Annotated in this window: 50 protein-coding genes (2 of these 50 only partly in view); 28 read left to right on the top strand and 22 right to left on the bottom strand. The window is 56.8% G+C overall.

Features of this window, described 5'->3' with window-relative positions; translation table 11 throughout:
- From gatB to pepN, 4 genes are all read right to left on the bottom strand, one after another.
- Positions 1 to 779, bottom strand: partial view of an Asp-tRNA(Asn)/Glu-tRNA(Gln) amidotransferase subunit GatB gene (gatB, locus tag BXY66_RS10580; protein WP_132860072.1) — the 5' portion only. 733 nt of this gene lie to the left of the window's left edge; 779 of the gene's 1512 nt are visible here — the first part of the coding sequence; it begins with the start codon at positions 777 to 779; the stop codon falls past the left edge of the window.
- Between the two features lie 85 nt (positions 780 to 864).
- Entirely contained in the window at positions 865 to 2169 is a 1305-nt protein-coding gene (locus BXY66_RS10575) for a hypothetical protein (protein WP_132860071.1), read from the bottom strand.
- A gap of 114 nt (positions 2170 to 2283) precedes the next feature.
- Positions 2284 to 2712, bottom strand: coding sequence for a hypothetical protein (locus tag BXY66_RS10570; protein ID WP_132860070.1), 429 nt, complete (start codon positions 2710 to 2712; stop codon positions 2284 to 2286).
- Positions 2712 to 5297 carry an aminopeptidase N gene (gene pepN, locus BXY66_RS10565; RefSeq protein WP_132860069.1) on the bottom strand — a complete coding sequence of 862 codons (2586 nt, stop codon included), beginning with the start codon at positions 5295 to 5297 and terminating at the stop codon, positions 2712 to 2714. The genes BXY66_RS10570 and pepN overlap by 1 nt, the downstream gene beginning before the upstream one ends.
- Before the next feature lie 220 nt (positions 5298 to 5517).
- Between pepN and BXY66_RS10560 the strand changes: the two genes are divergently transcribed.
- The 3 genes from BXY66_RS10560 (at position 5518) to BXY66_RS10550 (ending at position 8995) form a co-directional block, all read left to right on the top strand.
- A complete protein-coding gene (locus BXY66_RS10560; RefSeq protein WP_132860068.1) occupies positions 5518 to 7665 on the top strand; it encodes a malate synthase G in 2148 nt (715 codons plus the stop codon).
- Between the two features lie 50 nt (positions 7666 to 7715).
- Positions 7716 to 8141, top strand: a complete 426-nt coding sequence (locus tag BXY66_RS10555; protein ID WP_132860067.1) for a GlcG/HbpS family heme-binding protein — start codon at positions 7716 to 7718, stop codon at positions 8139 to 8141.
- A gap of 74 nt (positions 8142 to 8215) precedes the next feature.
- The gene (locus tag BXY66_RS10550; RefSeq protein ID WP_132860066.1) at positions 8216 to 8995 is read left to right on the top strand and encodes a gamma-glutamyl-gamma-aminobutyrate hydrolase family protein; all 780 of its coding nucleotides are present in this window, start codon (positions 8216 to 8218) and stop codon (positions 8993 to 8995) included.
- A 78-nt stretch (positions 8996 to 9073) separates the two neighbouring features.
- Here BXY66_RS10550 and BXY66_RS10545 read toward each other — a convergent pair whose 3' ends face one another.
- The gene (locus BXY66_RS10545; protein WP_132860065.1) at positions 9074 to 9826 is read right to left on the bottom strand and encodes an SDR family NAD(P)-dependent oxidoreductase; all 753 of its coding nucleotides are present in this window, start codon (positions 9824 to 9826) and stop codon (positions 9074 to 9076) included.
- Positions 9827 to 10117: 291 nt separating this feature from the next.
- On the opposite strand from BXY66_RS10545, the gene BXY66_RS10540 reads away from it, so the two are divergent.
- The 4 genes from BXY66_RS10540 to BXY66_RS10525 all read left to right on the top strand — a co-directional run bounded on the left by BXY66_RS10540 (position 10118) and on the right by BXY66_RS10525 (position 15223).
- A complete protein-coding gene (locus BXY66_RS10540) occupies positions 10118 to 10582 on the top strand; it encodes a methyltransferase family protein (RefSeq protein ID WP_132860064.1) in 465 nt (154 codons plus the stop codon).
- Positions 10583 to 10717: 135 nt separating this feature from the next.
- Complete coding sequence (locus BXY66_RS10535; RefSeq protein WP_132860063.1) at positions 10718 to 12289, top strand: Re/Si-specific NAD(P)(+) transhydrogenase subunit alpha; 1572 nt, start codon at positions 10718 to 10720, stop codon at positions 12287 to 12289.
- Positions 12290 to 12302: 13 nt separating this feature from the next.
- Positions 12303 to 13742, top strand: coding sequence for an NAD(P)(+) transhydrogenase (Re/Si-specific) subunit beta (locus BXY66_RS10530; RefSeq protein WP_132860062.1), 1440 nt, complete (start codon positions 12303 to 12305; stop codon positions 13740 to 13742).
- Between the two features lie 203 nt (positions 13743 to 13945).
- Positions 13946 to 15223 carry a DUF3422 family protein gene (locus tag BXY66_RS10525; protein ID WP_132860061.1) on the top strand — a complete coding sequence of 426 codons (1278 nt, stop codon included), beginning with the start codon at positions 13946 to 13948 and terminating at the stop codon, positions 15221 to 15223.
- A gap of 80 nt (positions 15224 to 15303) precedes the next feature.
- On the opposite strand, the gene BXY66_RS10520 is transcribed toward BXY66_RS10525, so the two are convergent.
- From BXY66_RS10520 to BXY66_RS10510, 3 genes are all read right to left on the bottom strand, one after another.
- The gene (locus BXY66_RS10520) at positions 15304 to 16215 is read right to left on the bottom strand and encodes an ABC transporter permease (RefSeq protein ID WP_132860060.1); all 912 of its coding nucleotides are present in this window, start codon (positions 16213 to 16215) and stop codon (positions 15304 to 15306) included.
- The gene (locus BXY66_RS10515) at positions 16208 to 17215 is read right to left on the bottom strand and encodes an ABC transporter permease (protein WP_132860059.1); all 1008 of its coding nucleotides are present in this window, start codon (positions 17213 to 17215) and stop codon (positions 16208 to 16210) included. Before BXY66_RS10515 ends, BXY66_RS10520 begins: the two co-directional genes overlap by 8 nt.
- Before the next feature lie 116 nt (positions 17216 to 17331).
- Complete coding sequence (locus tag BXY66_RS10510) at positions 17332 to 19032, bottom strand: peptide ABC transporter substrate-binding protein (protein WP_132860058.1); 1701 nt, start codon at positions 19030 to 19032, stop codon at positions 17332 to 17334.
- A gap of 314 nt (positions 19033 to 19346) precedes the next feature.
- Between BXY66_RS10510 and BXY66_RS10505 the strand changes: the two genes are divergently transcribed.
- The 6 genes from BXY66_RS10505 to BXY66_RS10480 all read left to right on the top strand — a co-directional run bounded on the left by BXY66_RS10505 (position 19347) and on the right by BXY66_RS10480 (position 27357).
- Complete coding sequence (locus BXY66_RS10505) at positions 19347 to 21167, top strand: ABC transporter ATP-binding protein (protein WP_132860057.1); 1821 nt, start codon at positions 19347 to 19349, stop codon at positions 21165 to 21167.
- Between the two features lie 4 nt (positions 21168 to 21171).
- On the top strand, positions 21172 to 22338 hold the full coding sequence (gene argE / locus BXY66_RS10500; protein WP_132860056.1) for an acetylornithine deacetylase: 1167 nt from the start codon (positions 21172 to 21174) through the stop codon (positions 22336 to 22338).
- The gene (locus BXY66_RS10495) at positions 22335 to 23681 is read left to right on the top strand and encodes an NAD(P)/FAD-dependent oxidoreductase (protein WP_132860055.1); all 1347 of its coding nucleotides are present in this window, start codon (positions 22335 to 22337) and stop codon (positions 23679 to 23681) included. The genes argE and BXY66_RS10495 overlap by 4 nt, the downstream gene beginning before the upstream one ends.
- Positions 23682 to 23812: 131 nt before the next feature.
- Positions 23813 to 24988 (top strand): M20 aminoacylase family protein, encoded by a 1176-nt coding sequence (locus BXY66_RS10490; RefSeq protein WP_132860054.1) that lies wholly within the window; start codon positions 23813 to 23815, stop codon positions 24986 to 24988.
- Between the two features lie 14 nt (positions 24989 to 25002).
- Entirely contained in the window at positions 25003 to 26166 is a 1164-nt protein-coding gene (locus tag BXY66_RS10485; protein WP_132860053.1) for a M20 aminoacylase family protein, read from the top strand.
- A gap of 24 nt (positions 26167 to 26190) precedes the next feature.
- Complete coding sequence (locus tag BXY66_RS10480; RefSeq protein ID WP_132860052.1) at positions 26191 to 27357, top strand: M20 aminoacylase family protein; 1167 nt, start codon at positions 26191 to 26193, stop codon at positions 27355 to 27357.
- A gap of 75 nt (positions 27358 to 27432) precedes the next feature.
- Here the strand turns inward: BXY66_RS10480 and moaA are convergent, their stop codons facing one another.
- Positions 27433 to 28437: a GTP 3',8-cyclase MoaA gene (moaA, locus tag BXY66_RS10475; RefSeq protein ID WP_132860051.1), complete on the bottom strand. Its 1005-nt coding sequence runs from the start codon at positions 28435 to 28437 to the stop codon at positions 27433 to 27435.
- 150 nt (positions 28438 to 28587) lie between these two features.
- Between moaA and BXY66_RS10470 the strand changes: the two genes are divergently transcribed.
- On the top strand, positions 28588 to 28950 hold the full coding sequence (locus tag BXY66_RS10470; protein WP_165929147.1) for a hypothetical protein: 363 nt from the start codon (positions 28588 to 28590) through the stop codon (positions 28948 to 28950).
- Positions 28951 to 28954: 4 nt separating this feature from the next.
- On the opposite strand, the gene BXY66_RS10465 is transcribed toward BXY66_RS10470, so the two are convergent.
- Genes BXY66_RS10465 through glmU form a run of 3 tightly spaced genes read right to left on the bottom strand, consistent with a single transcriptional unit; the run spans position 28955 to position 32807 of the window.
- Positions 28955 to 29632: a DNA alkylation repair protein gene (locus tag BXY66_RS10465; protein ID WP_132860049.1), complete on the bottom strand. Its 678-nt coding sequence runs from the start codon at positions 29630 to 29632 to the stop codon at positions 28955 to 28957.
- The gene (gene glmS / locus BXY66_RS10460; protein WP_132860048.1) at positions 29629 to 31452 is read right to left on the bottom strand and encodes a glutamine--fructose-6-phosphate transaminase (isomerizing); all 1824 of its coding nucleotides are present in this window, start codon (positions 31450 to 31452) and stop codon (positions 29629 to 29631) included. Before glmS ends, BXY66_RS10465 begins: the two co-directional genes overlap by 4 nt.
- Positions 31452 to 32807: a bifunctional UDP-N-acetylglucosamine diphosphorylase/glucosamine-1-phosphate N-acetyltransferase GlmU gene (gene glmU, locus BXY66_RS10455; RefSeq protein ID WP_132860047.1), complete on the bottom strand. Its 1356-nt coding sequence runs from the start codon at positions 32805 to 32807 to the stop codon at positions 31452 to 31454. The genes glmS and glmU overlap by 1 nt, the downstream gene beginning before the upstream one ends.
- Before the next feature lie 137 nt (positions 32808 to 32944).
- Between glmU and BXY66_RS10450 the strand changes: the two genes are divergently transcribed.
- Entirely contained in the window at positions 32945 to 33616 is a 672-nt protein-coding gene (locus BXY66_RS10450) for an HAD-IA family hydrolase (protein WP_132860046.1), read from the top strand.
- Here BXY66_RS10450 and BXY66_RS10445 read toward each other — a convergent pair.
- Positions 33565 to 34899 carry an MmgE/PrpD family protein gene (locus BXY66_RS10445; protein ID WP_132860045.1) on the bottom strand — a complete coding sequence of 445 codons (1335 nt, stop codon included), beginning with the start codon at positions 34897 to 34899 and terminating at the stop codon, positions 33565 to 33567. The two genes, BXY66_RS10450 and BXY66_RS10445, sit on opposite strands and share 52 nt — an antisense overlap.
- A gap of 163 nt (positions 34900 to 35062) precedes the next feature.
- On the opposite strand from BXY66_RS10445, the gene BXY66_RS10440 reads away from it, so the two are divergent.
- Positions 35063 to 36271: a DegT/DnrJ/EryC1/StrS family aminotransferase gene (locus BXY66_RS10440; RefSeq protein ID WP_132860044.1), complete on the top strand. Its 1209-nt coding sequence runs from the start codon at positions 35063 to 35065 to the stop codon at positions 36269 to 36271.
- Here the strand turns inward: BXY66_RS10440 and BXY66_RS10435 are convergent, their stop codons facing one another.
- Positions 36272 to 37210, bottom strand: a complete 939-nt coding sequence (locus tag BXY66_RS10435) for an alpha/beta fold hydrolase (RefSeq protein WP_132860043.1) — start codon at positions 37208 to 37210, stop codon at positions 36272 to 36274.
- The gene (locus BXY66_RS10430) at positions 37210 to 37500 is read right to left on the bottom strand and encodes an SCP2 sterol-binding domain-containing protein (RefSeq protein ID WP_132860042.1); all 291 of its coding nucleotides are present in this window, start codon (positions 37498 to 37500) and stop codon (positions 37210 to 37212) included. Before BXY66_RS10430 ends, BXY66_RS10435 begins: the two co-directional genes overlap by 1 nt.
- Between BXY66_RS10430 and BXY66_RS10425 the strand changes: the two genes are divergently transcribed.
- The 6 genes from BXY66_RS10425 (at position 37490) to BXY66_RS10400 (ending at position 43482) form a co-directional block, all read left to right on the top strand.
- Complete coding sequence (locus tag BXY66_RS10425) at positions 37490 to 38176, top strand: tetratricopeptide repeat protein (RefSeq protein ID WP_243694343.1); 687 nt, start codon at positions 37490 to 37492, stop codon at positions 38174 to 38176. The genes BXY66_RS10430 and BXY66_RS10425 overlap by 11 nt on opposite strands.
- 24 nt (positions 38177 to 38200) lie before the next feature.
- The gene (locus BXY66_RS10420) at positions 38201 to 41008 is read left to right on the top strand and encodes a helicase-related protein (protein ID WP_132860041.1); all 2808 of its coding nucleotides are present in this window, start codon (positions 38201 to 38203) and stop codon (positions 41006 to 41008) included.
- A 34-nt stretch (positions 41009 to 41042) separates the two neighbouring features.
- A complete protein-coding gene (locus tag BXY66_RS10415) occupies positions 41043 to 41399 on the top strand; it encodes an RNA-binding S4 domain-containing protein (RefSeq protein WP_132860420.1) in 357 nt (118 codons plus the stop codon).
- A 50-nt stretch (positions 41400 to 41449) separates the two neighbouring features.
- The gene (fdxA, locus tag BXY66_RS10410; RefSeq protein WP_132860040.1) at positions 41450 to 41788 is read left to right on the top strand and encodes a ferredoxin FdxA; all 339 of its coding nucleotides are present in this window, start codon (positions 41450 to 41452) and stop codon (positions 41786 to 41788) included.
- Between the two features lie 279 nt (positions 41789 to 42067).
- Complete coding sequence (locus BXY66_RS10405; RefSeq protein WP_132860039.1) at positions 42068 to 42583, top strand: CarD family transcriptional regulator; 516 nt, start codon at positions 42068 to 42070, stop codon at positions 42581 to 42583.
- A 128-nt stretch (positions 42584 to 42711) separates the two neighbouring features.
- Complete coding sequence (locus BXY66_RS10400) at positions 42712 to 43482, top strand: potassium channel family protein (RefSeq protein ID WP_132860038.1); 771 nt, start codon at positions 42712 to 42714, stop codon at positions 43480 to 43482.
- Between the two features lie 2 nt (positions 43483 to 43484).
- Here the strand turns inward: BXY66_RS10400 and cobS are convergent, their stop codons facing one another.
- Positions 43485 to 44249, bottom strand: a complete 765-nt coding sequence (gene cobS, locus BXY66_RS10395; protein ID WP_132860037.1) for an adenosylcobinamide-GDP ribazoletransferase — start codon at positions 44247 to 44249, stop codon at positions 43485 to 43487.
- 77 nt (positions 44250 to 44326) lie between these two features.
- Between cobS and cobT the strand changes: the two genes are divergently transcribed.
- Positions 44327 to 45337 carry a nicotinate-nucleotide--dimethylbenzimidazole phosphoribosyltransferase gene (cobT, locus tag BXY66_RS10390; RefSeq protein WP_132860036.1) on the top strand — a complete coding sequence of 337 codons (1011 nt, stop codon included), beginning with the start codon at positions 44327 to 44329 and terminating at the stop codon, positions 45335 to 45337.
- A 40-nt stretch (positions 45338 to 45377) separates the two neighbouring features.
- Here cobT and BXY66_RS10385 read toward each other — a convergent pair whose 3' ends face one another.
- Positions 45378 to 47261 (bottom strand): cation:proton antiporter domain-containing protein, encoded by a 1884-nt coding sequence (locus BXY66_RS10385; RefSeq protein WP_132860035.1) that lies wholly within the window; start codon positions 47259 to 47261, stop codon positions 45378 to 45380.
- A 16-nt stretch (positions 47262 to 47277) separates the two neighbouring features.
- Positions 47278 to 47733 carry an Lrp/AsnC family transcriptional regulator gene (locus BXY66_RS10380; RefSeq protein WP_132860034.1) on the bottom strand — a complete coding sequence of 152 codons (456 nt, stop codon included), beginning with the start codon at positions 47731 to 47733 and terminating at the stop codon, positions 47278 to 47280.
- A gap of 146 nt (positions 47734 to 47879) precedes the next feature.
- Here BXY66_RS10380 and hppD point away from each other — a divergent pair, with 146 nt between their 5' ends.
- Positions 47880 to 48977 (top strand): 4-hydroxyphenylpyruvate dioxygenase, encoded by a 1098-nt coding sequence (hppD, locus tag BXY66_RS10375; RefSeq protein WP_132860033.1) that lies wholly within the window; start codon positions 47880 to 47882, stop codon positions 48975 to 48977.
- A 117-nt stretch (positions 48978 to 49094) separates the two neighbouring features.
- On the opposite strand, the gene BXY66_RS10370 is transcribed toward hppD, so the two are convergent.
- Entirely contained in the window at positions 49095 to 51623 is a 2529-nt protein-coding gene (locus tag BXY66_RS10370; RefSeq protein WP_132860032.1) for a hypothetical protein, read from the bottom strand.
- A 164-nt stretch (positions 51624 to 51787) separates the two neighbouring features.
- Here BXY66_RS10370 and BXY66_RS10365 point away from each other — a divergent pair, with 164 nt between their 5' ends.
- Positions 51788 to 52471 (top strand): SIMPL domain-containing protein, encoded by a 684-nt coding sequence (locus tag BXY66_RS10365; RefSeq protein WP_132860031.1) that lies wholly within the window; start codon positions 51788 to 51790, stop codon positions 52469 to 52471.
- 57 nt (positions 52472 to 52528) lie between these two features.
- On the opposite strand, the gene BXY66_RS10360 is transcribed toward BXY66_RS10365, so the two are convergent.
- Both BXY66_RS10360 and BXY66_RS10355 read right to left on the bottom strand, forming a co-directional pair.
- Entirely contained in the window at positions 52529 to 53821 is a 1293-nt protein-coding gene (locus BXY66_RS10360) for an O-acetylhomoserine aminocarboxypropyltransferase/cysteine synthase family protein (protein ID WP_132860030.1), read from the bottom strand.
- 134 nt (positions 53822 to 53955) lie between these two features.
- Positions 53956 to 54960 (bottom strand): hypothetical protein, encoded by a 1005-nt coding sequence (locus BXY66_RS10355; protein WP_132860029.1) that lies wholly within the window; start codon positions 54958 to 54960, stop codon positions 53956 to 53958.
- A gap of 99 nt (positions 54961 to 55059) precedes the next feature.
- Between BXY66_RS10355 and BXY66_RS10350 the strand changes: the two genes are divergently transcribed.
- A complete protein-coding gene (locus tag BXY66_RS10350; RefSeq protein WP_132860028.1) occupies positions 55060 to 55506 on the top strand; it encodes a hypothetical protein in 447 nt (148 codons plus the stop codon).
- Here the strand turns inward: BXY66_RS10350 and BXY66_RS10345 are convergent.
- Complete coding sequence (locus BXY66_RS10345) at positions 55503 to 56177, bottom strand: TetR/AcrR family transcriptional regulator (protein WP_132860027.1); 675 nt, start codon at positions 56175 to 56177, stop codon at positions 55503 to 55505. The genes BXY66_RS10350 and BXY66_RS10345 overlap by 4 nt on opposite strands.
- Before the next feature lie 63 nt (positions 56178 to 56240).
- Between BXY66_RS10345 and BXY66_RS10340 the strand changes: the two genes are divergently transcribed.
- Both BXY66_RS10340 and BXY66_RS10335 read left to right on the top strand, forming a co-directional pair.
- On the top strand, positions 56241 to 57560 hold the full coding sequence (locus BXY66_RS10340) for a flavin-containing monooxygenase (RefSeq protein WP_243694342.1): 1320 nt from the start codon (positions 56241 to 56243) through the stop codon (positions 57558 to 57560).
- A protein-coding gene (locus tag BXY66_RS10335) for a bile acid:sodium symporter family protein (protein WP_132860026.1) crosses the window boundary here: on the top strand, positions 57557 to 57671 show its 5' end (the start). The gene runs 803 nt beyond the window's last position; 115 of the gene's 918 nt are visible here — the first part of the coding sequence; it begins with the start codon at positions 57557 to 57559; the stop codon falls past the right edge of the window. The genes BXY66_RS10340 and BXY66_RS10335 overlap by 4 nt, the downstream gene beginning before the upstream one ends.

The following is a 57671-nucleotide window of genomic DNA, read 5'->3' as shown; positions in this document are numbered from 1 at the left end:
TCCGCCTCGACCATGATCGCCATTTGGATAAATCGCATGGAGTTCATGTTCTTGATTTCGCAGCGCGTACCAAGATGCGAGAAATCTTGCGTTTCCATGTATTTTTCGTACGCGCCCGGGCGACAGATAGATACGTTCACGTCCGCGCGCAGGTTGCCGTTCTGCATGTTGCCGTCACATGTGCCTAGATAGCGAAGGATCTGGCGCAGCTTGTTTACATAAGCCGCTGCTTCTTCCGGGCCACGAATGTCAGGGCGGGATACGATTTCCATCAGCGCCACACCGGTCCGGTTGAGATCGACAAACGACAGGTTCGGGTCCATGTCGTGCACCGACTTCCCCGCGTCCTGTTCCAGGTGGATCCGCTCAACGCGAACCAAACGCGCGACACCGGGTTCCATGTCCACGAGGATTTCGCCCTCGCCAACGATCGGCTCGTAAAGTTGGCTGATCTGATAGCCTTGAGGCAGATCCGGATAAAAATAGTTTTTCCGGTCAAACGCCGACTTCAGGTGAATTTCAGCATTCAGACCGAGGCCTGTCCGTACCGCCTGCTCAACGCAGAACTCATTGATTACAGGCAGCATTCCCGGCATTGCGGAGTCAACAAAGGCCACGTTGGAATTAGGTTCGTTGCCGAATTTCGTCGATGCCCCGGAAAACAGTTTCGCATTAGAAGAAACCTGTGCGTGAACCTCCATACCAATGACCAGTTCCCAGTCATGTTTGGCGCCCGCAATCACTTTGGGCTTTGGGGTCTCATATGTCAGGTCGAGCATTGCTCAGGCTCCTTGAATCTATGGCTGGACTGCGTTCTAGGCCAGCCAAGGTTCAGGAGCAAGAGGGCAGGTGGTTTCCCGCCCTTCATGGATTGATTTGAGTGATGCCTTCGGGGGTGAAATAGACCGTCTGCCCGTTCTGCAGGCCGGTCAGGAATGGCATTGCAACAGCCTGAAGCGCGATTTCCTTGCCTTTCGCGGCCAACCGTTCACGCGAAATAATACGCGATGTGTTCTCAAACCCGATTTCGGCGTGTCCCCAAATCAAAGGGTGGATTTCGCGCAAGTGCTCGTGAACAACCATATCGAACCCCTCGCGCAGCGCCGGCGGCAAGTCCTGTCGGAATCCATTTTCGTTGTACTGCTCTCGGGCGCATTGCCAGCTGCGGAAAAGATGGGCGGCCATCAAGTTTGCAGAGTGTTGGTCGCCACAGCGCGTCAAAGCGTCATCAACGCCATCAAGGAAATACTCGACCTCGACCATTTCCAATCCGCGAGGATCAACCAGCAAAGCGTCAAACCAAACCCAAGCATAAGCGCCTGCGCCCCAAAGATCATAAGTGCGGGCCGCGATCCGGCGCGCCTGCAGATCAAGCTGGTCAAAGTCGCCATACCAACGCGGCAGAAGATAGTTGCCCAAGGCACGCATATGGCGCGGGTTGGTTGGATCCAGAGCGATCAGAGCCTCGAATTCTTTGCAAAGCTTTTCTGCCGGGTCGGCTTGACCCGGTAAAAGCGCACAGCGTGCGGCCGATAGCGCCGGGGAATGATGTGTCGTTGGACAAAACCGGTTTAGGATGGCTTCCGCACGCTCAAAATGAGCATGGAAGGCTTCCCGATTGAGTTCGCGTACGTCTTCTTTCGCAGCGGCGCCGCGCCAAGCCCACCCGATGTCGATATGCATATGAGCAACGATCAGCGCCAGAGGATAGCTGTCCGGGTAGTCCTCAAGCATGTACTCGAGCGCCTCGATACCTGCAAAGAAGTCCGCACCTTTGGCTGGATGGCCGTGCAGCAGTGCATGTTCGGCAGCACGAACCACATCAGAGCGCGCTCCAAACAACATCAATTCGGCTAACGGCGTGCCTGCGGATGTCGTTGTGCGGTTCTGATCGTAGGTGCGGATCTGATCTTCGAGGTCTTCCCAACGTTCTTGGCGCGCTAGAAACAGCCCGCGGTCGCGCGTCTCATCACTTTCTTTTTGGTCGGGAGTGTCGGAATTCACCGGAATTTGTAGCCGGTGCAACAGATCCTTAACGGTGTTGTTGCCGTCCTGCGACCCGTCGGACTCGGCTTCTGCGTCGCCACCATAGAAAGTCTGCGACAATTTCTTCAAAGTCGGCTCGGCCGCTGAAGACGTATTCGTCCTGTCCAACGAAAAGAATTTCATCGAGGTCTGCTCCTGTTATTGATCACAAGATGCAGTCCCACTTGGGCCAAAGTTGGGCACCAAGTTGAAATCATGCGGTCGCGGGCGCCATCAGAGCGCCTGATTTACCTTAGGTTAAAGAACGCGGAAATGATGTCGCTCGACAGGAATGTCATACGCTTCCAGTGTAGCCTGCAGGCGGTCGGGTGAGGGCAAAACATCGTTTGGAATCCGCACTTTGGATCCATCAACCATATTGAGCGTCGCCCGGACGGAAATATCGAGACGCGTATCAAATCTGGCAGATCGAATTTGATCGGTGCGCATTTCCGCCTCTTGCGTTGCACTTTTCCACCGCAACACGCCATCGGCCAGCGAAAAGGTGGACACTGGATTGAACATCACGTCGATGAGTGCTGGAACGGCGAAAATTCCCAGCACCGCAAGTATCCACGTCATGGTCCCTATCGCTTTGAGTCCGGTCAGAACTGCAACAGCAATGGCGAGCGAGACAATCGTACGCCCGTTTCGGCCATAGTGAGTAAACGTAAGCGGATCGGGCATCAGACGCCTCTGATCCTTGAAATCATTTCGCTTGTATCGCGGCTCAGATTGGGCTGTTCGGCAATGCGCTTCAGCTGTGCGCCTGCCAGTTTTTGGCGATCTTCATCGTAGCGTTTCCATGTCTGGAAGGCACTGCACATACGGGCCGTCGTTTGCGGATTTACTGGGTCCAGTTTGATTAGCCAGTCCGCAAGAAGTGCGTATGATGCGCCGCTTTCATGATGGAACCCCGCATGATGCGCCGCAAGCATACCCATCACAGATCGGAACCTGTTCGGGTTTTTCCAGTCGAAGTCCAGATGGTTGGTCAGTCGTGAGGTCGTCTTGGCAAGGGCCTCGGGCTTGGCATGCATCACTTGAAGTGAGAACCACTTGTCGATGACCAACCGGTCGTCACGCCACTGATCATAAAAAGCCTGCAGAGCTTCATCGCCGGCCTCGGCGTCTAGAAGCGCGCTTAGGGCTGACAGTTGAAGCGTCATGTTGTTCGCTTTGGCATATTGTGTTGCCGCAGTTGCACCGCCGTCCAGTTTAGTAATGAGCCCCAAAGCCGCGTTGGCCAACGCCCGTTTGCCAGCGGGCTCTGCGTCCGGTGAATAGGCGCCGCTGACCTGATTGGCGGCATAGATTTCCGGTAGAATGTCGGCAAATGCCTCTGCCTTGGCTGAGCGTAAGGCTTCACTGGCGGCATGAATCGCGGCGGGGTCCGGAGTGACACCAGCCTGATGGAGGACTCCGGCCAGCTCGGATTGTGACGGTTGCCCCATCATCAAAGCTCGGTAAGCGGGATCAAGGCTGGTGTCGCCGAGCAGTGTTCTTAGGCCGACTAAGTAGTCCGAGTTCGGCGCGTTGCCTTCGCGTATTGAGGACAGGAGGCTGTCCCGCGCAAGCATCCGTCCGGCTTCCCAGCGGTTGAAAGGATCTGTGTCGTTTGCAAGCAAAAACGCGCGACGGGAATTGTCGATGTCTTGATGCAGTACCACGGGAGCCGAGAAACCCCGCAATATCGACGGCACCGGGCGTGTCGCGTGTCCCTCAAATGAGAAGCTTTGCTCCGGCTCAGTTAATTCGAGAATTTTTGTGGGAACCACTTCTTCGCCGTTGTCGTTCAGCAGCCCAACGGCAACGGGTATCACCTGAGGCAGCTTCTTGTTTTGGCCAGGCGTTGGTTCGCTGGATTGCTTGAAGTGCAAGGAAAATGTGTCATCGGTGTACTCTTCGCGCACTGTCACGTTGGGCGTGCCGGATTGTGTGTACCACAGTTTGAACTGGCCCAAGTCGCGGTCAGTGCTGTCCTCAAATACTTGAATCCAGTCTTCAATCGTACAGGCCTGACCGTCATGGCGTTCAAAATAGAGGTCGAGCGCTTTTTTGTAAGCGTCATCTCCGACCAGTGTTTTCAGCATGCCAATCACTTCCGCGCCTTTTTCGTAGACCGTTGCCGTGTAGAAGTTATTGATCTCCTGGAAACTCTCCGGGCGGACAGGGTGACTAAGAGGGCCTTGGTCCTCAGGGAATTGACGGGCCCGCAGAGCTAGAACGTCATCGATACGTTTCACAGGTTCTGACCGCATGTCAGCTGTGAACTGGGCATCGCGGAAAACAGTCAGACCCTCTTTGAGACACAATTGGAACCAATCTCGGCACGTGATGCGATTGCCGGTCCAGTTGTGGAAATACTCGTGTGCAATGATCGCTTCTATGCGCTCAAAATTGCCATCTGTTGAAGTCTCGGGGCTGGCCAGTACACATGAACTGTTGAAGATATTAAGCCCTTTGTTCTCCATTGCTCCCATGTTGAAGTCATCAACCGCGACAATATTGAATTCGTCCAGATCGTATTCGCGACCATAGACATCCTCGTCCCATTTCATCGATTTTTTGAGAGCTTCCATGCCGAATGCGCATTTGTGCTCGTCACCAGGGCGGACCCAGATGGAGAGGTCAACTTCGCGTCCGAACATCGTGGTGAACTTGTCTTCATGGGCGACGAGGTCGCCTGCGACGAGGGCAAAAAGATAGGCGGGTTTGGGCCACGGGTCCTGATAAATAGAAATGTTGGGCGCGGGCGATTGCGTGTTGTCTTGTGCATAGTATAGGCCATTGCCGTTTGACAACATCACGGGTGTGTGTTCCGCGTCGCTTTCGATCCTAACCGTGAATTGTGCCATCACGTCCGGTCGGTCAGGATACCATGTGATCTTTCGGAACCCTTCTGCTTCGCATTGTGTGCAATACATCCCATTAGACATGTAGAGACCTTCCAGAGCAGTATTTGCTTCTGGGTTGATCTCGACTTCGGCTTCCCAGTTGAACGGCGCGTGCGGCACATCAACCTCGATCCCGCCGTTCACATGGTGGAGTTCAACTTCGTGCCCATCGACCTTTGCGGAAATGTGCTTCAGGCCTTCTCCATGAAGCATGAACGGGCGATCGTGCACGTCATAGTCAGGGCGGAAACGGATGCGGGAGATGACGCGAGTGGCAGTCGGGTGCAACCTGAATGTCAGGTGCACGTCGTCGATGATCCAGCCAAAGGGTTTATAGTCTTTGAGATAGATCGTCTGTGGGGCTGCGTCTTTCATTACTCGCTCCGTGCAAATGGGTTTGGGCAAGATGTATCCTATAGGAGGATACCCGCAAGGGGAGGCATCGTATTGTTCGGGTGCTCAAGAAAGCAGCGGCTTTCCTTCGTGATTTTCAAGAAAATGCTTTTGGTAAAGAAAATAGACCAGTTTTGTTGCCTATCGGAAACTCATGTTCTAATGGGAAAGGCAGGAGAGACACCAATCAGGGAGAGGCGCAATGGTAAAGCGGATTGAAAAACAGGGTTTGCAGGTCGCTGCGGAGCTGGTGGAGTTCATCGAAGGGCGCGCTTTGCCAGGAACCGGTGTCTCCGCCGAGACTTTTTGGGACGGCTTGAGCGAACTGGCGCACGACTTTGGCCCCAAAAACCGCTCCCTTTTAGCGAAACGCGAAGAAATCCAACAGCAAATTGACGGTTGGCACCTTGCTCACAAAGGCAAGCCACACGATGCAGTCGCCTATAAAGGATTTCTGGAGGAAATCGGTTATCTGGTTCCCGAAGGTCCCGATTTCTCGGTCGAGACTTCCAACGTCGATCCGGAGATTGCAGCAATTCCCGGCCCGCAACTTGTGGTGCCGATTACCAACGCAAGGTTTGCGCTGAATGCGGCAAATGCGCGTTGGGGAAATCTCTATGATGCGCTCTATGGCACGGATGCTTTGGGCGACTTGCCCACTGGTGGCGGATATGACGAAGCGCGTGGCGCGCGGGTAATTGCTTGGGCCAAAGCCTTTCTGGATAAAGCGGTACCACTCAAGGGCGCCAAGTGGGCAGAGGTAAAGTCGATATCGGCGGGCGCCACTCTGGAGCTCGAAACGGAGTCGGGGTCTGTGGCGCTTTCGGACGCGGGGAAATATCTTGGACACATGCAGCAGGATGATTGGACAGGTGTCCTGCTGGAAAACAACCACCTGAAAATTGAAATACTAATCAACCCGAAAGTGGGTCCTGGACAAACCGATCCGGCGGGAATTGCCGCCGTGAACCTTGAGAGCGCTATGTCCACCATCATGGACTGCGAGGACTCCGTGGCCTGCGTCGATGCTGAAGATAAAGTTGTGGCCTACGGCAACTGGCTAGGGTTGATGAAGCGCGATCTTGCTGAAGAGGTTACAAAGGGCGGCAAGACGTTCACACGCAAATTGCATGAAGATGCAACCTATACTGCTCCTGATGGTGCCGGTTTCTTGGTTAAGTGCCGTTCTCTAATGTTGGTTCGCAATGTTGGCCATCTGATGACCAACCCAGCGGTCCTCGATCGCGACGGAAACGAGATTGGCGAAGGCCTGATGGATGCGCTGGTGACCGTAATGATCGCGATGCACGATTTGCAGGCCCAGGGCGGTAATTCGGAGCACGGTTCTGTCTATGTTGTGAAGCCCAAAATGCACGGACCCGAAGAAGTTGCATTCTCAGATGCAATATTTGCCAAGGTGGAGGACATTCTCGGCCTGCCGCGAAATACCGTCAAAATGGGAATTATGGATGAGGAACGCCGCACCTCGGCCAACCTCAAGGAATGCATCCGCGCCGCTAAAGAGCGCGTGGCTTTCATCAACACAGGTTTTCTCGACCGGACCGGTGACGAAATTCACACCTCGATGGAAGCAGGGGCATTCCTGCGCAAAGGGGAAATGAAAACAACGCCATGGATCCTGTCGTACGAAGACCGCAACGTTGACATTGGCCTGGCGTGCGGCCTGCAAGGTAAAGCACAGATCGGCAAGGGAATGTGGGCTATGCCCGACTTGATGGGCGCGATGTTGGAACAGAAAATCGGGCACCCGAAATCTGGTGCTAACTGTGCTTGGGTGCCGTCGCCGACGGCAGCAACTCTGCATGCAACGCACTACCATGAGGTGGATGTGCTGGCACAGCAGGAGGCGATCAAGGCGGCTGGTGCGCGTGGTACCCTCGACGATTTGTTGACTGTTCCCGTTATGGAGGGACAGAATCTTTCCGAAGAGGAGATTGCCGCTGAAATTGAAAACAACGCACAAGGCATACTTGGCTATGTTGTTCGCTGGATCGATCAAGGGGTGGGATGCTCAAAGGTTCCGGACATCAACGATGTTGGATTGATGGAAGACCGCGCAACTTGCCGAATTTCCAGCCAAGGCTTGGCAAACTGGCTACATCAAGGCGTTGTTAGCGAGCCGCAAGTAATGGCGGCAATGCAAAAAATGGCCGCTGTCGTCGACCGCCAGAACGCAGACGACCCAAGCTATCGACCGATGGCTCCGGATTTCTCAGGAGTGGCATTCCAAGCGGCATGCGATCTTGTTTTCAAAGGGCGAGTTCAACCCTCCGGGTATACGGAACCGGTTCTGCACGCGCGGCGGCTCGAACTGAAAGCACAAGCTTAATCTTAGGGTCAGGGCATTGCTCTGGCCCTTTTTTGTTTAGGGAGAAAGACATGATAATTTCACAAGGGAAAGCCCGGGCAATAATTCGGAAAGCTCTGGAAAAGGGCAAGGAACTGGAGCTCAAGCCTCTTTCGGTGGCGGTACTGGATGCCGGAGGGCATGTGATTGCGTTCGAGCGCTCCGATGGCGCCGCGCCGGGGCGTTTTGCGATCGCGCACGGCAAGGCATACGGAAGCGTGATGTTGGGAATGGCGGGTACCGCGCAAATGGCGCGGGCGGAACAACAAGCCTATTTCATGGCCGCTGTAAATGGTGTGTATGGCGGCCAAGTAGTGCCGGTGCCTGGCGGTGTTTTGGTACGGGATAAAAGAGGTGCCGTGATTGGTGCGGTCGGCGTAACCGGAGACACGTCTGAAAATGATGCAATCGCTGCAATGGCGGGCATCGAAGCGGCGGGGTTGACCGGCGAAATCTGACGCAGCGGGGCAGGGGGTTTTACTGTGTGCTTCGCCGTCCTATGTTGGGCGGCACAGCAAGCAAAGAGGCTCTTATGGCGCGCCCAGTCGTCGGTATCATCGGCAACCAATATCTGATCAATGACCAATACCCTGCCCATGCGGGTGGGGAGATGAACTCGGAAGCAGTGGCCAGCGTTTCTGACTGTATGCCGCTGCTCATTCCGGCGGACCCGCGTTTCGTCTCGATCGAAGAATTGATGGAAACATGCGACGGCTTTCTGCTGACCGGTGGCCGACCAAATGTACATCCGGAAGAATATGGAGAAGCGGCCACCGAAGCGCATGGTGCTTTTGATCGTGCGCGGGATGCGATTGTGCTCCCCCTGGTGCGAGCTTGCGTTGAAAATGGGCAGCCATTTTTTGGAATTTGCCGGGGTTTTCAAGAGGTTAATGTGGCGATGGGTGGTAGTCTCTACCCCGAAATTCGCGACCTTCCCGGTCGGGACAATCACCGGATGCCACCGGACGGAACGCTGGAAGAGAAATTCGCTCTGCGCCACATGGTGAAGTTTTCCGAGAATGGTGTCTTCCACCGCCTGTTTGGCGCGCAAGAGGTGATGACCAATACACTACATGGGCAAGGGATAAAGCGCGCTGGTAGTCGGGTGTTGATCGATGGTTACGCGCCGGACGGCACACCAGAGGCGGTCTATATCGACGGTGCGCCGGGCTTCACACTGTCAGTACAGTGGCATCCCGAGTGGGACGCTGCAAATGATCCGGTAAGCCGACCGCTTTTCGAATCCTTCGGTCGCGCTGTGCACGCCTGGGCTGAGGGAAAGCGGCCGGTGTCGGTCCTTAGATCTGCCTAAATCGGGGTCTGCAAAACGTCGGTATTGCGTCTGCACAGCGTCGGTGAGCGTTTGCCGGGCCAAAGCCCGGCAGTTTGCTTACATTTCGCCACCGGAAACTTGCACCATTTGGCCGCGTACGGAGTCGGCCATGTCTGAGCACAAGTACATTGCCGCATGGGCAACTTCTTCAGGAGTAATCAGACGCCCATGCGGATTCACGCCAACCATCATGTGGCGCGCTTCTTCCTCGGTACAGCCAGTGCGGGCCATGATGCTTTCGATGTTTTGGTCGATGATCGGCGTTTCCACATAAGCAGGGCAAATCGAGTTGAACGTGATTGGCTTGCGCGCGTAGTCCGCCGCCAGCGATTTTATCATGCCGTTTACCGCATGTTTGGACGCGGAATAGGCAGGGCCGCCTTTGAGACCGCGCAGGCCGGCGATCGAAGAGATCACCATCACGCGACCCCAATCCGTTTGGTTCATTGACTTCAGGCTTTCACGGATGGTCAAAAACACGCCGTCCACGTTGATGGACATCATGTTGCGCCAGAAGGCCATGTCGGTTTTGTGCAGTGCACGGCCTTCGGCGACGCCGGCATTGGCTACGCAGATTTGGATCGGACCTCGGGCCGCGACGGCTGCGGCAATACCATCTACCACGGACTCTTCCTGCGCGACATCCATTGCCATTGGGTGAATGTTGTCGGTCGCTGCTTCTTGCAGAACCTCCAGGCGACGGCCGGTGATTGTGACCTGTGCTCCATCAGCCGCCAGAGCCTGCGCGATGGCGAGGCCAATACCGGTGCCGCCTCCGGTAACCAATGCGTGTTTGCCTTGCAAAGACATGATCTTCTCCCTTGTTCAGTTGGAGGCAGGATGAGCCGCGTTGTTCTGAGAGACAAGCGGATGTGGCGCAAACGCCGTTCCGTCACTTTGTGTCGTAAATACCCTGTTCTGTGACAGGTTCATTGCGCGAACACAGTCCTGAATGACAAAAAAGTGCAGAGTTTCTGTCCTTTTTGCCTTTCGAAGCGTTTTGGGTCGTTGCGTCGCCTTCAAACATCGCTAAACCGAAGGAGACGCATGGCGTCGGACCCAGGTGCACGAAGCGCCGCAAGCCAGTAGAGGAGCCTGTGCATGACCGAGACTCGGAGTCGGCCGTTTGACTTGCCGCCAGTCTGGCTTGCTATGGCAGTGGCAATTGCATGGGTTCAGGCGCACCGTTTTTCTTTTGGATTGTCGTTTGGGCCGATCTGGGCAGACCTGCTTGGCGGCTTGCTGGTCGGTGGGGGCATCTTGCTCATGGCGCTTGCAATTTACGAAATGCGGCGACAGCAAACGACCTTTCACCCCCATCATGAAAGCGCTCGGTTGGTACAATCCGGTATTTTCAGCCGTACGCGCAACCCGATTTATTTGGGCGATGTAATGGTTCTGGCGGGCTTGATCCTATACTGGGATGCTGTTTTGTCGTTGCCGCTAGTACCCTTGTTTTTATGGTTTCTGGAAAGACGATTTGTCATTCCGGAAGAGAACCGACTACGCCGAACTTTTCGCATGGATTTCGCAAAATACTGCGAAAAAGTGCGACGGTGGGTGTGATGCCGTTGCGTCGCAGAAATACGGGAGGCGCTCTGTTTGCTTGTGCAGCAATTCAGGTGGCGTTAAAACTTTCTGCAAGTGCAGCATTGTCTGCGTGAAATATTATTACTCCAGGACCTAAGGGGGATAAGAAAGGTGAAAATCGGAACACCCAAAGAGGTGTTTGACGGAGAGAACCGGGTCGCGATGACACCGGATTCCGCCAAACAACTCCAGAAACTGGGCTACGAGTGCGCGATAGAAGCGGGTGCTGGTGCCAATGCCGGGTTCACGGATGCGGCCTACGAGGACGCAGGCGTCGAAGTCATCAAGACCGCTGCCGGTCTGTGGAAGGCTGTCGACATCGTGGCCAAGGTGCGCCAGCCGGACGCGACCGAGCTCAAACGCCTGACCAGCGACAAGACGCTGATTTCCTTCTTCAACCCTGCGGGCAACGAAGAAGGCATGGAAGCAGCCAAAGCCAAAGGCGCAAACGTGATTGCCATGGAAATGGTTCCGCGTATTTCGCGAGCCCAGAAGATGGATGCGCTGTCGTCTATGGCGAACATCGCAGGCTACCGTGCGGTTATCGAAGCAGGCAACAACTTCGGCCGCTTCTTCACCGGGCAGGTAACTGCGGCGGGTAAGGTTCCGCCGGCGAAAGTTCTGATTGTCGGTGCCGGTGTTGCCGGTCTGGCCGCGATTGGTACATCGACGTCGCTGGGCGCCATCACTCTGGCATTTGACGTTCGTCCCGAAGTGGCCGAGCAAGTTGAGTCCATGGGTGCAGAGTTCGTCTATCTCGACTTCGAGGAAGAACAGGCGGATGGCGCTTCTTCAGGCGGCTATGCCTCTGTTCAGTCCGACGAATTCCGCGAAGCGCAGTTGGCCAAGTTCCGCGAGCTGGCACCGGAAGTGGACATCGTGATCACCACTGCCCTGATCCCGAACCGCGCGGCACCGATCCTCTGGACCAAAGATATGGTCGAGAGCATGAAGCCGGGTTCTGTGATCGTTGACCTTGCAGCCGAACGTGGCGGCAACGTCGAAGGCACGGTGATGGACGAAAAGGTGGTGACCGATAACGGAGTTACCATCGTTGGTTACACCGACTTCCCGAGTCGGATGGCGGCACAGTCCTCCAGCCTGTATGCGACAAATATCCGCCACATGATGGCAGATCTGACGCCGGAAAAAGACGGTCAGGTCAACCACGACATGGAAGACGACGTGATCCGCGGCGCGACGGTGACGTTCGAAGGCGAGATCACCTTCCCGCCGCCGCCGCCGAAAGTTCAGGCGATCGCGGCCAAGCCGAAAGAGGTTGTGCCGGAACTGACGCCGGAAGAGAAGCGCGCGGCCGAAGTCGCGGCCTTTAAGGCGCAGACCAAACAGCAGGTGATGTTGCTGGGTGGCGGCGGTGCCTTGATCCTGCTTCTGGGTCTGGTGGCTCCAGCGAGCTTCATGCAGCACTTCATCGTTTTTGTGCTGGCATGTTTTGTAGGTTTCCAGGTGATCTGGGGCGTTGCACATTCGCTGCACACACCTTTGATGGCCGTGACCAACGCGATTTCGTCGATCATTATTTTGGGCGCCCTGATGCAAATCGGATCCGGGTCGTTCCTTGTGATCCTGCTTGCCGCGGCCTCGGTCTTTATGGCCGGGATCAACATATTCGGCGGCTTCCTCGTGACACGGCGCATGCTCGCCATGTTCCAGAAATCCTAAGGAGTAGGGAAACATGATTGGATTCACTACTGCGGCCTATGTTGTTGCCGCTGTCCTCTTCATCCTTTCTCTGGGTGGTCTGAGCAATCAGGAAAGCGCAAAGCGCGCGGTTTGGTATGGAATTGTCGGCATGGCGCTGGCGGTTTTCGCCACGCTGATCGGACCGGGCTCGGGCCTGTGGTTCCTTTCGGTGCCACTGATCCTTGCAGGTGGTGCGATTGGCTACCAGTTGGCGTCCAAGGTCGAAATGACCCAGATGCCGGAACTGGTGGCAGGCATGCACGCGCTGGTTGGTCTGGCGGCTGTGTTTGTTGGTTTCAACGCACATTTCGAGATTGGCAATGCTGCCGCTGCGAATGCTATTGGCATGGAAGCTGTGAAAGAGCTTGGTTCGTTCGGGCAGCTGATCGCCAAGAAATCCGCCATCGAAATCAACATTCTGTTTGTTGAGTTGTCCCTTGGTGTCTGGATCGGTGCGGTGACCTTCACTGGGTCCGTGATTGCCTATGGCAAGCTGTCGGGCAAGGTGACTTCGGCGGCTGAAAAGTTGCCTGGCGGCCACATGCTGAACGCTGGTGCGGCGGCTTTGTCGCTGGCCTGCTTGATCTGGTACCTGAACTCCGGCGCGATCCTGCCGCTGTTGATCCTGACAATTGCGGCATTGTTCATCGGCTACCACCTGATCATGGGTATCGGTGGTGCAGACATGCCGGTGGTTGTGTCGATGCTGAACTCCTACTCCGGTTGGGCTGCAGCTGCGATTGGCTTCTCGCTCGGCAACGACCTGTTGATCGTTGTGGGGGCGCTTGTAGGTTCTTCCGGTGCGATCCTCAGCTACATCATGTGTAAGGCGATGAACCGTTCGTTCGTTTCGGTGATCCTGGGCGGCTTTGGCGGTTCGACAGGTCCGGCCATGGAAGTGGAAGGCGAGCAGATCGCCATCGAAGCAGATGGCGTTGCCGCCGCGCTGGACGATGCCGACAGCGTTGTGATCATCCCGGGCTACGGCATGGCCGTTGCTCAGGCACAGCAGAACGTGGCGGAACTGACCCGTCGTCTGCGCGCCAAGGGCAAGAACGTGCGTTTTGCAATCCACCCGGTTGCGGGGCGTCTTCCAGGTCACATGAACGTTCTGCTCGCGGAAGCGAAGGTGCCATACGACATCGTGCTGGAAATGGACGAGATCAACGATGACTTCCCGGAAACGGATGTGGCCATCGTGATCGGCTCCAATGACATCGTGAACCCAGCGGCGCAGGAAGATCCGAACTCTCCGATTGCCGGCATGCCGGTTCTGGAGTGCTGGAAAGCCAAGCAGGTGTTTGTGTCCAAGCGTGGGCAAGGCACCGGTTATTCGGGCATCGAGAACCCGCTCTTCTTTAAAGAGAACACACGCATGTTCTACGGTGACGCCAAGGCCAGCCTGGACAAGCTGCTGACGATGATCGACTGATCATCGCAAGGATTGCAGAAAAACGAGAGGGCGCTTCCGGTTGGGAGCGCCTTTTTTGCTTGGAATGGAGCAATCTCCGCCACAGAATCCCCCGTACAAGCCCAACCGTATACCGTGGTATCCCGCTAAGTTATTGAAAAGCATAATTTCTTTACAGGTTTACCTAGGGTCGCTATCGTGCCCCAACCTTGGAGACCTGTGCGATGCCGCCAATTGAAGATCATCCGCTGCGATACAAGCTGGCCAATGAGTTGCACGCTCGACCATTCCCGACGTTGACGGCACCGAGCACTGCTGTGTTCCTCGCGTTGCGGACACCTACTGACGTAGTGGGACAGGCGCGAGATGCGGAAATGGCGCATTTGACGAACCTTCTGGACCGTTTTGGCGCCGCACATCCGCAACCAGGGGCCACACATTTCACCTGTGCGTTGGGCAAGCATACGCTGAAGTGGGAGATGCATGCGGAGTTTGTGACCTTCACAGTGTTCATTGATCGGTTGAGTACCCGCGCTTTTGATCCGGCAGACTTTGAAGTCTTTCCGGACGATTGGCTGGATGCCGCTCCCGGCAAGCGCATCACTTCTGCATTGCTGAGGGTCGACCGCATGCCGGCACCAGAGAAGGCACTTGCAGAGCTCTCGGACTGGTTTGTGCCAGAAAGCATTGCGATGTGCTACGTGCTTGACCGCTCCTGTCTTGTTGCTACGGATTTTCGCATTAACACGGCAGGACACCAATGCATGGCCGTGTTTGTGGATGCCACCACGGGCGCCCGTCGCATCGGGCGGGTTGTGCAGCGATTGTGTGAGATCGAGACTTACAAGACCATGTCGATGTTGGGGTACTTCCGGGCAAAAAACATCGCGGCCGATCTGGGCTCGCTGGAAGCAGAGGCAGGTAAGCTGATGGGTCAGCTTCGCAGCGATGATGAAGGTGCGGACAGCACGCTGGAACGGTTACTGGACCTGTCGGGCGATCTGGAAAAGCTTATTGCAGACACGTCCTTTCGGTTTGGCGCGACAGAAGCTTACGAAGCGATTGTCAATCAGCGTATTACCGTTTTGCGCGAGGAGCGTTTTGAGGGGCGTCAGACTTTCGGGGAGTTCATGTCGCGCCGCTATGACCCCGCAATGCGCACTGTCGCATCGACGCGAGCCAGAATGATGTCGCTGGCGGATCGGGCAGGGCGGGCAGGGCAACTTTTGCGGACCAAGGTCGAGGTCGCGCGATCTGCCCAAAACCAGGCGTTGCTGGAAAGTATGGACAGGCGTGCTGATCTGGCCCTTCGATTGCAGGAGACTGTCGAAGGCTTGTCCGTGGTGGCGATCAGCTACTATGCAGTCTCTCTCGTAGGGTATCTGGTGTACCCGCTTGCTGGCCCGTTGGGAATTTCCAAAGGGATGATGACTGCGGGAATAACATTGCCGGTGGTTTTGGCAGTGTGGTGGATGGTGCGGCGTATCAAGGCGCGTATCTAGGTCCGGTCCGTTCAGCGCAGTGTCAAAGAAAAAGGGCCGAAGCGATGCGCTCCGGCCCTTTCGATGTCATCTCTTCTGCCTCAGCGACCGCGGATGCGCGGATCAAGTGCGTCGCGGAGACCGTCGCCAAGATAGTTCACACTCAGCACGGTCAGCGAGATTGCGAGACCGGGCCAGAACACGCGTTCCGGATAATCCTGAAGGTATTGAACCGCGTCGTTCAGCAGGCGGCCCCAAGTCGGGAAGTCCGGTGGGAAGCCAAGGCCGAGGAACGACAGGGCCGACTCTGTGATGATCGCGTTCGCGATCCCAAGCGTTGCCGAGACCATGATAGGGCTCAGAACGTTGGGCAGGATGTGGCGTGTGATCATGTGGCGGTTGGACGTCCCGATGGAGCGGGCTGCAAGAACAAACTCTCGCTCCTTGATGGCCAACACATCGCCGCGCACGATCCGTGCCGTGGGCATCCAGGAGGTGATGCCGATGGCGACCACGATCAGGATGAAGATACCTCGCTCTGGTCCAACGGCCGCCGACAGCGGTTCGCGGAAGAGCATCATCATCACCAGCAGAAGCGGCAGAATTGGCAGAGCAAGGAACAGGTCAGTCAGGCGCATCAACGGGCCGTCAAGCTTCTTGAAGAAGCCGGCCATGATGCCCACAAAGCTGCCCAGACCAAGTGCCAGCAGCATGGCTGTCAGGCCCACTGCAATCGAGGTCTGTCCGCCCGCCATCATACGCGCTAGCGTGTCCCGCCCAAGTTGGTCGGTGCCGAACGGGTGTGCCCAGCTTGGGCCTTGGTTGCGGGCGCGAATGTCGATGTATGTCGCGTCATACGGCCAGAGCCACGGGCCAACGAAGACCCCGAACACGATTACAATGAAGACAATTCCCCCCAGCAGAGCGCCTTTGTGCGCCTTGAACTGGTGCCACACGTCGTACCATTGGCTGTGCGGTGGGGTGGTCGGTTCCGTGTTGGACATATCAGTCATAGCGGATCCTCGGATCAAGAATACCGTAGAGCACGTCTGCGATAAGGTTGAAGAACACGATCAGGAAGGCGAACATAAAGGTCAGTGTCTGCACAGTTGGCAGGTCGTTGGCCTGAATGGCGCCGATCAGCTGACCGCCGATGCCGTTCACCGAGAACACTTGTTCGGTGATGATTGCGCCGCCAAAGATCGCCGGAAGACCCAGAGCAATCACGGTCACAACCGGGATCATCGAGTTGCGCAGTACGTGAACCAGCACGACCACTTTCTCGCTCAGGCCTTTGGCACGCGCTGTGCGCACATAGTCCTGATTGAGGTTGTCCAGCATCGAAGCGCGCATGTAGCGGCTGATCTGGGCGGTGGTCTGCAGTGCCAGTACCATTACCGGCATGATCATCTGACGCAGCTGATAGACAAAGCTGTCCCAATCGGTCACCTCGTGGGTCGTGTCATAGATGAACGGGAACCACCCCAGATTCACCGAGAAGATCACGATCACCAGCGGGCCGGTGAAGAACGGCGGGATGGAGTAGCCGATCATGGTGATGAATGTACCGGCCTGATCGAAGATCGAATACTGTTTGTAGGCAGAATAGATGCCGATCGGCAGGGCGATCAGGATGCCTACGATGTAGGACATGCCAACAACCCACAGGGTTTGCGGCAGGCGTTCTACGACCACGTCCATGACGGGGCCGCGATGCTGCCAAGAGATGATGCGGAGTTTGTCTTCGGAAAAAGTGGTGCCGAAGTAGTGATCAAACATCACCTGCGGCTCTACCCAGAAGAACTGGACCAGCCATTTCCAGTATCGGACATGCATCGGTTCGCCGAGACCAAGGGCCTGGCGCATCTTCTCTTTGACTTCCGGTGGCACGGTCAGCGGGACCTGAGCCATCGGGTCGCCCGGTGCCAGTTCTAGCAACAGGAAGATGACGAGTGAGATAAAGAGGAGCGTCGGGATCGCGAGGATCAACCGCCGTATTGTGAAGGTCAGCATGAGTGGCGCCTTTTTTTATGCGTCTGTTTTTCTTAGTTGAGCCAATGCGCAGCGACCTGCCTGCACGTGGCCGATAAAGTGAGGGCGAGTCCGAAGACCCGCCCTCTCAAGTCGCATTACTTCATGCGATACCAGTCTGCAACGTTCCACAGCTCGGAGTCCCAAACGTTCAGTTTGACACCACCCAGGCTGTTGGCGTGTGCGGACACGCGACCACGGTGCACCAGCGGCACAATGGTGTAGCTGTCTTTGGTCAGCATGTCGTTCATCTTCTTCGCGATCTCGCCGCGCTTCTCGATGTCGCCGGTCTGGGCCAGCTCGTCGATCAGAGCGTCATATGCAGGATCGCAGAAGCGGTTGATGTTCTCACCCTGCCACTGGCTGTCAGGCTTCGGCTCGTTGCCGCAGCGATAGGCCGCCAGATACTGCTGAGGGTCGGTGCCGTTGAAGGTGTTCGCATACATCTCAACGTCAGCATAGAACTTCTGGAAGGTGTCGGGGGAACCCGGGTCACCGCCGAAGAATACGGATGCGGACAGGTTGCGCAGCTCGGTTTCAACACCGATTTCGCTCCACCACTGTTTGATCAGGGCTTGGAAGTCCTGACGAACGGCGTTCGTGGAGGTCTGGTACAGGATGGACAGCTTGACGCCGTCTTTCGCGCGGATGCCGTCGCCGCCTTTAACCCAGCCGGCTTCGTCCAGCAGGGCGTTTGCGCCAGCGATGTCCTGCGTCATGCAGTAGTCGTTGTTTGCAGCGTAGTTGGCCGGAACCGGAACCACGTCACAGGTCACTTTACCTGCTTTACCGTAGCCGATCTCAACCAGCAGTTCGCGGTCGATCGCCATGGACAGCGCTTTACGCACGTTCATGTCGGACAGGAACGGGTGCGGGTGCGCAACGGTGGAACGCTCGCCTTCCGCAAGATCGGACGACGGGTTGGTCAGGTTCATTTCCAGACGCTCAACCAGCGGACCGAAGCCTGCGATGGCTTTGCCTTTACCGCCTTCTTCCATCTTGGCGATCACGTCGGGTGCCAGCTGGAGGTTCCATGCGTAGTCGAATTCGCCGGTTTCCAGAACCGCGCGGCCCGCGCCGGTTGCGTCGCCGCCACCTTTGAAGGTTACGGTTGCGAATGCCGGTTTCGCCGGATCACGGTAGTTCGGGTTTGCTTCGAACTGGATCACGTCGTTGGTGCGGAAGTCGGTTACAACGAACGGGCCTGTGCCGATCGGGCCGAAGTTCTCAGCAGTACACTCAGGCGCTTTTGCACCCATGCAGTTTTCGAACTGAGCTTTCTGGATGATCGGGGACTGACCGCCGACGAACGGACCATACGGGTTCGGCTTCGGTGCGGAGAAGGTTACTTTGACGGTAAGGTCGTCAATCGCATCAACGCTGTCTACGCCATCAAAGAACGATGCCTGTGCGCAGCCGCCTTCGGGGTGCATGCAGTATGCCGCGGTGAAAACAACGTCAGCAGAGGTTACAGCGGAACCGTCAGACCAAACGAGGCCTTCCTGCAGCTTCCATGTGATGCTGGTCAGGTCCTCGGAAACGCCGCCGTTGCCGACAGTCGGGATCTCTTGGGCCAGGAACGGAACCAGAGCGCCGGTTTCGTCGTAGCGGGCCAGCGGCTCAATGGTCAGCGATGCCGATTCGATGTCCTTGGTACCACCCGACAGATACGGGTTCAGGATCGAAGGCGCCTGCCAGTAGATGATGTTTACGTGGCCGTCCGAGCCGCGCTCCGCCATGGCCGCGGGGGCCAGTGCGAATGCTGCTGCAGCGCCAAGCATCAAAGTTTTAACTTTCATGTCTCACTCCATGTTGAACGCGGTTGCCCGCGCAATTCAGGCGGATTGTTTCCGCCCATTTGTTTGTTGTCAGGAAGAGACCGCGCACCGAATCGTTCGTGTGCAACGCTGAATGATTGTTCAAGTCCCCTCTCGACTGCCCGCATCACAGACCAGCAAACCGGAAAATGCAAGCGCTCGTTTCGGAACTAACTTGGGGTTAGGGTGCGAAAAGCGGTACACAAATTGGCGTTTTGGGGGGTGTTTGACCTTTGCAATTCTTGCCAGTAGCGTCCCGCCAAAGACAAAAAAACAAAAAACTGGGAGTTGTGGGGATGCTGGACAACGCCATCGCCTCGATCGAAAACCTTCGTGTTGAGTTCCAAACAAAAGACGGTCCTGTGGTGGGCGTCGAGGATGTGTCCTTTAAGGTCAATCCGGGCGAAACCGTTTGTATCGTTGGAGAATCCGGATCCGGAAAATCCGTTTCCAGCCTGTCTCTGATGCGTCTGGTGGAGTTCGGCGGAGGCGATATTGCCGGCGGTCGATTGCTGTTTGATCGCAAGGAAGGCGGCGAGGAAGACCTGCGCGAAACCAATCAGGATTTGATGCGCACGATTCGCGGTAACGAGATCGGAATGATCTTTCAGGAACCGATGACAGCGCTCAATCCGGTGTTCACGGTTGGCCGACAACTAACTGAAGGCCTGCGGCTGCACAAAAAGCTGTCAAAGTCCGAAGCTGAGGCGCGGGCGCTGGAATTGCTGCGTCAGGTGCGTATTCCGGAACCGGAACGCCGTTTAAAACAATACCCTCACGAGCTCTCCGGCGGTATGCGCCAAAGGGTCGTGATCGCGATGGCAATGGCCTGTGAACCGCGTCTTCTAATTGCGGATGAACCAACAACTGCCTTGGATGTGACCATTCAAGCTGAAATTTTGGCCCTTATGGACCGCTTGAAACGCGAAACGGGCACCGCGGTCATGTTTATCACCCACGACATGGCGGTTGTGGCGCAGATGGCGGATCGGGTCGTCGTTATGTTCCGCGGCAACAAAGTCGAAGAAGGTACCGTCGAGGAGATCTTCGAGAATCCGCAGCACGACTATACCAAGGCTTTGTTGGCAGCCGTGCCAAAGCTTGGCGAGATGACGGGCACGGATGTTCCAAGCCCGATGAAGCTGTTTGGTGACACTACACACAATACTGACCCGATCCCCGGAACAAACGAGCCGATCCTGACGGTTTCCAACCTCGTCACGCGCTTCCCGGTAAAAGGTGGCCTGATGCGGCGCACGGTTGCGAACGTGCACGCAGTCGAGGACATCTCTTTTACAGTCAACAAAGGTCAAACTTTGAGCCTCGTTGGCGAATCCGGTTGTGGTAAGTCGACTGCCGGTCGGTCTTTGCTGCGACTTGTCGAACCTACTTCCGGCCATGTCGAGTTTGATGGTCTGGACATCATGGCCCTGAACCCGAAAGAACTGCACAAGGCCCGGCAACAGATGCAGATGATCTTCCAGGATCCCTTTGCGTCGTTGAACCCGCAAATGCAGTTGATGGACCAGGTGTCGGAGCCGATGCGCAATTATGGAACCCACGCGGGTGAAGAGTTGCAAAAGCGGGTCGAGATGCTGTTTGACCGCGTTGAACTTCCGCGCAGCTTCATGCGCCGCTATCCGCACGAGTTGTCCGGTGGTCAGCGTCAGCGTATCGCCATTGCGCGCGCATTGGCGTTGAATCCGAAACTGATCGTGTCAGACGAGGCCGTTTCCGCGCTTGATGTGTCGGTTCAGGCGCAGGTTCTCAACCTGATGATGGAACTGCAGGCAGAGATGGGCATTTCGTATGTGTTCATCAGCCATGACATGGCCGTTGTGGAGCGTGTTAGCCATTATGTTGGCGTGATGTATCTCGGTCGCATTGTTGAAATCGGTCCGCGCCGCGCGGTGTTCGAGAACCCGCAACACCCTTATACACAAGCTTTGATGAAAGCTGTTCCGATCGCCGATCCGCGTCAGCGAAAGTCCGAAAAGGACCTGAATTTCAAACCGATCCCGAGCCCGATCCATCCGGTCGACTACGAAGCGGCGCCGTCCGAGTACCGCGAAGTCGGGCCAGAGCACTTTGTGCTGACCACAGACAGCGGGTACTGACCCGATGACTGAGCGCCTCAGCCCACGCGCGATCCTGGAAAAACTGGTGTCGTTTCCGACTGTGTCGAGCGACACCAATCTGCCTCTGATTGACTGGGTTGAGAGCTATCTCACAAGTCACGGCATCGAGAGCTATCGCCATCCGCATGAAACGGACCCGGCGAAGGCCGGCCTGTTTGCCCATGTCGGGCCCAACGTCGAAGGTGCCGTTGTGTTGTCTGGACACACAGATGTTGTGCCCGTCGAAGGACAGCCTTGGTCGACCGACCCTTTTGAAGTTGTCGAAAAAGACGGCAAGCTCTTCGGGCGCGGGACCTGCGATATGAAGGGCTTCGACGCGTTGGCAATCTGGGCAATGGTTGAAGGCCGCTACGCCGGTCTGAAGCGGCCGCTACAGATTGCGCTGAGCTATGACGAAGAGATCGGCTGTACCGGCGCCGCACCTTTGATTGAAAGCATGAACAAAGTCCTTCCAAAAGGCCGCGCGACCATAGTTGGCGAACCTTCGATGATGGGCGCGGTGACAGGCCACAAAGGCGGGCAGGGGTTTGATGTTCATGTCCGCGGGTTCGAGGTGCACAGTTCTCTGATGCATACCGGCGTGAATGCTATCATGTATGGCGCGAAGCTCATTGAATGGGCAAACGAGATGAACGCCGAGAACCGCGCCAAGGCGCCCGGCGAGATTGCAGCAACATTCGAGCCCCCATGGACAACCGTTCACGTTGGCATGATTGAAGGCGGCACCGCACATAATATTACGGCATTGGATTGCCGTTTCGGGCTCGATTTCCGGATTGTGCCGGATGAAAGCCGCGACGAATGGATCGCGCGGTTCAAGGCAAAGGTAGCCGAAGTCGAGGCCGAGATGCAGGCCGTTGTGCCAGAGAGCTTCATCGAGCTTGGCGAAAAATTCTATGTCCCGGGCTTGTTGCCGGAAGAGACAGGAGAAGCCGAAGCGCTGGTGCGCCGGCTGACGGGGGACAACGCTTCGCGAGTCGTTAGCTACGGTACCGAAGGTGGGCATTTTCAGGACGGTGGGTATTCTACTGTGATCTGTGGACCCGGAGACATTGCTCAGGCACACCAACCGGACGAGTTTCTGTCTGTTGCCCAGTTTCAGTCGGGCGAAAAATTCATGCGAGACTTGCTGGCGGAGCTGGCGGGATGAGCGCCTTTCCTTTGGGGTTGCAGCAGCCGGTAGAACACGGTGGAGCGCTCCCGAAGGAAGCGGATGTGGCAATTGTTGGAGGCGGGATCATCGGTGTGATGACCGCCTTTTTTCTTGCAAAAAAAGGTTTGCGACCGGTTGTCCTTGAGAAGGGACGGGTTGCCGCTGAGCAGAGTTCACGGAATTGGGGCTGGATCCGTCAGCAAGGCCGCGACGTGGCCGAACTACCGATCATGATGGAAGCCAACCGGCTTTGGAAAGAACTGGCGGCCGAAGTCGGAGAGGATCTTGGTCTTGAAACCGTCGGCATAAGCTATCTGGCGGAAACCGAACGCGAACTCGCTGAGTACGAAAACTGGCTCGCGCAGGTCAAATCCTCCGGAGTCGACAGCCGGATGCTGTCAGCGACGCAAGCGGCGGAAACCTTGCCGGGGGCGACGCAGAGGTTTGCGGGGGCGCTGTACACTCCGTCAGATTTGAAAGCAGAACCCTGGATCGCGGTGCCGGCGTTGGCGCGTGCGGCTGTTCGGGCAGGGGCGGTGATCGTCGAGAATTGCGCCGTGCGCGGACTGGACCTTGAGGCCGGGCGCGTGGCGGGTGTCACCACGGAGCGCGGACGTATCAAGGCGGCGGAAGTTGTGGTCGCCGGTGGCGCATGGTCGTCTCTGTTCTTGCGACGACACGGTGTAAAAATCCCGCAACTGTCTGTGCAGGCTCTGGTGATGGCGACCGAACCCGCGGCCGCTTTGGATGTTCCGGCTACGGCAGTGACAGGACTGGCCTGGCGGCGGCGCGCCGACGGCGGATTTACAATTGCCCCCGGCGGCTGGCACCGGTTGTTTGTCGGCCCGGACGCCTTTCGCGCACTGCCGAAATTTGTGCCGCAGTTGAAGGAAGACTGGGCCGGCACTTTCTACAGGCCAGCCGCGCCGTGGGGATATCCGGATGCATGGAGCACAAAGCGGCAATGGAACATGGGTGACGAAAGCCCTTTTGAACGGATGCGCGTGCTAAACCCCAAGACCCATATGCCGCCTCTGACCAAGGCATTGGCCAGATTTTCGGCGCTGTTTCCCCAATTGGGCGATCTAAAGATGAAACAAGCCTGGTCAGGCATGATCGACACGATGCCGGATATAGTACCGGTCGTGGACCGCGCTGAAAGTGTGCCTGGATTGAGTATTTGCACAGGTATGTGCGGACATGGATTTGGCATTGGCCCAGCCTTTGGCCGTGTGATGGCGGACTTGGTCACCGGAAAAGATGTCGGGCACGATTTGCATCGCTTCAGGCTGTCGCGGTTTTCAGATGGCTCCAAGATGAAGTTGGGGCCGATTATTTGATCCTCACAGCTGTGGCTTGCCGGAATTCTCCGCATCGTCCGCTCATCCGTTAATTTGTGAACAATCCCCCCTTGCACGTAACTGAATGATCGTTCAGTCTGAGCGGGCGCCGACTTATGGGGAGATTTGTCATGCCAATTCGAAACCGCCTTGCCGAGATGCATTCCGAGATCACCGGATGGCGTCACCATCTGCACAAACATCCGGAACTGATGTTTGACGTGCATGAAACGGCGGCATTCGTGCAGGAGCGGTTAAAGGAAATTGGCGTGGATGAGATCACGCCCGGCATTGGCCAGACCGGAGTGGTCGCGGTCATCAAAGGCAAGACCGATACCAAAGGCCGCGTGATTGGTTTGCGGGCCGACATGGACGCCTTGCCGATTCATGAAGCGACAGGTCTTGAGTATGCGTCCGTCGTAGACGGAAAAATGCACGCCTGCGGGCATGACGGGCACACATCCATTCTGCTCGGCGCCGCCAAGTACCTCTCCGAGACCCGCAACTTTGATGGCACGGTCGTTCTGATTTTCCAACCTGCGGAAGAAGGTGGCGGTGGCGGGCGCGAAATGTGCCGCGACGGGATGATGGATCGTTGGGGTATTCAGGAAGTCTATGGTCTCCACAATGCACCAGGCATACCCGTAGGAGAATTTGCCATCCGCCCCGGCGCCTTGTTGGCATCGGCGGACGAATTCGAAATCACGGTGACCGGCAAAGGTGGGCACGCGGCTGCGCCGCATGAGGCGATAGACACGACGCTGGTCGCGAGCCAGATCGTTGTTTCTTTGCAATCGATTGTGGCCCGCACAGTGAATCCGGTGCACCGAGTTGTCGTGACCGTCGGAACGTTTGAGACCGATAGTGTGGCCTCCAACGTGATCGCGCACACAGTAAAGTTAAAAGGAACCGTGCGAACCTTGGACACGGACAATCGTGCCGTGGCCGAAGCGCGTATCCGTGCCATTGCCGAACACACTGCGCTGGCCTATGGCGCGACGGCGGAGGTGGTCTGGGAGGACGGGTACCCTGTCACAATCAACCACGAAGCTGAAACGGAATATGCCGTGGAGGCCGCACGGGCCGTTGTGGGAGATGCGGCAGTGGACGACAACACGGATCCAATCCTGCCGGCTGAGGATTTCGCCTTCATGCTTGAAGAGCGGCCGGGGGCCTACATTTTCTTGGGCAACGGGGACACGGCGATGTGTCACCACCCGCAGTATCAGTTTGACGACGAAGCCATTCCGGTCGGGTGCAGCTGGTTCGCCGAATTGGTCGAACGCCGTATGCCAGCCGTAAATTGATCAGGGAGCACAAAATGCCGGTCAAAAACCGTTTTGCGGAATTGCATGGAGAAATCACCGAATGGCGGCGCGACATTCACGCCCATCCGGAGGTTCTGTATGAAACGCATCGAACCAGCGCTCTGGTGGCGGAAAAGCTTAGAGAGTTTGGGTGTGATGAGGTCGTCACAGGCATCGGACGCACAGGTGTCGTGGGTATCATCAAAGGGAAGACTGACACCAAAGGGAATGTCATCGGTTTGCGGGCAGATATGGACGCCCTGCCGATGCAGGAACAGACCGGTCTTGAATATGCGAGCCAAACGGACGGGGCTATGCACGCCTGTGGTCACGATGGACACACCGCAATGCTTCTAGGGGCTGCCAAGTATCTGAGCGAGACCCGAAATTTTGATGGGTCCGTGGCGCTTATTTTTCAGCCGGCAGAAGAAGGTGGAAATGGCGCCCTGGCGATGGTCGAAGACGGAATGATGGACCGCTGGGACATCAAGGAAGTCTATGGGATGCACAATAATCCCGGCCTGCCGGTCGGCGAATTTTCCATTCGTCGTGGACCCTTGCTGGCGGCGGTGGATTTTTTCACCATCGAAATCGAGGGCAGGGGCGGCCATGCGGCGATGCCTCAACAAACCGTTGACCCAACGGTGATCGGAACCAACATTCACTCGGCGCTGCAATCCATTGTAAGCCGCAACGTTGACCCTGTGGATCGGGCGGTCGTTTCCGTAACCAGCTTCCAGACGGGGTCGGACGTTTTTAATGTTATTCCCCATACGGCCACGCTGAAGGGAACTGTTCGTACTTTCACACCCGAAACCCAGGATATGGTCGAAGCGCGAATGAAAGACGTTGCGAGTGGCATAGCCGCGACGTTCGGCGGCACAGCCACCGTAGACTACAATCGCATCACTCCGGCCACGATCAATGCCGAGGATCAGGCGATTTTTGCGGAAGAAGTTGCCACAGCCGTTGCCGGAAGCTGCAATGAAGCGCCGTTGGTCATGGGTGGAGAAGACTTTTCCTATATGTTGCAAGCCCGCCCGGGAGCCTTCATCATGGTCGGGAACGGCGACAGTGCCGCGCTGCACCACCCTGAATACAATTTTAACGATGACGCTATTCCCTATGGGAGCAGCTTCCTGTCAGAAGTGATCGAACGCCGCATGCCTGCGGCCTGAACCATACCAAAAGAGGAAACCCCCATGCCGACGAAGAACCGATTTGCCGAGTTGCAGGATGAAATCACCACCTGGCGACGGGACATTCACGAAAACCCTGAAATCCTGTTTGAAACTCACAGAACCTCTGCATTGGTTGCCGAGAAGCTGAAAGAATTCGGCTGTGACGAGATCGTGACAGGCATCGGTCGCACGGGCGTTGTGGGCGTGATCAAGGGAAAATCGACCGGTTCGGGCAAGGTTATCGGCCTGCGCGCAGATATGGACGCGTTGCCGATCCATGAGCAGACGGGGTTGGAATATGCTTCCAAGACCGACGGTGCGATGCACGCCTGTGGCCACGATGGCCACACGGCAATGCTGTTGGGCGCGGCGAAGTATCTGAGCGAGACCCGTAATTTTGACGGAACTGTCGTGGTGATCTTCCAGCCAGCCGAAGAAGGCGGCGGTGGCGGCAAGGAAATGTGCGACGACGGCATGATGGAACGCTGGGGCATTCAGGAAGTCTATGGCATGCACAACTGGCCCGGGCGTCCCGTCGGCAGCTTTGCGATCCGGTCCGGCGCGTTCTTTGCCGCAACCGACCAGTTCGACATCCATTTCGAAGGCCGAGGCGGTCACGCGGCAAAACCGCATGACACAGTGGACACCACCGTCATGGCGGCGCAGGCCGTTCTTGCTCTGCAGACGATCGCAAGCCGGAACGCAGACCCTATCGATCAGGTGGTCGTTTCTGTGACCAGCTTTGAAACGAGTTCCAAAGCGTTCAACGTGATCCCTCAGCGCGTGCACATCAAAGGCACGGTGCGCACCATGTCCAAAGAGATGCGCGATCTTGCCGAAGACCGTATCAACAGCATTTGCGACGGCATTGCCACGACCTTTGGCGGCACGGTTGATGTGAAATACCACCGCGGTTATCCGGTGATGGTCAACACGGATGCACAGACCGAATTCGCGGCCGAGGTGGCCAAGTCGATTTCCGGTCAGTGTGACGAGGCTCCACTGGTAATGGGCGGTGAGGATTTTGCCTTCATGCTCGAAGAGCGTCCGGGCGCTTACATTCTTGTTGGCAATGGCGAGGACGGCGCAATGGTGCACCACCCCGAGTACAACTTTAACGACGAAGCGATTCCCGCGGGCTGCAGCTGGTGGGCTGAAGTTGTCGAGAAGCGGATGCCAGCAGCCTAAGGCCTTTACAAAAAAGAGAAAAAGAAAACCCCGCTCCGGAAGGTGCGGGGTTTTGCATTTGGCTAAGAGGCGGCTTTAACCACCGGTGTGGCTCATGTGGCGGCTCATCTGGCCCGAGATTTCCTGCCGTGAGTAGTCGAAATCATGACCCTTTGGCTTGAGCGCGATGGCACCACGAATGGCGTTCTCCAGCGGCATGTCGCTCTCGCTGCTGCGCAGCGGCCCACGCAGGTCCGACATGCCCTCCTGACCCAGACAGGTGTAAATCTGACCGGTACAGGTGATGCGCACGCGGTTACAGCTTTCACAGAAATTGTGGGTCAGCGGCGTAATGAAACCGATTTTCTGGCCGGTTTCCTCAAGCCGCACATAACGCGCGGGGCCACCGGTGCTTTCTGACAAGTCAGTCAATGCATATCGTTCAGCCAGACGCGCTCTCAGATCCTTCAGCGACCAATATTGGTCCAGACGATCTTCGTTGCCGAGATCGCCCATCGGCATGACCTCGATCCACGTCATGTCCATATCGCGTTCCGCGCACCATTCTGCCATCGGAATCAACTCGTCTTCGTTGAAACCTTTGAGCGCGACCGCGTTGATTTTGATGCGCAATCCGGCCTCGCGGGCTGCATCCAGACCACGCATGACTTGTGGCAGGCGCCCCCACCGAGTGATGTCCGCAAATTTCTGTTCGTTCATGGTGTCCATCGACACGTTGATCCGACGGACGCCGCAATCAGCCAGTTCCCCTGCGAAACGCTCAAGCTGGCTGCCATTTGTTGTGAGGGTCAATTCGCGAAGTTCGCCGCTGTCCAGATGACGCTTCATAGAGCGGAAGAAAGTCATGATATCCCGCCGAACCAGCGGCTCTCCACCGGTAATGCGAAGCTTTTGCACACCCATGCGCACGAAGGCCGAGCACATACGGTCCAGTTCTTCCAGCGTCAGGAGTTCTTTCTTTGGCAGAAACGTCATGTTTTCAGCCATGCAATAGACGCAGCGGAAATCGCAGCGGTCAGTTACGGAAACACGCAGGTATGAAATGGCGCGCTGAAACGGGTCGATCAATGGGGCTGTCATGGGGATGAGGCTAGTCCTGAAAGGGAGGCAGAGCAAGTACTGCGAAGGTTGTAGTCTTTCACAGTCTTGTGCATGATCCAGATCATGAGAAATGCTTTTTTCCTCCTCCCGATCTTGGCGCTTGCTGGGTGTGATCTGCCCCAGCTTGATATGCTTAAACCGAAGCAGGAGACCGGTGTTACGCCGGGTCCGGTTGTCGAGGCGCCTGAGGAAGTCAGTGAGGAAACTCTTGAGTCAGCGGCGGCCGTTGACCGCCCCGAGGCGCAGCCAGGCTCGCTTGGAACGACTGTGGTTTCCCTTGGGGACGCAACGCAGGCAGGCTCTTGGCTAAAGACGCCGCTCGTGGCCAATACCCGCCCCGGCAAGGTCTGGTACAACGGTCGGTGGGCGGCGGTGACGCTTATCCCGATCGAGGGCGAAAGCGGTTCGGGAAGCCGGATGTCATTGCAGGCGATGCAGTTGCTCAGCCTGCCTCTGACAGGCTTGACCGAGGTCGAAGTCACAGCGGATTAATTTGCTACTTCAGATATTTGCGAGCTTCTTTTACAGCAAACGGTTTCATACCATCTGCGTGTTTGTCCAGAAAAGAGATGACTCTGGGGGCATCATGCTTGGACAGGTCGCGTAGCCACCATCCTATCGCTTTCTGAATAAACCACTCATGGTCTGGTACGTAATTTGCGGCCCAGCCCAAAACACGATCCCGGATTTCCAGATCCAGTGGTTTGGGAAAATTCTGCTTCGTCCAAGGCAGAGTAATCACCAGAGCCGCGCGCCTTGTCCACATATGTTCGGATGTTGTCCACGCCTCGACGTCGTCCACGCGCGCAGGCGTGGCCACGAGTCGTTTTTGACCGGCCATACATCCGTGGTCGGCAATCGCCCAGCTGTCAAAATCAGGGAGCCAACTTTGGATGAGTTCCCACGCTGCTTCATCGGGCCGGATGCGGGCTTGAGTAAGCAGTTTTGACGCTGCCAACCGTGCCTCAAAAATGTCGGTGGCCCAAAGTGCGCGGGCAAGGTCAACGCGTTCGTCGACGGTCAATGACCGCCGCCAATCCTTTGTCAGGTCATTGATCGCCGGATTTGGGATACCGATGACTTCGCGAGACTGCTTGTGATATGCGGCCATGCCTTCAGCGCGACCGGGCTCTTCAAGCTTTCGCAGGGCGTCGAGTGCTTCCTCAAGTCTCATTCTACGGTGACCGACTTGGCAAGGTTGCGTGGTTGATCAACATCTGTGCCTTTGGCGATCGCTGTATGATATGCCAGCAACTGAGCAGGCACGGCATATAGGATCGGGGTGAGAACCGGATCTACGGCTGGCATCTGAATGGTTTGCCAAGTGCCTTCAGCGCCTTCGTCAAGACCTGCGTGATCTGACACCAGAAGAACCTTGCCGGCGCGTGCCATGACCTCCTGCATGTTGGAAACGGTCTTGTCAAAAAGCGCGTCCTTTGGTGCAAGAACCACCACCGGAACATGCTTGTCGATCAGGGCGATGGGGCCGTGTTTCAGCTCTCCAGACGCATAAGCTTCAGCGTGTATATAGCTGATTTCCTTCAGTTTCAGGGCGCCTTCAAGTGCCAGGGGAAACATCACGCCGCGCCCGAGGAAGAGAATGTCGCGGGCTTCGGCGAGTTTGCGGGCGGCGGCTGCCATTTGTGGCTCTGCATCCAGCGCAACGTTCACCAATCCGGGAAGTGCATTCAGACTTTTGAGAAGGTCTGCAAAGCGCTCGTCCTCCAGCGTGCCGCGTTGTTTGGCGGCCTTGAGGGCGAGCATCAAAAGCACTGTGAGCTGGCAGGTGAAAGCCTTGGTCGACGCGACGCCGATTTCGGTACCGGCCAGAATTGGGAAGGCGATGTCGCTTTCGCGGGCAATCGAGCTTTCTGCCACGTTTACCACTGACAGAATTTTGTCTGCCTTGCCGTCGCAATAGCGCAGGGCAGCGAGCGTATCTGCGGTCTCTCCGGACTGGCTGACAAAAAGCGCAACGGTACCGTCGGTGACGGGAGGTTCACGGTAGCGAAACTCCGATGCAACGTCGACTTCAACGGGCATTTGAGCGAGCTGTTCAAACCAGTACTTTGCCGTAAGACACGCGTAGTATGCCGTGCCGCAGGCAACCATAGTCAGGCGGTTGATCTTGGTGAAATCCAGTTCTTCGCCGGGCAGCGAAACGTCAGTCCCATCTGTCGTCAGATAGTGCCGGATGGCTTCGCCAAGAACGGTCGGTTGTTCGGCAATTTCCTTTGCCATGAAGTGTTTGTGACCACCTTTGTCGACGCGCGTCTGGTCGATCTCGATCTTTTTCACAGCACGATTGGCCAGATTTCCGTTGGCGTCGCGAATTTCGAAGCTGGTGCGGGTCAGAACCGCGCTGTCACCTTCCTCAAGGTAGGTGATGCGGTCTGTCAAAGGAGAGAGCGCGATGGCGTCCGAACCAACAAACATCTCTCCGTCACCGTGACCGATGGCCAAAGGCGAGCCTTTTCGCGCCGCAACGATGAGATCGTCTTCACCTTCGAAAAGAAACGCCAGCGCGAAGGCGCCATCGAGACGGGAAAGCGTCTTCAGCGCCGCATCGGCCGCGGACAGGCCTTCGTTCATGTAGTGTTGTGTCATGAGCGCCACGGTTTCCGTGTCGGTCTCTGTCACAAAACTGATGCCAGCCTTGGCCAGCTCCTCACGAAGTTCCCGGAAGTTTTCGATGATTCCGTTATGGACAACGGCTACGGGGCCGGCGCGATGGGGGTGGGCGTTGACGACGTTGGGAGCGCCATGGGTCGCCCAGCGTGTGTGGCCGATACCGGATTTGCCGGCAAGAGGTTCATGCACCAGAAGGTCGGACAGGTTTACCAGTTTGCCTACAGCGCGGCGGCGGTCGAGTGTGCCGCTGTTGACGGTCGCGATGCCGGCGCTGTCATAGCCACGATATTCGAGCCGTTTCAGCGCTTCCACAAGTATTGGAGCCGCCTCGTGATTTCCAAGAACACCTACAATACCGCACATTATTGGCTCTCCTGGTCGCGTTTCTGCTTCTTTTTCTTTAAAATCTCGAACAATTTTACAGATAGTCCCGGTTTGGTTACCTGATCAGCCCGTGCCAAAGCCAGGGCTTCATCCGGCACGTTCTTGGTGATGACCGAACCCGAACCGGTCATGGCTTGATTGCCGACTTTGACCGGGGCAACCAACATCGTATTGGACCCGACAAAGGCATTGTCGCCGATCTCGGTGCGGTGCTTCATCACGCCATCGTAGTTACAGGTGATCGTCCCGGCGCCGATATTGGTGCCTTTGCCAACGGTCGCATCGCCAACATAGCTCAGGTGATTGACCTTGGTGCCTTCACCAATTTCGGCGTTTTTAATTTCAACAAAGTTACCGACGTGGGTGTTTTCCGCGAGTTCCGCGCCGGGGCGCAAACGCGCGTAAGGCCCGATGATGGCCCCACGACTGATATGACATCCCTCCAAGTGAGAAAACGCGCGGATACGTGTTCCGGACTCAATTGTGACCCCAGGACCGAAGTAGACATTCGGCTCAACCGTTGTGTCTCGACCGATGACTGTATCAAAGGAAAGCATCACGGTTTCGGGTTGCTGTAGCGTCACGCCCAAATCCATCAGTTCGGCGCGGGCGCGGTCCTGAAAAACGGCTTCTGCTTGGGCCAAGTGAGCGCGGGAATTGATGCCAAGAGTTTCAGCCTCGTCGCAGGAAACGGCGGTCACTGACATGCCGCGTTCGCGGGCCACGCCGACAATATCGGTCAGATAAATCTCACCTTGGGCATTGTCCGAGTTCAGAGCGTCGATCAGGTCGAATAGATCATCCCGCTTGGCGAGCATTACACCGGAATTACAGAATGTTATGTCCCGCTCTTCATCTGTCGCGTCTGCGTATTCTACTATGCGCTCAAGGCTGTCGCCCTTCATGACAAGGCGGCCATATTTGCCGGGGTCCGCGGCTTCAAAACCGAGAACCACAACTGCATTTTCTTCGCGTGCTACAGCCATGCTTTCCAGTGTTTCGGGAGTTACAAATGGCGTGTCACCGAACAGCACAATCACGTCACCGTCAAAATCTGCCAAGGCGTCTCGAGCAACACGTGTGGCGTGGCCAGTCCCGTTCTGTTCTTCTTGCAGGACAACGGTCGCCTCGGGATCATAGTCGAGTGCAGCTGCTTTCACCGCGTCATAACCGTGGCCGGCGACAACAACTGTTTTCTCCGGAGACAGAGCAGCGCCCGCCTGCATCGTATGCACCAGCATGGGCGCGTTTGCGATTTGGTGGAGAACCTTTGGCAAATCTGAGTTCATCCGTGTGCCTTTGCCTGCGGCCAGGATGACAAGTGCGATGCTCATCACGTTTTCTCTTTGAATTAAGTTGCGCCCGTTTTATCGCAGTGCCCAAAGGGTGCAAGGCTGATAGCCATCAAAACTGATTGCGCCCTGTAACAGCGTTGCGCGGAAAATTGCGCACCAAAAAGGCGAGCCAGCAAATGCGCACAGTGATTTTCGATTTGGACGGTACCTTGGCAGACACCAGTGGAGATCTGATTGCTGCTGCCAACTTCTGTTTCCGGAACATGGGCTTCGGGGACGTTCTTGATGTAGAATACGATGCAGGCATAGCGCTGCGCGGCGGGCGCCGGATGCTCACCGAAGGCCTCACACGTTTGGGGCGGTTCGAGGAAGCCATGGTTGATCGCTATTATCCGGTTTTGTTGGAAGCATATGGCGAACACATTGCGGAATTCACGTATTTCTTCCCGGGAGCGTTGGAAGCGGTCGAGGCGCTCAGGTCTGCAGGATATGGCGTGGGCATCTGCACAAACAAACCGGAAGCTCTGGCAGAGCAGCTTATGCAGACTTTGGGAGCACGCGACCTGTTCGGTGCGCTTGTTGGTGCTGATACGCTGACGGTGCGCAAGCCCGATCCCGAGCCATTGCGGGAAACCGCCCGTCGCCTTGGCGGCGATCCGGACCTGACCATTCTGATCGGTGATAGCGACACAGACCGAAATACGGCAAGGGCCGCTGGTGTCCCGTCGGTGCTCGTTACCTTCGGCCCTTCGGGAGATGACATGGCCGCGCTGGAGCCTGAAGCCCTGTTGGATGACTACGCTGCGCTGCCGATGGTCGTCGATGCCTTGATCGGGCGCAATAGCTGATCGGAGAGACTGGAAAGCGGCAGAACCGCGAGATTCGCCAAGGTGTCCTCAATTTCTTTTGCTGCAACCGGCCCCAATACGGGATCAGCCAAGGCGTGGAATTTGGCGCGTAGCTCGGCCTCGGTTGGCGGTGCAGTGTGGTCCCATTTCGGCTCCTGCCAGTCACTTTGGTATTTTTTGCCGTCTCGGGTTTGGATGCACACACGCGCGAGCCGTTGCACCGGAAAAGCCGCATTGGCAACGTCGTGCTCCCGCATTGTGACCTTGGAAGAAAGGGACTGAATTTCCGCGTCTTCGGTTGCCTCATCCGATATGTCCTGAGGAGTAAGGTCTCCGCGCACAAGTGCTACGGCAACCGGAAAGGACGTGGAATACTGCGCTTCTTCCGTGTTGGTCGGGTGCGGCATCGCCAGCCGAACGCTTTCGTGGAACGTCTCAATTTCTATTGCTTCGATGTCGCTTGCTTCAAAGCTGTGGGTAGCTTGTAGGGTCATCGCGGCTTCCATTGGTGCCTGTGCCCAACGACAGACCGGGTAAGGCTTGTAGTATTGTTCAAGCACATACCAACGGTCCCCGAGGTCGTCCCAATGCTCGGTGGCTTGTTCTACCGTGATGGCCGGTGCGCCCGTGAAGCCTGAACAGGCAAGCTTTACAGCCGAAACGCCCGACATTGCCCCCCAGCCCGCGCCGTCCTTTAGCATTGTGGGGTGGTCAATGCAGCGCATCATCTGGCTTCTTGGTCCGTGATATTCCGCAATGCCAACCGCATGACGGGTAAGATCCCTGTCCAACCCTAGCAGACGCGCGCTGGCCGCCGCCGCTGTCACGGCGCCCCAACTACCGCTTGTGTGATAGTCGGGTACAGTGGCGTGTTGTGCCACCGAGACCCGCGCACCGAACTCATACCCCATTGCAATTGCTTCAAGAAACGCCCGTCCAGAGGTTTTGGCTTCGTGTCCCACTGCGAGGACCGCTGGGAACAGCGGCGCGCCGATATGGCCTTTGGCGGGGTTGAAGCCATCATGGCCATCCAGCGCGTCAATCGTCATACCCGCCGCGAGGGCCATGCCGGAAGCGGAGGCCGTACGGCCGTCAAACAGCATCGGAATGTTCCCTCCGAATTCGACGTGGGCATGTGTGCGGACAATACCGGAGAGGCGGGTGGTCATACCGCCGGCACCGACGCCAATCAGATCGAGGATGTTTAGCTCAACTTGTTTTCGGGCCGCTTCCGACAAGTCGTCCCAACTCATCTCATGCACAAAGGCAATTGGATCTTTCATGGCTGACCTCCTGCTTGTGTGCGAGAAAGCTTAGCAAGCGTTGAGCGAGGAAAAGGGCCGAACCCGACCTATTGCGTCGCAATTGACGCAGGAACGATCAGCCGATTGCAGCGCGGGTGGCTCTGACGTAATGCTTGGGTACGAGTCAAATTCAGAGGGCGTGATGAGCAAACGCACGAGCCGCGAGATATTCACGGGAAATTTCACTCAACAGGAACCCATTCCGGAAAGCGCGATCTCAGCAGCAGTTGAGGTCATGCAGTCCGGTCGCTTGCACCGCTACAACGTCGCGCCGGGCGAGTTGGGCGAAGCGGCTCTGCTGGAGCAGGAGTTCGCGTCTCTGACAGGGGCGGATTATTGTCTGGCTGTGGCTTCTGGCGGATATGCGATGGGCTGCGCCCTGCGGGCTTTGGGCGTCGAACCCGGGGACAAAGTGCTGACAAACGCCTTCACATTGGCGCCTGTGCCGGGGGCGATCGCTTCAGTCGGGGCCGTGCCTGTGTTTGTCGGCGTGACAGAGGGCCTCGTGATTGACCTTGAGGATCTTGAAGCAAAGGCTGGTCAGGCGGACGTTTTGATGTTGTCACATATGCGCGGTCACATCTGCGATATGGATGCGCTGATGGCGATTTGTGACGCCAATGACGTCAAAGTCATCGAAGACTGCGCACACACGATGGGCGGCGGTTGGAAGGGGGTACCTTCCGGGCGGCACGGCGTTATGGCCTGTTATTCGACCCAGACCTACAAGCACGTAAATTCCGGCGAGGGCGGATTTCTGATCTCCAACGACGAAGAGGCCATGGCGCGGGCGATTATCCTTTCAGGCTCTTACATGCTTTATGAGCGTCATGCGGCTGCGCCTTCGTCAGAGGTGTTTGAACGTGTGAAGTATCACACCCCCAATGTGTCCGGTCGGATGGACAATCTTCGGGCGGCGATCTTGCGGCCGCAACTGCAGGCACTGCCGCAACAAGTCGTGGCATGGAACGAACGACATGATGCAGTTCTGAACGGAGTACGGGGAACGCCGGGTTTGCACGTCGTTGAGCGACCGGATGGTGAGGACTACGTTGGCAGCTCCATTCAGTTTCTTTTGCTCGATTGGACAGAGGAAAACATTGCCGAGGTATTGCACCGTTGCGGGGAGCGCGGTGTCGAGTTGAAGTGGTTTGGTGGGGCCGAACCTGTCGCGTTTACGTCTCGCTACGATAGTTGGCGTTATGCGCCCAGCCAGCCCATGCCAAAGACGGACCGCATTCTGAAAGGTGTTCTGGATATGCGAATTCCGCTGACGTTTTCCGTGGCGGACTGTGAGTTGCTCGCCCGCATCATCCGCGCCGAGGTCGGCGCGGTTTATCAAGCGGCGTAATCAACGGTTGGCGTCGAAAAAGTCGCCAATCTGGGCAAAAACTTTGGCACGGACATCAGGGCCTTCCATCAGCACTTCGTGCTGTCCGCCCAGAATGATTTCCAGCTGGCCATTTCCCCATCGCCCCATGCGTTCATACACGTTGCGCTGGGTAACGATGGCTTCGTTGTCGCCCATAAAGGTCAGGCACGGCAGGTCTGGGCTGGGTTTGGAGTTCAGCAGTTTGCATTCGGCAATCGCCTCGCGCAGCCAGTGCAGCGAAGGGCCGCCGAGCGCAAGACCCGGGTAGGTGGTGACCTGCTTGCGCATGTATTCGTACATGTCGCGATCGTTTGTCAGCGTGTTTTCGTCGAAGTCTTGCTGAACCACGTAAGTTTCCGCGCCGGTTGTCGGAGCAAAGTTCTCGGCAAAACCAAACGTCGAGGCAAGGCGCATTAGCGCCCACGCACCCGGCTTGACCGCGGCGGACATCATGATTCCCCACATCGGACCTGAAAAAACGACGCCGTTGACAGGCAACTTCTCCATCACAGCCCGCAAGCCAATGCAGCCGCCCATGGAATGCGCCACCAGGAACCAAGGTTTGGGCAGGTTCAGTTCTTCTGCAGCCTCCAAAAAGGCTGCAATGTCTTTCTGGTAGTCGGGGAAGTCGACAACATATCCCGCACGCGGATTGTCGATAAGGCGATCGGCGAGGCCCTGTCCGCGCCAGTCGATCCCGAGTGTCTCATAGCCAAGGGCAGCGAACTCTCCTGCGGCTCGGCCATATTTTTCAACGTATTCAGTGCGACCGGGGAACATGAAGACCGTCCCCCGGCTATTGTTTTTGGGCCAGTGTGCGACCCTGATCCGCACGTCATCAGATGTTTTGAGCCAGTAAGCGCGGGCCTCCGGCCCTTCGGCCACATCATGGTGAAACGGTGCGGAATCCAATGCCATTAGCCCAGGATCGAGCCCAGTTTCATCGCGGCACCCATGTCGCCGTCAATGGACAGCTTACCACCCATGAAAGCAGCAGTCGGGTTCAGTTCGCCTTCAAGGATCGCTTGGAAGGTTTCGACGTCGGCAGTCATGGTCACGTCGGTTTCGTCGTCGCCCGCGCGCACGCCATCGGAGTCGATGATGATGCCGCCTTCGCCTTCGATTGCGAATTTCGCGGAGCCGTCAAATGCGTCGCCGCCCAATTTTTCGGTCAGGGCTGCCACTGCGGTATTGATAATGTCGCTCATCAGTTTGATCCTTCAACTTGTTGTGCGCATCTTGGGATTCGCCGATACGCAGGGTATACTCGTTTACGTTATGGTCAACTTCACTTCTCATCTCAAACGTGCCGTTGCGGCATTTGCCGTCACGTCTTGTGTCTGTGGTGCCTTTCCGGTGCTGGCTCAGGAAGAAAACCCCGATACCGCACAAATCGAATTGCCCGGTCCGCAGGATCTTGCTGGCATGATGCAACAGCTTCGTGACGCAGAGGAGGGGGCCGCAAGCTCAATTGCCGATCGCATCAGGCGTGAATGGAACAAGTCAGGCTCAGCTACAGCGGATTTTCTCCTTAAGCGCGGTGAAACTGCGCTTGAGAACGGCGAGTACGCGCAGGCCATAGATCATTTGACCGCGCTTACGGACCACGCGCCGGATTTTGCTGCCGGATGGGCTCTTCGGGCGCGCACCTTTTTCGAGATGGATGAATATGGGCGCGCAATTGGCGATCTGGAACATGTGCTGGCTCTCAACCCGCAGCACTTTGATGCCCTGATGGGTCTGGCCTTAATGCTGGATCAAATGCAGCACGCTGAAGACGCATATGAGGCCTACTTGCAGGTCAAGGCTATACATCCGCATCAGGCGGGCCTAAGTGAAGCAATAGAAAGACTCGAGCAACAGGTTCTGGGTCGCGAACTCTGACGACCGAAGGCACGGGCATTCACTATGGCCGCACACCGGCAAATCACCGCAGTGCTTGGCCCGACAAACACGGGCAAAACGCATTACGCGATCGAGCGGATGCTTGGCTATCGCACTGGTGTGATCGGCTTGCCTCTTCGCCTGTTGGCGCGGGAGGTCTATGATCGCATCGTTGCCGTGCGTGGTCCGTCTGTCGTTGCGCTTGTAACAGGCGAGGAACGGATTGTTCCGCCGCGCACCCAATATTGGGTCTGCACGGTTGAAGCCATGCCAGAAGGTCTTGGAGCGGATTTCGTCGCAATTGATGAAATCCAGCTGTGTGCGGATCCGGAACGGGGGCACGTGTTTACGGATCGACTGCTCCGAATGCGCGGTACTCATGAAACTTTGTTTCTGGGAAGCGACACCATGCGCAGCACAATCGCGGCGTTGGTGCCTGACTCTCAATTCATGCGTCGTGAGCGGATGTCCACACTGAGTTACTCCGGTTCGCGCAAGATCAGCCGCATGCAACCAAGATCAGCAATTGTCGGCTTTTCAGTCGACAATGTTTACGCAATTGCGGAATTGATCCGCCGCCAGAAAGGCGGTGCAGCCGTCGTCATGGGAGCGCTGTCTCCGCGCACCCGCAATGCGCAGGTCGACATGTATCAAAATGGCGACGTGGACTATCTCGTTGCGACTGATGCCATTGGAATGGGGTTGAACCTCGACATCGACCACGTGGCTTTCGCGTCTACTACCAAGTTTGATGGTCGCAGAATGCGCCCGCTGGCTCCAAACGAACTCGCCCAGATAGCCGGTCGGGCAGGGCGCGGCATGAGCCACGGAACCTTTGGTGTAACCGGCGAAGCGCGTGACCTGCCCGATGAAGTTGCCAATGCGATCATGGAGCATCGGTTTACGCCTGTTAAGAAACTGAATTGGCGAAACGCCCGCTTGGAATTCGGATCGATCGACGCGCTGATCCGGTCATTGGAAGAAAACCCGGACGACGAGTTGCTGGTGAAAGCACGGGAAGCGGACGATCTGGGGGCATTGAAACTTGTGTCCCGCGAAGCCGAAGTCGTGGCACGGGCGAGCGACGGACAATCCGTCAAGTTGCTTTGGGATGTTTGCCGAATCCCGGATTTTCGCGGGATCAGCCATGCGGAGCACGCGAGCCTGATCGAGCAAATTTTCGCCTTTTTGCACGAAAGCGGTACGGTTGCAGACGACTGGCTGGCGCGGCAGGTCAAGCGGATCGACAGAACAGACGGCGATATCGATGCCTTGTCCAAGCGATTGGCATTTATCCGCACATGGACCTATGTCGCGCAGCGGAATGGCTGGGTACGTGACGAAAACCATTGGCGCGGGGAGACTCGCGCTGTAGAAGATCGCCTGTCGGATGCGCTACACGAGCGCCTGACTCAAAGATTTGTGGACCGGCGCACGTCCGTTCTTTTGCGCCGGCTCAAACAGAAGGAGGCCCTTTTGGCCGAAGTAAATGAAAATGGTGAAGTGACCGTCGAAGGAGAATTTGTCGGTCGCCTCGAAGGGTTCCGCTTTATTGCGGATAAGGAAGCAAGCGGGCAGGAAGCCAAAACGCTGAAAGCTGCGAGCCTGCAGGCTCTTGCGCCGCAGTTCCACCTGCGCGCGGACAGATTTTATAACGCACCTGATACTGAGATCGATTTTACCGAACAAGGCGGCCTGATGTGGGGCGAGCATGCCGTTGGCAAGCTGGTTCCCGGCGCCGACCCGCTTAAGCCGGGGGTTGAAGTTTTCGTGGACGACGAAGCCGGCGCAGATGTGGCGCAAAAGGTAGAGCGCCGTTTGCAGCACTTTATGGATCGCAAGATCGCGGCCCTGTTTGAACCGCTTCTCAATCTCAGCAAAGATGAAGAACTGTCAGGGCTTGCCCGGGGCTTTGCCTTCAGAATGGTCGAAAATCTCGGCATCATCCCGCGCGGCGAAGTCGCAACGGAAGTCAAAGAGCTTGATCAGGATGCGCGCGGAGCCCTGCGTAAGCATGGCATTCGTTTTGGCCAATTCACGATCTTTATGCCTTTGCTGCTCAAACCCGCTCCGACGCGGTTGCGTCTGGTCCTTTGGTCTCTGGCTCAGGGTTTGCAGGATTTTCCCGAAGCGCCGCCTCCGGGTTTGGTGACGGTACCCGCTGGCACAGGGGTTCCGCGTGGGTATCACGCAATGGCAGGCTATCGCGCGGCGGGCGAGCGGGCGATCCGCATCGATATGCTGGAGCGTCTGGCGGATATGCTGCGCACCGAGGACAGCCGGGGTGGCTTTGAAGCCAAGGCGGACATGCTATCGATCACGGGCATGACCTTGGAGCAGTTCGCTGACCTGATGCAGGGCCTTGGCTACAAGGCTGAAAAAGGCGAGCGCCAAAAGGTCAAAGCGGAACCGGAAACCAAGATGGACGAAGCGGATTCCGCGTCGGATGCGTCGGATACTGAGGCAGCCCCTGCCGAGGCGGCGCCGGAGGAGGCTCCTGCTGAAGAAGTTGTGGCCGAGGCAGAAGTGTCTGAAAGCACAGCGGAACCGGCCGAAACCGACGTGGAAGCGTTTTACACGTTCACGTGGGCCGGCAACCGACAGGGCGGCAACCGGAACGCCCGTCGTGGCGGCGGTCAGGGCGGTCATCGACGCGCAGACAACGCTGCCGGCGGTCCGCGTGGCAAGGGTGGCAAACCCAAAGGCAAAGGCGGACCGCGTCGCGACAAAGGCGCACAGAAATTCGAAGCGCGCCCGCCGAAGAAGGAAAAGGCCATCGACCCAGACAACCCCTTTGCCGCAGCGCTTATGGGGTTGAAGAACAAGGACTGAGGGCGTGACCGCCCCGTCCGCCACGCCGACCAAAATGCGCGTGGACAAATGGCTTTGGCAGGCTCGGTTCTTTAAGACCCGCAGCCTGTCGGCCAAAGTTGTGACCGGTGGGCATTTGCGCGTCAACGGCACCAAAATCTCCAAAGCCAGTCATAACGTTGCGGAGGGCGATGTTCTGACCTTTCCTCAGGCGCGTCAAATTCGCGTGATCAAGGTTCTGGCAATGGGCGAACGGCGCGGTCCGGCGTCCGAAGCGCAAACATTATATGAGGATTTGACCCCGAAAGAGGACCCTGTTCCACGTGGGCCGGGCTCTGACGGAAAAGGTCGTCCGACGAAACGGGACCGCCGTAATCTCGATCTTATGCGCACGACGCGGCTTGAAGATTGATGCGTGCTGTTCTAGTCAGTCACGTGATCCGAATTTTGATGAGCTGACCCATGACCTACGTCGTCACCGAAAACTGCGTTGCCTGCAAATACACCGACTGTGTGGAAGTATGTCCGGTGGATTGCTTCTATGAAGGCGAGAACTTTCTGGTGATCCACCCCGATGAATGCATCGACTGTGGCGTTTGCGAGCCTGAGTGCCCTGCTGATGCAATCAGACCGGACACAGAGCCGGATATGGAAAAGTGGGTCGAGTTCAACCGTAAGTACTCTGAGATCTGGCCGGTCATCATCACCAAGAAGGATCCTTTGCCGGAAGCCGACGAACGTGATGGTGAACAGGGCAAAATGGAGAAATACTTCTCCGAAGCGCCGGGCGAAGGCGGTTAAGCGACCGATTCGCCCGCAACCCGGCGGCCCAAAGGCATTGAACTGCCGACAAGTCGTTGGGAAAACGGGATAAATGGGGCCTTTTGGCGCACAGCGCTTTAAAGGGACCTGTTTTTGTGTTATATTGCTGTCATATACCGATAACTGCCTGCAGCCATCCCTGCGCATAATATGCCAAGGGTGGTTTTTTACGCCAGAGCCACAGCGAACGGGAAGCATCCGTTTCCCGTGCGTGTGTTTTTGTCTGGTTTCATGGGGGCTCAGCCAAGGAAGATTTGCATGAGCAAAGCCAAGAAGAACGAATTCAGCCCGAATGACTACGTGGTCTATCCGGCGCATGGTGTTGGCCAGATCATCTCGATCGAAGAGCAGGAAGTTGCAGGAATGCAGCTCGAGCTTTTCGTGATCTCCTTTGAAAAGGACAAGATGACCCTGCGGGTGCCAACCAACAAGGCGACCGAGATTGGCATGCGTGGGCTGAGCTCGCCTGACGTCGTGAGCCAGGCGCTCAAGACGCTCAAAGGCAAGGCCAAAGTCAAACGCGCCATGTGGTCTCGCCGTGCGCAAGAGTACGAGCAGAAGATCAACTCCGGCGATCTGATCGCGATTGCCGAGGTTGTGCGCGACCTGCATCGCACGGATGATCAGCGCGAGCAAAGCTACTCTGAACGTCAGCTTTATGAAGCCGCCCTTGAGCGTCTGACACGCGAAGTTGCCGCCGTGGCCGGTGGGGACGAAGTCGCAGCAGCCAAGCAGGTTGACGACGTTCTGGTCTCTCGTGCCGCCGCCGCTTAAGGCACGCTGTTTTGAGTATAGAAAAGGCCGCTCTTCGGAGCGGTCTTTTTTATTTCCCGGACGAGAGTATCAGGCTTTTGTTGCGTTTTCTCAGCGCCATACGTTTAGATGGGGCAGGGAGAAGCGGCATGGATAAGCTCAAATCGCTGGTGGAGCACCTTTACACTGGTCATGATCGCGGCGCGGTCAAATTCCGCTACGCTTTGATCGTCTTCGACTTTGCGACAATCGCGTTTTTTATCATGACCGTTCACCTCGATCACGGGCCGTGGCTGGTGTTTATCAGCCGCCTGACCGGAGTGATCATCCTGCTGGACCTGCTGGCCCGTCTTTGGGTGGCCGACAATCCCAGGTTTTTGCTGACCCGGCTCTACACAATGGCGGACATCGTCGTGATCGGGACGTTGTTCCTCGATCCGTTGCTAACCGACAGTTTGGCGTTTCTGCGGGTATTGCGGGGGCTTCGGCTGATACACTCGTACCATCTTCTATATGATCTGCGTCAGGACAGCCGCTGGTTCCGTACGCATGAAGACGCGGTCATTGCATGTATCAACCTGTTTGTTTTTGTGACGATCACGACCACAACGACATTGGTTTACTTCATCGACGAAACCCAAACGAATACACCCTACGTTGATGCGCTATATTTTACTGTGGCGACCCTCACGACGACTGGCTTCGGGGATATCACTCTGACTTCGCCGATTGGCAAGTTGTTCTCTGTGTTTGTAATGGTCGTCGGCGTGGCACTTTTTGTTCGCTTGGCGCAGGCAATCTTTATGCCGCAAAAAGTTGTGGCCGATTGTCACGCTTGTGGACTGACGCGGCACGACCCTGATGCGGTGCACTGCAAGCATTGCGGCGAGGTGGTGAAAATTGAAACCAAAGGCGCTTAGCGTCAGCCTACCAACGGCAGCAACGCGATCAGGAGAATGATCTCGCTCACTTGTTGCGTCGCGCCCAGAATGTCGCCTGTTTGACCGCCGATTTTCATATTGGCCGTTGCGGCGCACAGCGCGGCACAGAGAAAACTCAGCGCCGCCAGCGGCAATGACAGCCAGTTTATCAACAGGAATGCAATTGCCGTGGCAATTGTAAGACCTGCTAGCGCTGTTCGGCGTGGGACGCGACCTTGGGCGTGCGACAGCCCGTCAGTCCTTGCGTGGGGTAGGGCAGTCATCACCAGTGGCATGGCTGCCCGCGAGAGCATTGCCACGGCGATCAACAACCAGAAAGCGCCTGACGTGTCCAGCACGACCGCAACCGCCAACCAACGCAGGGTCAGCGACAGGCATAGTGCTATCACACCATAGGCGCCGATACGGCTGTCTTTCATGATTTCGAGACGTCGAGCCTTATCCCAACCTCCCCAAAGTCCGTCTGCCGTGTCCGCCAGACCATCTTCATGCATCGCGCCGCTCATGATCACCATTGCGGCGACAAAAACTACGGCGGCAATCATGGGGGGGATGCCCAGCAACAGCAGCCCGTAGGTCGGGAGCGCCGCCAGCCCTGCGAGCAACGCACCTGCCAGCGGGTACGCCCAGGCCGCCCGCGCACTTCGTTCGAAACGTGCCTTGACGGGAAGTCGCGTCAGCAGAGCCACAGCCGTGGCCGGGTCGTTTGGATGGATAAGTAACGTGTCGGAACCGGACGCGCCCATGTCTCTTTCCTGTCTTGTCGGGGGCTGGCAATCAGGTAAACAACTCCAAAGCCAAGAATTCAACAGGAGCCTTGCCTATGTCCGCAGATTTCACAACTTTGGCAGAGTTTCGCGCCGTTTTGGCGGGGGCACCAGGGACTGACCAAAAGGCTCAGGGTGAAGCAGAAGCGCGAAACGGCCAATTGACCAAACCGCCGGGCGCGCTTGGCCGGCTCGAAGACCTTGCGATCTGGTATGCAGGCTGGCGCGGAAATCCGCGCCCGCAAATATCTGCGCCGCAGGTGATTGTGTTTGCCGGCAATCATGGTGTAACCGCTCAGGGCGTATCGGCTTTTCCAGCCGAGGTGACCGAGCAGATGGTGCTGAACTTCCAGCATGGCGGTGCAGCAATCAACCAGCTGGCGAAGGCCGCAGGGGCGACCCTTGACGTCGTGGCGCTTGATCTGGAGCGGCCAACTGCGGATTTCACGCAAGATGCCGCAATGAACGAGGATGACGTGGTGAGCGCTTTGGCGACCGGCTGGAATGCGGTCAGTGCGGATAGTGACCTTTTGGTCGTCGGCGAAATGGGCATCGGCAACACCACGAGCGCGGCCGCGATTGCCAATGCGCTCTATGGTGGAGAAGCGGCAGACTGGGTCGGCCGCGGTACGGGTGTCGATGATGCGGGGCTTGCCATCAAAGAGCGCGTTGTCCGCGAGGGTGTTGAAAAACACGGTAACCCCAAAGGGCTCAAGGCGCTGCAGACACTTGGTGGGCGAGAGCTGGCAGCCATGGCTGGCGCCATAGCCCGCGCGCGTAGCCTTAGAATCCCGGTAATCATGGACGGCTTTATTTGCACCTCCGCTGCCGCCACACTGGAGAGCGAACTCTCTGGCGCCCTTGATCACGTGGTTTCCGGACACGTCAGCGCGGAAGCCGCACATGGTGCGGTTCTGAAACAGCTGGGCAAAGAGCCGATGTTGAGCCTGGGGATGCGTTTGGGCGAAGGCTCCGGCGCAGCGGTCGCGATCAATATCCTGAAATCAGCCGTGGCTTGTCACTCTGGCATGGCAACGTTTGCCGAAGCAGGCGTGTCAGACGGCTGACCGCAAAATATTGTGGGCTAGGACTTTTGAAAGCAGGCCATTAGGCCTGCTTTTCTTCGTCATTGGGGTCAAGCTGGTTCATCAACATGGTTTCCAGCTCTTCCTCGAGTTCCTTGGCCCGTTGCAGGTATTCGGGATTGTTGGCTGAAGATACGCCTTCTTTCCAGAGCTGAGCCAATTCCTGCACCGCGTCGCGGTCATGGTGGAAAAAGGTGTGTTCCGCCTGGGCGGCCTCATATTCGGTAAGGCCGATGTTCTCTAGAACGTAACGCCCTGCGCGCAGCGAGCTGTCGAACATCTCGCGGACAATGTCGTCGGCACCTGCCTTGTACATTCGAAACACTTGCGTGCGGTCGCGAACACGCGCCACGATGTGAAGGTCCGGACGCTCCCGCCTTGCGTAGTTCACGAGGGTTATTGCCGCTTCCGGATCGTCCATTGCGACAACAAGAACCCGGGCCTTGGCCAGTCCGGCCGCATGCAGCATTTCCGGGCGGGTCGGGTCTCCGAAGAAACCTTTGACACCGAACCGCCGCATGGTCTCGATCGTTTTCATGTTGTGGTCCAGCACCACGGTATTGAAACCTGCCGAGCGCACCAGCCGGTTCACGATCTGACCAAACCGCCCAATCCCTGCAATGATCACCGGACCGCTTTCGTCGATCTCGTCAGGGGCTTGGTGGCTGGTTTCATGGTGTTCTCCGCCACCCTTTGAAATTTGGTCATAAATGATGAACAGGAGAGGCGTTGCCAGCATGCTCAGCGCGACAACGAGCAACAATTCTTCACCGATCCAGTGTGGGATTACGTTTTGTGCCGTCGCGGTTGTGATCAGGACAAAGCCGAATTCACCAGCTTGCGCGAGGGAAAGCGTAAATAACCACTGGCTCCGGCCGCGCAGGCCAAAGGCGCGACCGATCACAAATAGGATTGCGGCTTTGAGCGCGATCAGACCAAGCACGATAGAGAGAATACGCGCGGGGTCCCGCACCAGAACGGAGAAGTCGATCTGCGCTCCAACGATAATGAAGAACAGGCCCAGCAACAGCCCTTTGAAAGGCGCGATGTCGCTTTCGAGTTCGTGGCGGAATTCAGAGTTCGCAAGAAGCATTCCGGCCAGAAAGGTTCCGAGGGCCGCAGACAGCCCGACGAGCGACATCAGGAAAGCGATACCGACTACGATCAAAAGCGCGAGTGCGGTGTACATTTCCGGCAGGCGTGCTGCATGGATGAACCGGAACACGGGCCGCGTCAAATAGCGTCCGCCAAAAACAATGGCCGCGACAAGTCCCAAAGTGACCAGAGCGACGCCCCAACCGGGTAAGCCATCCACAAGAGACAGGCTGTCGTGCCCGTGTTCGTGGCCCGCGATCTTGATGGACCCGTCTTCAGCGAAAGATGCAAGCGAGGCGTCAGCGAACAGCGGAAGGATCACCAGCATGGGGATCACAGCAATGTCTTGCGTCAGCAGAACCGAAAATGCGCTGCGACCGCCGCTGGTTTGCATCAATCCTTTTTCCGAGAGGGTTTGCAGTACGATGGCGGTTGAAGAAAGCGCGAAGATCATGCCGCATGCGACCGCCACGTTGAGCGAATACCCAAGGCCAATGCAGATCACCAAAACGGCGGCCATTGTCAGGCCAATCTGCAATCCACCCAGTCCCACCAACTTGTCGCGCATAGCCCAGAGCGCGCGCGGATCAAGTTCCAGTCCAATCAGGAAGAGCATCATTACCACGCCGAATTCGGCATAGTGCAGCAACTCGTCGGCCTCATGCGTGCCCACCAAACCCAGAACCGGACCGATCAGGATACCAGCGGCAAGGTATCCCAGAACGGAACCGAGACCGAGCCGGGCAGAAATCGGGACAGCGATCACCGCCGTGAGCAGGAAAATACTTGCCGTGTAAAGTGCGTGTTCCATAGTTTTCCCAGTGGTTTCAGGTCGGCAGCGGCGCGTCGCGTTTGAGTTGATCCATAACAATCTGGCTTTGCACGCGGCTTACGGCCGGATGCGGCAGAAGCACCTCGTGGATGAGCCGGTTCAAAGCGCTCAAATCTTCACAGTAAGCCCGCAGTAGATAGTCCGCGTCTCCAGTCAATGTCCACGCGCTTACGATTTCAGGGCGGGTGTCGATCAAGGTGGCAAAACCTTGCGATTGCTCGGGACCGTGCGTTCCAAGATGCACCTGCACAAAGGCCTGGACGGAAAGACCAAGACGGCCGGGATTCAGCTTTGCGACATAGCTTTCGATATAGCCTTCTGCTTCGAGCCGCTGGCGCCGTCTTCCTGCCTGACTCGCAGACAGATTGAGCAAGTCGCCCAGCTCTTGCGCGGTCAAATGAGCGTTTTTCTGAAGCGCCGAGAGGAGGCGTAAGTCGGTGTCGTCAATCATGTGCGGGCTTTTTGCATAAATTCGTTAATTTGTGTGAAACATACGCGGAAATTACGACAATTGCACGTCAGTTCGCGGAAAACCCGCGCCTGCTTGCGCGTATTCTTGCCGAAGCGAACGAAAATACCAAAATGAGGAGACGCCCAATGGGTCCATTCCCGCACGACGCCCCCCGCGCCGAAATTTCCGATTACAATCCTGCCGGAACGGACGGATTCGAGTTTGTCGAATTTGCCCATCCGGAACCTCAGGAATTGCGCGAGTTGTTTGCACGCATGGGCTACGTGCATGTGGCCAACCACAAGACCAAGGCAGTGGAGCTTTGGCAGCAGGGCGACATCACCTACATTTTGAACACCGAACCAGGCAGCTTTGCTGCGCGATTTGTTGAGGATCATGGCCCTTGCGCACCCTCGATGGGCTGGCGCGTGGTGGATGCACAGAAAGCCTATGAGCACGCGGTTTCGAAAGGGGCGGAAGCTTACGACGCGGATGACAAAACTCTGGATTGGCCTGCGATCAAGGGGATCGGCGGCTCTCTGATTTACTTCACTGACCAGTATTATGACACGTCACCCTTCAACGAAGAGTTCGACTGGATTGTCACGTCGAAGCCGGAAGGAGACGGTTTCTTTTACCTCGATCACCTGACTCACAACGTGTTCAAGGGCAACATGGACAAGTGGTTCAAATTCTACGGAGACCTGTTCAACTTCCGCGAAATCCGGTTTTTCGATATCGAAGGAAAATTCACCGGACTGTTCAGCCGCGCACTAACCTCGCCTTGTGGCAAGATCCGAATTCCGATCAACGAAGATCGTGGCGAAACCGGTCAGATCGTCAGCTACCTGAAAAAATACAACGGTGAAGGCATTCAGCACATCGCTGTGGGTTCTGACAACATCTATGACAGTACCGATGCGATTGCTGCCAAGGGTCTGAAGTTCATGCCGGGTCCAAATGAGGCCTATTATGATCAGTCCAAGGAACGGGTGAAGGATCACGACGAACCGCTGGACCGTATGAAAAAGCACGGCATTCTGATCGACGGAGAGGGTGTGCTGAACGGCGGCGAAACCAAGATCCTGCTGCAGATTTTCTCCAAAACAGTGATCGGCCCGATCTTTTTCGAGTTCATTCAGCGCAAAGGCGATGACGGTTTCGGCGAAGGCAACTTCAAGGCGCTGTTTGAGAGCATCGAACAAGAACAGATAAACAACGGTGAAATCCAAGCGGCTGAATAAGCCGCGAGCAATAACAAGATTCCGGTCCAACGGAGCGAGGGGAAGCGTCGTCTGCAAATTGCAGGCGGCGCTTTTTGCTTGTTCGAAGGGGGTGTTGGAAGGGAAGGGGGCGCTTACTCAGCCCTTCGGCATTTTTAGCGTGATGTTTTTGCCTGATTTAACGTAGCGCAATTCGCTGTCGCCGATGGCCGCAACTTTGCCGCCATCAATACGTTCGCCAACGCGTACCATCTTGTAGCGTCCGCTTGAAAGCCGGACCAAGGCACGCCTGTTTGTGGAGGTGCCGTAAACGCCTATCAAATTGATTTTTTTGAGGTTTATCGCATTCTGAATGGTGGCTTGACGCGCAACGGATGCTGTTGTCGGAATGCTTGGCGTGAGTGTCGCAGATGCGGGAACCGCCGCGGCGACCTCTTCCGTGGCCGTGGGGTTGGCGCGCTGCGCCAGTTGGGCGATGTTGCTCGGGCGAACTCGCGGACGCAGCGACGCGGTCACAGCTTCGGACGTCGGCGTGGTGTCTGCCTCTGCCGCAGTTTTTACGTTTTCCGGGCGCAACTTCGGGCGCTTCTGGGCGAGTTCTTCGCGTGTCAGCCCACCAAGGGTTGCGCGCTCGGATTTCTCGATCAGGTCATCCGGCCGCAATCTCGGTCTTGCAAGTGCGAGGCGGTTTTCCTGTTCCGCGGCCAAGGCTTCTGCAACATTGATCCGCTTGGGAAAGTTGGCGGGGAAGACAGAAGGACGACCTGTAAAAACGCGAATGCCTTCCGGGCTGAGTGTTCCTTCAGCACTCGCGATGACTAGGCCTCGATCATCAAACTCGAAAGTGGCTCCGGGCGGAGGAGGATTTATCTGTGTATCGGGAGCGGCATCAGACAAATACTCATTCGGGTTTTGCAGCGCTATCGCGTCCAGCGGATCGATTAATGTGTCAATCGACGGTAAATTAAGGTCTTCGACCGCGCTCGCGGGTGCCACGAAGGGTGCACTGGGCGCTTTCTGCCAAATACCGGTTACGGCGTATCGAGCTTCCGCTTCTGCATCGCTCAGAACGTTTGCCCCTTCGCTTTCGCCATCAATCAACGCTTCCACTTCGGCGCTGTCGGTGATGGTGTCGGAGGTCGTTGGTGCCAAAGGTTCCGCGGAAAGCTCGGACGGGTCCACTGCTGCGACGCTTTCGCCGGCCGAGTCATCGGGGAGAGCTGGCGCCTGAGGTTGTTGCGGCTCGGCAACCACAACAGGATTTTTCGGTTCCGCGACGGTGGCTGTGGTTTCGTCCGGATCGGCAAGCGGAGCAACTTCTAAAGGTTGCGATGCATTTGGCTCCACCACAACGATTTCAGTTTCGGAGCTACCGCCAAACAACCCGGCAACCCCATCATCAAGGAAGTAGGTCGCCCAGACGGCCACGGCTGCCAAAAACGCCAGCAGAATGGTTGTAAGGATCAGGCCAAGGTGTTTTGGCTTGCCACGGACTTCGTTTTGTCGCGAGCCAAAGACCGTCAGGCGCTCTTTCTCCTGGTCTTTCTCCTGTTTGAGCTGGTTGCGCTGAGGCACAACCTCGTCAGGCCGTTCGGCAACCAGCGTGTCGCTGGCCTCGGCTGCAGGCAGTTCAGGTTCGGTTTCGGGGGCGGAAACGACCGGAGCAACCTTGGCGACCTTTTCTGGCTTCGCTCTTTTGGCCTTTGCTTTCTTCGGTTTCGCAGCCTTTTCTTTTTTGGCTTCGGTTTTCTTTCCGGTTTTCCTGCGGCTGAAAAAAGAGCTGCCGCCGTCTTCCTCTTCTGCGGGCGTTGTCTCGTCCGTCGCATCGCCGGCCGTCAGGCCGGCAACCACACGACTCGGATCAAACCGGAGCGGTGCGTCCAATGTGGGACTGGTAGAAGTCTCGCCGTTCTGCCCGGATTTGGCGCGTGACACACCACCGAGTTCTGGTGCTTTGCCTCCGTCCGGCTGGCGGCGGCTTGAGAACGAAACTGCGGCGGGGGCCGGAGCGTCTTCAACCGGCGCGTCAGCTTGATCCGTCGAGGTTTCATTGGCCGCCGTTTCCTCGGCTGGCGCCGCATCAGACGTTGGTGTAGTTTCCTCTTCTGGCGCCGGCTCGGCACTCTCTGGAAACGGCTCCGGCAAGGGGCCACTGCCAACCACTACCATTGCCTGACCGTCAAAGGCGATTTCCACGCCATCTGCACCAGCGGCGCGGCCAAAGTCGGGCGCTCCGTCGAACTGCGCCGGTGTTGGCATTGCTGTGAACTGCGCCGGCGAAAAGGCGTGTTCGGACGCGAAGGCTTCCGCTTCTGCCAGCGTGTCCCGAGCGACGGCGGCAACTTGGGTCTGACCGGCCGTTCGGCGGGTGTCAAAGACCAGTTGATCAGCCGTGTAAGGTGTTTCCCGTTCCAGTACTTGCACCACATCATCGGGCGTTGCGTCTGGTGACAAGTTTAGGAATTTAATCTGGTCGTTGGGCAAAACCAGCAACGTTCTGAAATCGGCGCCGCCCTTGACCTCTGCTGTGGCGCGAAGCTCCGCCAGGTCCGCCGCCAGATCCTCGCTGTCCAATCCAACTTCTCTCAACAGATGCCACCCGCCGTCTACGGGTGTGAGAAGACCGATGCCTTCGAAAGAGAGTGTCAAAGCGAGTGTTGATGACATGTATTAGACCTAGCATTCGGGCCGCGAGAAATCCCAACTCCGGCAGAACTGCAGAATTTATAGCAAGTTCTTGCCGACATGGAAGAAAAAGCCGAAAGAGCGTTCCTCAAAGACCAACAATATCACATGCTTGTTGCCGACTGTTGAACAAATAGGAGCGTGTCATGCGATTGGCAGCCATATGTATGATGATTTGGACCAGTGTCTCGGCCGGCGTTGTTGCGGCGCAGGAGCGCACGATCACCGTTGTCGGCGAGGGTATAGCAGCAGAAATGCCGGATCAGGCAGTCATCACTGTTGGGGTCTCTCACCGGTCGGCATCGGCCCAGATGGCCATGGAAAACGTCGGGGATGTCGTCGGCAATATGATCGAGGCGCTAACCAAGGACGGGATTGAAGCCCGCGACATCCAGACCAGCAACCTTGGCCTTCATCCCGTATACAATCGCAATCGAGATGGAGATGAGCGTCCACTGCTTCTCGGGTTCAATGCCAGCAACTCCCTGACCATCAAACTAAGAGACATTAAGGGTGTCGGCGAAGTGTTGGGCACGTTGGTCGAGAACGGAGCAAACGACATTGGCGGTATCTCATTTGGCTTGCGGGATCCTCAATTGGCAATGTCCCTGGCGCGCAAGGAGGCCATAGGAGACGCCCGTGCCAAAGCGGAACTTTATGCGGAAGCAGCTGGGGTGAAGTTGGGTCAGGTTGTAACCATCTCGGAGGTTAGACAGGGATCGCCGCGACCGGAAATGATGCGGGCCGCTATGGCGGATGCCGTGCCGATCGCGCCGGGCGAAGTCAGCCTGACCGCGAGGGTCACAATGGTTTTTGAGATCGAAGGCTAAAACTTGAAACGCCCCGGAAAGCCAGTCCGGGGCGTCTTTCATTGCTCCAAGCGGGCGTCAGCGATGTGCCGCTTTCAGCGCGCGATCAAGGTCTGCGATGAGGTCCTCGCTGTTTTCGATCCCGATGGAAATCCGAACAACATTCGGACCTGCGCCAGCCGCTTCTTGCTGCTCGGGTGTCAACTGGCGGTGCGTCGTCGACGCCGAATGGATCACCAGGCTGCGGGCGTCACCAAGGTTTGCGACGTGGCTGAAGATTTCGAGGTTGTCTACAAATTTGACGCAAGCCTCGTAGCCGCCTTTCAAAGCAACGGTAAATAGACCGCCTGCGCCTTTGGGACAAACAGTAGCAACCCGCGACTTGTAAGGCGAACTGTCCAGACCGGCGTAAGTGACATAGTCTACGTGTTCGTGGCCTTCCAGCCATCCCGCTACGGTTTCGGCGTTCTGCACGTGCCGCTCCATGCGCAACGATAGCGTTTCGATGCCCATCAGTGTGTAATGCGCCGCCTGCGGATTCATCGTCATGCCCAGATCACGCAGACCGATGGCAATGCCGTGGAACGTAAAGGCCAGCGGCCCGAAGGTCTCATGGAATTTCAAACCGTGATATGCAGGTTCGGGGGCGGCAAGCGACGGGAATTTGTCCGATGCGGACCAGTCAAACTTCCCGCTGTCCACCACACAACCACCTGTAACGGTGCCATTGCCGGTCAGGTATTTGGTTGTCGAATGCACAACCAGCGTGGCGCCGAGGCTGATCGGGTTGCAGAGGTACGGCGTCGCGGAAGTGTTGTCGACAATCAGCGGAACGCCGGCCTTGTCGGCTATTGCGGCAATCGCGGGAATGTCTGTGATGTAACCGCCGGGGTTGGCTACGGATTCACAGAACACCGCGCGGGTGTTTTCGTCGATCGCAGCCGCGACGGCCGCTTCATCGTCAAAGTCCACAAACGTTGCCGACCAGCCAAAGCGTTTGATGGTCTGGCTGAACTGCGTGACGGTGCCACCATAAAGCCGGGTAGAGGCCACAACGTTGCAGCCCGGCTGCATCAGGGGAAACAGAGCCATGATTTGTGCGGCATGCCCTGAAGAGCAGCATACCGCTCCGACGCCACCTTCAAGCGTGGCGATGCGTTCCTGAAGCACCGCGACGGTCGGGTTGGTCAGGCGCGAATAGATGTAGCCAACTTCCTGAAGGTTGAACAGCGCTGCCGCATGTTCAGCGTCGCGAAACACGTACGCAGTAGATTGGTAGATCGGCGTCTGACGCGCGCCGGTCGCCGGATCGGGGCGCGCACCAGCGTGAATTTGCAACGTGTCAAAGCCGTAGCTCGGGCCGTCGGTCATTGGAAAATCCTCCCGTAAAATGTCGGAGACAAGTGTTAGGGGGAGAGACGGCAGGGTGCAACGGCGCTTGTGCAAAACGGACCGCTTTCCCGCGTTTTATCCGGAGTGCAGACCACTGTTTTGGTTTGAAGGCTCTAGCGCAGCCAGTATCCGTTGCGCTTCAGGGTGTTGCGGATGACGTGCTCACGGCGCGGGAGGTTTTCGCGATCAAACAAGGCTCGGGCCTTATGTCCGCGACCCTGATAGATCATCCGCTTGAACGGGTCATATTGCTTGAGAACCTTCTTGACCTTGTTCGGCGCAGTGACCTCTTCCAGCGTTTCGATCGCAAGGTCGCTTTCTCGCGCGTACATGAGAGGCATCAGGCGGTAGTGTGTGCTTACGGAGCCATCAAGATAGCCAGAAGGCAAGGCATCACGCCCGCCACCCAGTTCATGGATAACCAAAGGTAAGGCAACCTGATCCAGCCAAGGTGAAAGTGACTGGCAGGCCAACTCCTCAGGCGGATCGCTGCGGATTTCCACCGCGTATTTTTCAAACCGAACACCGAATTCGTGAGGACAACGATAGTAGAAAAAGCCGGCGTTGAAATAGAGATAACGGCGCCAGTATTCATCTGGCTGCGTCAGATCGAGCGAGCTTTCAAATTCGATCCCGAACTTGTCGTAAAGCGATTTCCAGATACCGGTGTACTGCGGCCCGTAAAGCGGCGGCTCAGGCCAACTACCTTCGACCTTGAGAGATGCCGACGGACGGTCAAAATCAAACGGCACGTCGGTGATTTCGCCAGTGATCAGCGTATCGGTGTCAAAAAACACAAACGGTTCGCCTGCAGGCATTTCCCGCAGCAATTCGATCTTGTTGCCATAGGCATACGCTTCACCGAAAAACCGGTTTTCAAACGGCAGCATTTCTGCGCCCAGTTGTTTGAGCAACTGCGTCACGTCCGGATTGGAAATGCGCGGGTCTTTGGACCAGAGCGGTCCCGGCTGAGGCTCGGCAACAAAAAGACGACCGGAGAACTTGGACGATTTCTCACGAAGGGACGCGGCGAAAAGGGCCGCTTCGTATTGAAGCCGGCCCGACTGACCCACGACAACGATGTTAAAGGACGCGTTTTTCTGCGCTTTGCTTGCCATTCTGCCTGCTGCCCTGCACGTTATTTGCGCAGACTATAGGATGTCCGTGCTTCCGGCAAAAGGCGGCAAACACTGAATTTTTGAATTGGAGGTATTATGATGAGACGCTTCGGAGCGATCGCAATGTGTATCACAGTGCTGGCTACTTCAGCACTCGGGGACGACCACAGGGAAGCCGAGGACCAGACGCCAACTGGCAAGTTCCTGACCGCTGGTGAGGTGCGCCCGATCCTAGAGGCCACCAAAAGTAACTGGATCGGAGTTCGGGAATTCGACGGGCATGATCTCGTTTACTTCACGCACCTGGTGAGTTGGCGATGCGGGCTTTACGAGGTTCATTTCTCTGTAAATGGTGGCGAGAAAGAGGTTTTCCCAATCGACGAATGTCCGCCAGATATCGCAAATGCTATGGCTATACCCGACGGTACGCCGGTCTTCGTGACGCGGGAACTCGGCTCTGTCCAGACGGTCGAGGTCGAACTGCTTTATGACGATCTGGGTACAGACGTTGTGACCTTTCAGAGAGATGCTGTGAAAATGCCTTAGTCCTTTGCCGCCGCCTTGGCTGCGGCATCAAGACCGGCAGCACAAAACTGGATCAATTCCTCAAACCGCGCCGCCAGAGACCGGCGATCGTCGCCAAGCGCCTGCATCCGCCAGTCCGACGTCAAAAGCGCGATAAGTCCTGATACGGAATAGACAAAACCCGCTGCAATTGCGCGGGGCGGAGTGTCGGGGTAGAGCCGTGCGATCTCATCCACGAACAATTGAGCCGTCGGGTCAAAGCAGATCTTTGCGAGATCTTCCCATCGTGGGTCTGCAGACACGATTGCCACAAGACGTGCATAAGCAAACCAGCCGGGCCCACCGGTTTCCGCTTTCTCCAGATAGGGTGCAAAGAAGCATTCAATAATGGCGGGGGTGGTCAGCGGGCCATGAAATCTGCGTGCTTCCAATGCGTCGACACGCGCCTGGGACAACTCTTCCGCGCGTCGCGCAACCACGCGCCAGAACAGCTCTTCTTTTGACCCGCCATGATGCGTCACCAGTGCCACCTGAACGCCGGCTTCCTGGGCGATTTCCCTCATGGACGCCGCGTCGAATCCGTGGCGTGAAAATACCTGTTCGGCTGCGTCTAAAACTTTGGCGCGAGTCACCAGCGCACGCGCCGAGGGCGCTCTTTGCCGTTGTTTTTCCTGTAAGAAAATCTGTTCCATGAATTTCACTTGCCTTATTTTGTACAGATGTTCAATTTAAATGTGGGAAGAGGAGAGCAGAAATTGAAGGCAGGTAACGGAAAGTTTGCCCTGATCGGAGCCGGCCCGATGGGGCTCGCGGCGGCAAAAGTAATGTCAGAGCAGGGCGTCGCCTTTCAGGGGTTCGAGATGCACAGCGATGTCGGGGGGCTTTGGGATATCGATGCACCGCGCTCTACGATGTATGAAAGCGCGCATCTGATATCATCCAAGACGATGACGGAATTTGCAGATTTCCCGATGGACGAAGACGTGGCGGAGTATCCTTCGCATAGGGAAATGGCGCGCTATTTCCGCGATTTTGCTGATCATTTCGACTTGCGCCGCCACTACCGGTTTGGTGCCCAAGTCAACGAGGTCACCCCTTTGGGGGGCAACGGAGAGGGCTGGCGTGTCGCCTGGACGGACCAGGACGGTGCGCATGAAGACGTCTTTGCCGGTGTGATGATTGCCAATGGAACCCTGTCGGAACCAAACATGCCGGATTTTCCGGGGCATTTCGAAGGCGAGTTGATCCATGCCAGTCAATACCGGCAGCCCGAACAGTTCGCCCAAAAGCGGGTGTTGGTGGTAGGGGCCGGCAATTCGGGGTGCGACATCGCTGTGGACGCTGTCCACCACGGCAAAAGCTGTGATCTTTCAATGCGGCGTGGATACTACTTTGTGCCCAAATATGTCTTTGGCAAACCTGCCGATACTATGGGCGGAGCGATCAAGTTGCCGATGTGGCTCAAGCGGCCCATCGACAGTCTGATCTTGCGATGGTTTGTCGGGGATCCTCAGAAATACGGTTTCCCGAAACCTGACTACAAGCTCTACGAAAGCCACCCGGTGGTGAACTCACTGGTGCTTTATCATGCCGGGCACGGAGATCTCGGCATCCGGGCAGACATCAAGGAGTTGGACGGCAACACCGTAAGATTTACAGACGGAAGCAGTGCGGACTACGACATGATCCTCGCGGCGACCGGCTACAAACTGCACTATCCGTTTATCCGTAAAGACCTGCTGAATTGGCAAGGCGATGCGCCGCATCTCTATCTGAATGCGATGCACCCGACCCGTGATGATCTCTTTGTGCTCGGCATGGTCGAGGCGACGGGTCTCGGCTGGCAGGGGCGGCACGAACAAGCGGAGATGATCGTGCGTTACATCACGGGCCTAGAGGGTGGCAGCGCCTCCGCGAAAAAGCTGCAAGCGGCGAAATCCAAAGGATTTGAACGTGCGACGGGAGGTATGCAGTACCTCGATCTCGCCCGTATGGCGTACTACGTGGATAAAGCGACCTATCGGGGGGCAGTCAACGGCTGGATCAAACAGCTTGGCGGGGAGGGCGCAGCATGAGCACTCCCGCATACGCTGGCCTTGATGAGGTCGTTCTGAACTTTAGCCCCGGGAGCCTGACACTGCTGAACGGTATCCTTGCGGTGGTGATGTTCTCCATTGCGATTGATC

It is taken from the genome of Shimia isoporae, from assembly GCF_004346865.1.
In the GTDB taxonomy this organism is placed as follows: Bacteria; Pseudomonadota; Alphaproteobacteria; order Rhodobacterales; family Rhodobacteraceae; genus Shimia; species Shimia isoporae.
This window is presented reverse-complemented; position numbering and strand designations above follow the sequence as displayed.

Coding starts and splice junctions, on each gene's coding strand:
- BXY66_RS10440 (WP_132860044.1), top strand. CDS start 35,063: ATGAGCAAACGCACGAGCCGCGAGATATTCACGGGAAATTTCACTCAA.
- hppD (WP_132860033.1), top strand. CDS start 47,880: ATGGGTCCATTCCCGCACGACGCCCCCCGCGCCGAAATTTCCGATTAC.
- BXY66_RS10415 (WP_132860420.1), top strand. CDS start 41,043: ATGCGCGTGGACAAATGGCTTTGGCAGGCTCGGTTCTTTAAGACCCGC.
- BXY66_RS10465 (WP_132860049.1), bottom strand. CDS start 29,632: ATGAGACTTGAGGAAGCACTCGACGCCCTGCGAAAGCTTGAAGAGCCC.
- BXY66_RS10380 (WP_132860034.1), bottom strand. CDS start 47,733: ATGATTGACGACACCGACTTACGCCTCCTCTCGGCGCTTCAGAAAAAC.
- BXY66_RS10520 (WP_132860060.1), bottom strand. CDS start 16,215: ATGACTGATATGTCCAACACGGAACCGACCACCCCACCGCACAGCCAA.
- BXY66_RS10540 (WP_132860064.1), top strand. CDS start 10,118: ATGACCGAGACTCGGAGTCGGCCGTTTGACTTGCCGCCAGTCTGGCTT.
- pepN (WP_132860069.1), bottom strand. CDS start 5,297: ATGAAAGACGCAGCCCCACAGACGATCTATCTCAAAGACTATAAACCC.
- BXY66_RS10450 (WP_132860046.1), top strand. CDS start 32,945: ATGCGCACAGTGATTTTCGATTTGGACGGTACCTTGGCAGACACCAGT.
- BXY66_RS10480 (WP_132860052.1), top strand. CDS start 26,191: ATGCCGACGAAGAACCGATTTGCCGAGTTGCAGGATGAAATCACCACC.
- BXY66_RS10345 (WP_132860027.1), bottom strand. CDS start 56,177: ATGGAACAGATTTTCTTACAGGAAAAACAACGGCAAAGAGCGCCCTCG.
- cobS (WP_132860037.1), bottom strand. CDS start 44,249: ATGGGCGCGTCCGGTTCCGACACGTTACTTATCCATCCAAACGACCCG.
- glmU (WP_132860047.1), bottom strand. CDS start 32,807: ATGAGCATCGCACTTGTCATCCTGGCCGCAGGCAAAGGCACACGGATG.
- glmS (WP_132860048.1), bottom strand. CDS start 31,452: ATGTGCGGTATTGTAGGTGTTCTTGGAAATCACGAGGCGGCTCCAATA.
- BXY66_RS10385 (WP_132860035.1), bottom strand. CDS start 47,261: ATGGAACACGCACTTTACACGGCAAGTATTTTCCTGCTCACGGCGGTG.
- BXY66_RS10470 (WP_165929147.1), top strand. CDS start 28,588: ATGCTTAAACCGAAGCAGGAGACCGGTGTTACGCCGGGTCCGGTTGTC.
- BXY66_RS10510 (WP_132860058.1), bottom strand. CDS start 19,032: ATGAAAGTTAAAACTTTGATGCTTGGCGCTGCAGCAGCATTCGCACTG.
- BXY66_RS10370 (WP_132860032.1), bottom strand. CDS start 51,623: ATGTCATCAACACTCGCTTTGACACTCTCTTTCGAAGGCATCGGTCTT.
- BXY66_RS10430 (WP_132860042.1), bottom strand. CDS start 37,500: ATGAGCGACATTATCAATACCGCAGTGGCAGCCCTGACCGAAAAATTG.
- BXY66_RS10405 (WP_132860039.1), top strand. CDS start 42,068: ATGAGCAAAGCCAAGAAGAACGAATTCAGCCCGAATGACTACGTGGTC.
- BXY66_RS10485 (WP_132860053.1), top strand. CDS start 25,003: ATGCCGGTCAAAAACCGTTTTGCGGAATTGCATGGAGAAATCACCGAA.
- BXY66_RS10575 (WP_132860071.1), bottom strand. CDS start 2,169: ATGAAATTCTTTTCGTTGGACAGGACGAATACGTCTTCAGCGGCCGAG.
- BXY66_RS10425 (WP_243694343.1), top strand. CDS start 37,490: ATGTCGCTCATCAGTTTGATCCTTCAACTTGTTGTGCGCATCTTGGGA.
- BXY66_RS10420 (WP_132860041.1), top strand. CDS start 38,201: ATGGCCGCACACCGGCAAATCACCGCAGTGCTTGGCCCGACAAACACG.
- moaA (WP_132860051.1), bottom strand. CDS start 28,437: ATGACAGCCCCATTGATCGACCCGTTTCAGCGCGCCATTTCATACCTG.
- BXY66_RS10530 (WP_132860062.1), top strand. CDS start 12,303: ATGATTGGATTCACTACTGCGGCCTATGTTGTTGCCGCTGTCCTCTTC.
- BXY66_RS10400 (WP_132860038.1), top strand. CDS start 42,712: ATGGATAAGCTCAAATCGCTGGTGGAGCACCTTTACACTGGTCATGAT.
- BXY66_RS10360 (WP_132860030.1), bottom strand. CDS start 53,821: ATGACCGACGGCCCGAGCTACGGCTTTGACACGTTGCAAATTCACGCT.
- BXY66_RS10365 (WP_132860031.1), top strand. CDS start 51,788: ATGCGATTGGCAGCCATATGTATGATGATTTGGACCAGTGTCTCGGCC.
- BXY66_RS10525 (WP_132860061.1), top strand. CDS start 13,946: ATGCCGCCAATTGAAGATCATCCGCTGCGATACAAGCTGGCCAATGAG.
- BXY66_RS10515 (WP_132860059.1), bottom strand. CDS start 17,215: ATGCTGACCTTCACAATACGGCGGTTGATCCTCGCGATCCCGACGCTC.
- BXY66_RS10505 (WP_132860057.1), top strand. CDS start 19,347: ATGCTGGACAACGCCATCGCCTCGATCGAAAACCTTCGTGTTGAGTTC.
- BXY66_RS10545 (WP_132860065.1), bottom strand. CDS start 9,826: ATGTCTTTGCAAGGCAAACACGCATTGGTTACCGGAGGCGGCACCGGT.
- BXY66_RS10355 (WP_132860029.1), bottom strand. CDS start 54,960: ATGGCAAGCAAAGCGCAGAAAAACGCGTCCTTTAACATCGTTGTCGTG.
- BXY66_RS10560 (WP_132860068.1), top strand. CDS start 5,518: ATGGTAAAGCGGATTGAAAAACAGGGTTTGCAGGTCGCTGCGGAGCTG.
- BXY66_RS10495 (WP_132860055.1), top strand. CDS start 22,335: ATGAGCGCCTTTCCTTTGGGGTTGCAGCAGCCGGTAGAACACGGTGGA.
- BXY66_RS10350 (WP_132860028.1), top strand. CDS start 55,060: ATGAGACGCTTCGGAGCGATCGCAATGTGTATCACAGTGCTGGCTACT.
- BXY66_RS10550 (WP_132860066.1), top strand. CDS start 8,216: ATGGCGCGCCCAGTCGTCGGTATCATCGGCAACCAATATCTGATCAAT.
- BXY66_RS10490 (WP_132860054.1), top strand. CDS start 23,813: ATGCCAATTCGAAACCGCCTTGCCGAGATGCATTCCGAGATCACCGGA.
- BXY66_RS10435 (WP_132860043.1), bottom strand. CDS start 37,210: ATGGCATTGGATTCCGCACCGTTTCACCATGATGTGGCCGAAGGGCCG.
- BXY66_RS10570 (WP_132860070.1), bottom strand. CDS start 2,712: ATGCCCGATCCGCTTACGTTTACTCACTATGGCCGAAACGGGCGTACG.
- argE (WP_132860056.1), top strand. CDS start 21,172: ATGACTGAGCGCCTCAGCCCACGCGCGATCCTGGAAAAACTGGTGTCG.
- cobT (WP_132860036.1), top strand. CDS start 44,327: ATGTCCGCAGATTTCACAACTTTGGCAGAGTTTCGCGCCGTTTTGGCG.
- BXY66_RS10555 (WP_132860067.1), top strand. CDS start 7,716: ATGATAATTTCACAAGGGAAAGCCCGGGCAATAATTCGGAAAGCTCTG.
- fdxA (WP_132860040.1), top strand. CDS start 41,450: ATGACCTACGTCGTCACCGAAAACTGCGTTGCCTGCAAATACACCGAC.
- BXY66_RS10445 (WP_132860045.1), bottom strand. CDS start 34,899: ATGAAAGATCCAATTGCCTTTGTGCATGAGATGAGTTGGGACGACTTG.